Annotated in this window: 61 protein-coding genes (2 of these 61 cut by a window edge); 19 read left to right on the top strand and 42 right to left on the bottom strand. The window is 40.2% G+C overall.

What is annotated here, in order from left to right; all coding sequences use genetic code 11:
* On the bottom strand, positions 1 to 373 hold the 5' portion of the coding sequence (locus tag BDD43_RS14220) for a transposase (RefSeq protein WP_121195838.1). 1100 nt of this gene lie to the left of the window's left edge; the window shows 373 of its 1473 coding nt (coding positions 1-373); its start codon is at positions 371 to 373; the stop codon falls past the left edge of the window.
* A gap of 97 nt (positions 374 to 470) precedes the next feature.
* A complete protein-coding gene (locus tag BDD43_RS14215) occupies positions 471 to 806 on the bottom strand; it encodes a hypothetical protein (RefSeq protein WP_121198305.1) in 336 nt (111 codons plus the stop codon).
* Between the two features lie 155 nt (positions 807 to 961).
* Here BDD43_RS14215 and BDD43_RS14210 point away from each other — a divergent pair, with 155 nt between their 5' ends.
* Positions 962 to 3379, top strand: coding sequence for a TonB-dependent receptor domain-containing protein (locus BDD43_RS14210; protein ID WP_121198304.1), 2418 nt, complete (start codon positions 962 to 964; stop codon positions 3377 to 3379).
* 354 nt (positions 3380 to 3733) lie between these two features.
* Here BDD43_RS14210 and BDD43_RS14205 read toward each other — a convergent pair whose 3' ends face one another.
* The 4 genes from BDD43_RS14205 to BDD43_RS14190 all read right to left on the bottom strand — a co-directional run bounded on the left by BDD43_RS14205 (position 3734) and on the right by BDD43_RS14190 (position 10390).
* Entirely contained in the window at positions 3734 to 7168 is a 3435-nt protein-coding gene (locus tag BDD43_RS14205) for an efflux RND transporter permease subunit (protein WP_121198303.1), read from the bottom strand.
* A 20-nt stretch (positions 7169 to 7188) separates the two neighbouring features.
* Entirely contained in the window at positions 7189 to 8289 is a 1101-nt protein-coding gene (locus BDD43_RS14200) for an efflux RND transporter periplasmic adaptor subunit (protein ID WP_121198302.1), read from the bottom strand.
* 32 nt (positions 8290 to 8321) lie between these two features.
* Positions 8322 to 9704 carry a TolC family protein gene (locus BDD43_RS14195; RefSeq protein ID WP_246001867.1) on the bottom strand — a complete coding sequence of 461 codons (1383 nt, stop codon included), beginning with the start codon at positions 9702 to 9704 and terminating at the stop codon, positions 8322 to 8324.
* Positions 9705 to 9769: 65 nt separating this feature from the next.
* Complete coding sequence (locus BDD43_RS14190) at positions 9770 to 10390, bottom strand: TetR/AcrR family transcriptional regulator (protein ID WP_121198300.1); 621 nt, start codon at positions 10388 to 10390, stop codon at positions 9770 to 9772.
* Positions 10391 to 10566: 176 nt separating this feature from the next.
* Between BDD43_RS14190 and BDD43_RS14185 the strand changes: the two genes are divergently transcribed.
* From BDD43_RS14185 to BDD43_RS14170, 4 genes are all read left to right on the top strand, one after another.
* Positions 10567 to 11460 (top strand): IS982 family transposase, encoded by an 894-nt coding sequence (locus BDD43_RS14185; protein ID WP_121198299.1) that lies wholly within the window; start codon positions 10567 to 10569, stop codon positions 11458 to 11460.
* 174 nt (positions 11461 to 11634) lie between these two features.
* On the top strand, positions 11635 to 12978 hold the full coding sequence (purB, locus tag BDD43_RS14180; protein ID WP_121198298.1) for an adenylosuccinate lyase: 1344 nt from the start codon (positions 11635 to 11637) through the stop codon (positions 12976 to 12978).
* A 10-nt stretch (positions 12979 to 12988) separates the two neighbouring features.
* Positions 12989 to 13408, top strand: a complete 420-nt coding sequence (locus BDD43_RS14175) for an SMI1/KNR4 family protein (RefSeq protein ID WP_121198297.1) — start codon at positions 12989 to 12991, stop codon at positions 13406 to 13408.
* A gap of 98 nt (positions 13409 to 13506) precedes the next feature.
* The gene (locus BDD43_RS14170; protein WP_121198296.1) at positions 13507 to 14055 is read left to right on the top strand and encodes a NifU family protein; all 549 of its coding nucleotides are present in this window, start codon (positions 13507 to 13509) and stop codon (positions 14053 to 14055) included.
* A 476-nt stretch (positions 14056 to 14531) separates the two neighbouring features.
* On the opposite strand, the gene BDD43_RS14165 is transcribed toward BDD43_RS14170, so the two are convergent.
* Entirely contained in the window at positions 14532 to 15290 is a 759-nt protein-coding gene (locus BDD43_RS14165) for a C40 family peptidase (RefSeq protein WP_121198295.1), read from the bottom strand.
* 69 nt (positions 15291 to 15359) lie between these two features.
* The gene (locus tag BDD43_RS14160) at positions 15360 to 15713 is read right to left on the bottom strand and encodes a 4Fe-4S dicluster domain-containing protein (protein WP_121198294.1); all 354 of its coding nucleotides are present in this window, start codon (positions 15711 to 15713) and stop codon (positions 15360 to 15362) included.
* A 107-nt stretch (positions 15714 to 15820) separates the two neighbouring features.
* Here BDD43_RS14160 and BDD43_RS14155 point away from each other — a divergent pair, with 107 nt between their 5' ends.
* From BDD43_RS14155 to BDD43_RS14130, 6 genes are all read left to right on the top strand, one after another.
* Entirely contained in the window at positions 15821 to 16915 is a 1095-nt protein-coding gene (locus BDD43_RS14155; RefSeq protein WP_121198293.1) for an acyl-CoA reductase, read from the top strand.
* Positions 16916 to 17169: 254 nt separating this feature from the next.
* Positions 17170 to 17373, top strand: a complete 204-nt coding sequence (locus BDD43_RS14150) for a fructose-6-phosphate aldolase (protein ID WP_121198292.1) — start codon at positions 17170 to 17172, stop codon at positions 17371 to 17373.
* Between the two features lie 4 nt (positions 17374 to 17377).
* Positions 17378 to 18061 carry a cell division ATP-binding protein FtsE gene (locus tag BDD43_RS14145; protein ID WP_121198291.1) on the top strand — a complete coding sequence of 228 codons (684 nt, stop codon included), beginning with the start codon at positions 17378 to 17380 and terminating at the stop codon, positions 18059 to 18061.
* A gap of 191 nt (positions 18062 to 18252) precedes the next feature.
* Positions 18253 to 18828 carry a nucleotide exchange factor GrpE gene (locus BDD43_RS14140; RefSeq protein WP_121201981.1) on the top strand — a complete coding sequence of 192 codons (576 nt, stop codon included), beginning with the start codon at positions 18253 to 18255 and terminating at the stop codon, positions 18826 to 18828.
* A gap of 177 nt (positions 18829 to 19005) precedes the next feature.
* Positions 19006 to 20172: a molecular chaperone DnaJ gene (gene dnaJ / locus BDD43_RS14135; RefSeq protein WP_121198290.1), complete on the top strand. Its 1167-nt coding sequence runs from the start codon at positions 19006 to 19008 to the stop codon at positions 20170 to 20172.
* A gap of 191 nt (positions 20173 to 20363) precedes the next feature.
* Positions 20364 to 21290, top strand: coding sequence for a Ppx/GppA phosphatase family protein (locus tag BDD43_RS14130; RefSeq protein ID WP_121198289.1), 927 nt, complete (start codon positions 20364 to 20366; stop codon positions 21288 to 21290).
* 146 nt (positions 21291 to 21436) lie between these two features.
* On the opposite strand, the gene BDD43_RS14125 is transcribed toward BDD43_RS14130, so the two are convergent.
* From BDD43_RS14125 to BDD43_RS14100, 6 genes are all read right to left on the bottom strand, one after another.
* Complete coding sequence (locus BDD43_RS14125; protein WP_121198288.1) at positions 21437 to 22009, bottom strand: Maf family protein; 573 nt, start codon at positions 22007 to 22009, stop codon at positions 21437 to 21439.
* Positions 22010 to 22117: 108 nt separating this feature from the next.
* Entirely contained in the window at positions 22118 to 22630 is a 513-nt protein-coding gene (locus BDD43_RS14120) for a KdsC family phosphatase (protein ID WP_121198287.1), read from the bottom strand.
* Between the two features lie 111 nt (positions 22631 to 22741).
* Positions 22742 to 22981: a Fe-S cluster assembly protein IscX gene (iscX, locus tag BDD43_RS14115; protein WP_121198286.1), complete on the bottom strand. Its 240-nt coding sequence runs from the start codon at positions 22979 to 22981 to the stop codon at positions 22742 to 22744.
* 19 nt (positions 22982 to 23000) lie between these two features.
* Positions 23001 to 23333 (bottom strand): 2Fe-2S iron-sulfur cluster-binding protein, encoded by a 333-nt coding sequence (locus BDD43_RS14110; protein ID WP_121198285.1) that lies wholly within the window; start codon positions 23331 to 23333, stop codon positions 23001 to 23003.
* A gap of 20 nt (positions 23334 to 23353) precedes the next feature.
* Positions 23354 to 24136 carry a Rossmann-like and DUF2520 domain-containing protein gene (locus BDD43_RS14105; protein ID WP_121198284.1) on the bottom strand — a complete coding sequence of 261 codons (783 nt, stop codon included), beginning with the start codon at positions 24134 to 24136 and terminating at the stop codon, positions 23354 to 23356.
* A 141-nt stretch (positions 24137 to 24277) separates the two neighbouring features.
* Positions 24278 to 24526 carry a hypothetical protein gene (locus BDD43_RS14100; protein ID WP_147425642.1) on the bottom strand — a complete coding sequence of 83 codons (249 nt, stop codon included), beginning with the start codon at positions 24524 to 24526 and terminating at the stop codon, positions 24278 to 24280.
* Positions 24527 to 24738: 212 nt separating this feature from the next.
* Between BDD43_RS14100 and BDD43_RS14095 the strand changes: the two genes are divergently transcribed.
* The gene (locus BDD43_RS14095) at positions 24739 to 26349 is read left to right on the top strand and encodes a hypothetical protein (protein WP_121198282.1); all 1611 of its coding nucleotides are present in this window, start codon (positions 24739 to 24741) and stop codon (positions 26347 to 26349) included.
* 46 nt (positions 26350 to 26395) lie between these two features.
* Here the strand turns inward: BDD43_RS14095 and ccsA are convergent, their stop codons facing one another.
* The 7 genes from ccsA to BDD43_RS14060 all read right to left on the bottom strand — a co-directional run bounded on the left by ccsA (position 26396) and on the right by BDD43_RS14060 (position 34390).
* The gene (gene ccsA, locus BDD43_RS14090; RefSeq protein WP_121198281.1) at positions 26396 to 28852 is read right to left on the bottom strand and encodes a cytochrome c biogenesis protein CcsA; all 2457 of its coding nucleotides are present in this window, start codon (positions 28850 to 28852) and stop codon (positions 26396 to 26398) included.
* Between the two features lie 4 nt (positions 28853 to 28856).
* Positions 28857 to 29267, bottom strand: a complete 411-nt coding sequence (locus BDD43_RS14085; RefSeq protein ID WP_121198280.1) for a cytochrome c maturation protein CcmE domain-containing protein — start codon at positions 29265 to 29267, stop codon at positions 28857 to 28859.
* A gap of 356 nt (positions 29268 to 29623) precedes the next feature.
* Positions 29624 to 31060: a Glu/Leu/Phe/Val family dehydrogenase gene (locus tag BDD43_RS14080; RefSeq protein WP_121198279.1), complete on the bottom strand. Its 1437-nt coding sequence runs from the start codon at positions 31058 to 31060 to the stop codon at positions 29624 to 29626.
* Between the two features lie 241 nt (positions 31061 to 31301).
* A complete protein-coding gene (locus BDD43_RS14075; protein WP_121198278.1) occupies positions 31302 to 31586 on the bottom strand; it encodes a CcmD family protein in 285 nt (94 codons plus the stop codon).
* Entirely contained in the window at positions 31586 to 32260 is a 675-nt protein-coding gene (locus BDD43_RS14070; protein WP_394339624.1) for a cytochrome c biogenesis protein, read from the bottom strand. Before BDD43_RS14070 ends, BDD43_RS14075 begins: the two co-directional genes overlap by 1 nt.
* 121 nt (positions 32261 to 32381) lie before the next feature.
* Positions 32382 to 33584 (bottom strand): carboxypeptidase-like regulatory domain-containing protein, encoded by a 1203-nt coding sequence (locus BDD43_RS14065; protein ID WP_162847073.1) that lies wholly within the window; start codon positions 33582 to 33584, stop codon positions 32382 to 32384.
* 122 nt (positions 33585 to 33706) lie between these two features.
* Complete coding sequence (locus tag BDD43_RS14060) at positions 33707 to 34390, bottom strand: heme exporter protein CcmB (RefSeq protein WP_121198276.1); 684 nt, start codon at positions 34388 to 34390, stop codon at positions 33707 to 33709.
* A gap of 123 nt (positions 34391 to 34513) precedes the next feature.
* On the opposite strand from BDD43_RS14060, the gene BDD43_RS29710 reads away from it, so the two are divergent.
* Both BDD43_RS29710 and BDD43_RS14055 read left to right on the top strand, forming a co-directional pair.
* Positions 34514 to 34726: a hypothetical protein gene (locus tag BDD43_RS29710; protein ID WP_147425641.1), complete on the top strand. Its 213-nt coding sequence runs from the start codon at positions 34514 to 34516 to the stop codon at positions 34724 to 34726.
* A gap of 71 nt (positions 34727 to 34797) precedes the next feature.
* A complete protein-coding gene (locus BDD43_RS14055) occupies positions 34798 to 35283 on the top strand; it encodes a methylated-DNA--[protein]-cysteine S-methyltransferase (protein ID WP_121198275.1) in 486 nt (161 codons plus the stop codon).
* Here the strand turns inward: BDD43_RS14055 and BDD43_RS14050 are convergent.
* From BDD43_RS14050 to BDD43_RS13995, 12 genes are all read right to left on the bottom strand, one after another.
* A complete protein-coding gene (locus tag BDD43_RS14050) occupies positions 35280 to 35540 on the bottom strand; it encodes a response regulator (protein WP_246001574.1) in 261 nt (86 codons plus the stop codon). The genes BDD43_RS14055 and BDD43_RS14050 overlap by 4 nt on opposite strands.
* Positions 35541 to 35577: 37 nt before the next feature.
* Positions 35578 to 36710, bottom strand: a protein-coding gene (locus BDD43_RS14045) for an IS630 family transposase (protein ID WP_233276784.1) whose coding sequence is annotated in 2 segments (ribosomal slippage) — positions 35578 to 36281 and positions 36281 to 36710 — 1134 coding nt in all. Because the reading frame shifts where the segments join, the coding sequence is not laid out codon by codon here.
* A 46-nt stretch (positions 36711 to 36756) separates the two neighbouring features.
* Positions 36757 to 38415: an ATP-binding protein gene (locus BDD43_RS14040; protein ID WP_121198273.1), complete on the bottom strand. Its 1659-nt coding sequence runs from the start codon at positions 38413 to 38415 to the stop codon at positions 36757 to 36759.
* A 3-nt stretch (positions 38416 to 38418) separates the two neighbouring features.
* Positions 38419 to 39036, bottom strand: coding sequence for a chemotaxis protein CheB (locus tag BDD43_RS14035; RefSeq protein ID WP_162847072.1), 618 nt, complete (start codon positions 39034 to 39036; stop codon positions 38419 to 38421).
* On the bottom strand, positions 39029 to 39853 hold the full coding sequence (locus tag BDD43_RS14030; RefSeq protein ID WP_121198271.1) for a CheR family methyltransferase: 825 nt from the start codon (positions 39851 to 39853) through the stop codon (positions 39029 to 39031). Before BDD43_RS14030 ends, BDD43_RS14035 begins: the two co-directional genes overlap by 8 nt.
* 1 nt (position 39854) lies before the next feature.
* Positions 39855 to 43328, bottom strand: coding sequence for a response regulator (locus tag BDD43_RS14025; RefSeq protein WP_121198270.1), 3474 nt, complete (start codon positions 43326 to 43328; stop codon positions 39855 to 39857).
* 134 nt (positions 43329 to 43462) lie between these two features.
* Positions 43463 to 43891: a hypothetical protein gene (locus BDD43_RS14020; protein WP_147425640.1), complete on the bottom strand. Its 429-nt coding sequence runs from the start codon at positions 43889 to 43891 to the stop codon at positions 43463 to 43465.
* An 11-nt stretch (positions 43892 to 43902) separates the two neighbouring features.
* Positions 43903 to 44232: a gliding motility protein GldC gene (gldC, locus tag BDD43_RS14015; RefSeq protein ID WP_121198268.1), complete on the bottom strand. Its 330-nt coding sequence runs from the start codon at positions 44230 to 44232 to the stop codon at positions 43903 to 43905.
* Between the two features lie 15 nt (positions 44233 to 44247).
* The gene (locus BDD43_RS14010) at positions 44248 to 44514 is read right to left on the bottom strand and encodes a hypothetical protein (protein WP_121198267.1); all 267 of its coding nucleotides are present in this window, start codon (positions 44512 to 44514) and stop codon (positions 44248 to 44250) included.
* Between the two features lie 74 nt (positions 44515 to 44588).
* Complete coding sequence (locus BDD43_RS14005) at positions 44589 to 45941, bottom strand: DEAD/DEAH box helicase (protein WP_121198266.1); 1353 nt, start codon at positions 45939 to 45941, stop codon at positions 44589 to 44591.
* A gap of 64 nt (positions 45942 to 46005) precedes the next feature.
* Positions 46006 to 46296, bottom strand: a complete 291-nt coding sequence (locus BDD43_RS14000; RefSeq protein ID WP_121198265.1) for a type II toxin-antitoxin system RelE/ParE family toxin — start codon at positions 46294 to 46296, stop codon at positions 46006 to 46008.
* A complete protein-coding gene (locus tag BDD43_RS13995) occupies positions 46296 to 46523 on the bottom strand; it encodes a hypothetical protein (protein ID WP_121198264.1) in 228 nt (75 codons plus the stop codon). Before BDD43_RS13995 ends, BDD43_RS14000 begins: the two co-directional genes overlap by 1 nt.
* Positions 46524 to 46607: 84 nt before the next feature.
* Between BDD43_RS13995 and BDD43_RS13990 the strand changes: the two genes are divergently transcribed.
* Together BDD43_RS13990 and BDD43_RS13985 are read left to right on the top strand one after the other, a co-directional pair.
* Complete coding sequence (locus tag BDD43_RS13990) at positions 46608 to 47951, top strand: dihydroorotase (RefSeq protein ID WP_121198263.1); 1344 nt, start codon at positions 46608 to 46610, stop codon at positions 47949 to 47951.
* A gap of 64 nt (positions 47952 to 48015) precedes the next feature.
* Positions 48016 to 48345, top strand: coding sequence for a hypothetical protein (locus tag BDD43_RS13985; RefSeq protein ID WP_121198262.1), 330 nt, complete (start codon positions 48016 to 48018; stop codon positions 48343 to 48345).
* Positions 48346 to 48492: 147 nt separating this feature from the next.
* Here BDD43_RS13985 and BDD43_RS13980 read toward each other — a convergent pair whose 3' ends face one another.
* The 7 genes from BDD43_RS13980 to BDD43_RS13950 all read right to left on the bottom strand — a co-directional run bounded on the left by BDD43_RS13980 (position 48493) and on the right by BDD43_RS13950 (position 54508).
* Positions 48493 to 49110 carry a thioredoxin family protein gene (locus BDD43_RS13980; protein ID WP_121198261.1) on the bottom strand — a complete coding sequence of 206 codons (618 nt, stop codon included), beginning with the start codon at positions 49108 to 49110 and terminating at the stop codon, positions 48493 to 48495.
* A gap of 10 nt (positions 49111 to 49120) precedes the next feature.
* The gene (locus BDD43_RS13975) at positions 49121 to 49606 is read right to left on the bottom strand and encodes a TlpA family protein disulfide reductase (protein WP_121198260.1); all 486 of its coding nucleotides are present in this window, start codon (positions 49604 to 49606) and stop codon (positions 49121 to 49123) included.
* 44 nt (positions 49607 to 49650) lie between these two features.
* Positions 49651 to 49998, bottom strand: coding sequence for an adenosylhomocysteinase (locus tag BDD43_RS13970; RefSeq protein WP_147425639.1), 348 nt, complete (start codon positions 49996 to 49998; stop codon positions 49651 to 49653).
* A 62-nt stretch (positions 49999 to 50060) separates the two neighbouring features.
* The gene (locus BDD43_RS13965; RefSeq protein ID WP_121198258.1) at positions 50061 to 50576 is read right to left on the bottom strand and encodes an acyl-CoA thioesterase; all 516 of its coding nucleotides are present in this window, start codon (positions 50574 to 50576) and stop codon (positions 50061 to 50063) included.
* A gap of 85 nt (positions 50577 to 50661) precedes the next feature.
* Positions 50662 to 51921: a type IX secretion system plug protein gene (locus tag BDD43_RS13960; protein ID WP_121198257.1), complete on the bottom strand. Its 1260-nt coding sequence runs from the start codon at positions 51919 to 51921 to the stop codon at positions 50662 to 50664.
* Between the two features lie 157 nt (positions 51922 to 52078).
* Positions 52079 to 54004, bottom strand: a complete 1926-nt coding sequence (locus tag BDD43_RS13955) for an ABC-F family ATP-binding cassette domain-containing protein (protein ID WP_121198256.1) — start codon at positions 54002 to 54004, stop codon at positions 52079 to 52081.
* A 78-nt stretch (positions 54005 to 54082) separates the two neighbouring features.
* On the bottom strand, positions 54083 to 54508 hold the full coding sequence (locus BDD43_RS13950) for an EVE domain-containing protein (RefSeq protein WP_121198255.1): 426 nt from the start codon (positions 54506 to 54508) through the stop codon (positions 54083 to 54085).
* 249 nt (positions 54509 to 54757) lie between these two features.
* Between BDD43_RS13950 and BDD43_RS13945 the strand changes: the two genes are divergently transcribed.
* From BDD43_RS13945 to BDD43_RS13935, 3 genes are all read left to right on the top strand, one after another.
* Positions 54758 to 55963, top strand: coding sequence for a tyrosine-type recombinase/integrase (locus tag BDD43_RS13945; RefSeq protein WP_121198254.1), 1206 nt, complete (start codon positions 54758 to 54760; stop codon positions 55961 to 55963).
* A gap of 64 nt (positions 55964 to 56027) precedes the next feature.
* Positions 56028 to 56252, top strand: a complete 225-nt coding sequence (locus BDD43_RS13940; protein WP_121198253.1) for a hypothetical protein — start codon at positions 56028 to 56030, stop codon at positions 56250 to 56252.
* A gap of 284 nt (positions 56253 to 56536) precedes the next feature.
* The gene (locus tag BDD43_RS13935) at positions 56537 to 56890 is read left to right on the top strand and encodes a hypothetical protein (RefSeq protein WP_121198252.1); all 354 of its coding nucleotides are present in this window, start codon (positions 56537 to 56539) and stop codon (positions 56888 to 56890) included.
* Here the strand turns inward: BDD43_RS13935 and BDD43_RS13930 are convergent.
* Positions 56879 to 57547: a hypothetical protein gene (locus tag BDD43_RS13930; RefSeq protein ID WP_121198251.1), complete on the bottom strand. Its 669-nt coding sequence runs from the start codon at positions 57545 to 57547 to the stop codon at positions 56879 to 56881. The genes BDD43_RS13935 and BDD43_RS13930 overlap by 12 nt on opposite strands.
* Positions 57540 to 57671, bottom strand: the 3' end of a protein-coding gene (locus tag BDD43_RS13925; protein ID WP_121198250.1) for a phage holin family protein. The gene runs 345 nt beyond the window's last position; the window shows 132 of its 477 coding nt (coding positions 346-477); its start codon lies off the right edge, out of view; its stop codon occupies positions 57540 to 57542. Before BDD43_RS13925 ends, BDD43_RS13930 begins: the two co-directional genes overlap by 8 nt.

The following is a 57671-nucleotide window of genomic DNA, read 5'->3' as shown; positions in this document are numbered from 1 at the left end:
GCTTTATTGGGTGCTGATAAGCAAAACGCATCATTGCTACTGTCAATAATGTTTGACTAACAGGCTCTGGGAAGAGTGTAAGTAAACTGGGAAGATCCTCAGCAAGCAAAGACGTAAAGAGATTATACAATCCGTATGTTTTGATATCTACTACCGGCAGGCTGTTGCCTTTATCTTTTATTAGTTTTTTATCCGACGGGACAAAGCCCTCCTTCTCGGTGATTTTACCAAGAAGTTCCAGGGTTATTTTATCCGTCCGCTTTTTTTCAGAATTATAACGATACTCAACAGCGTACTTGTAAAATGTACCCTTGATAAGCCTGATCTCTGTTTTTGGCTCTTTAAATTTTTGAATCCAGGAAGGTAACGACATAGACAACCTAATTAGGTAGCCCAAAATAAACAAAAAAAGGAACAATCAAGCGTTGTTCCACTATATTTTTCAAAATAGACGGGGTAATTATGCGGAGTTAGGGGTTAAACACGTTAACCCATAAAAAGCTGGCTTGCAGGGCACCCAAAACTATGTAATATATTGCACCCATAGGCCCCAACACTTTCCCGATAAGGCCCACTAAAATTAGCGGCCAGTACCTTTGCGGGTCGCGCGAGGCAAAATAGTAGGCTATACCGTAAACGCCAACCAACATGCCAATACAGCGTATCAAAATCAGCATATATACATTTTCTGCATTGCCAAATAATATCACTTGCGGCCTAACCGAAATTACCAGGCCCCAAAACACATTATATATTGCTGCAATAAAAAGTATGGTCTTGGCCCATTTCAGCTTTAAAATATCCATAATTGACTAAGATGAAATTTATTTTTCTGTCGGGTTAATCCTTTTGTGGGTTTACAGTCTAAGCATGTGTTATTATAAACTATCTAAAATAATACAAATGCCATAGTCTGATTTTTACGCAAAGTATTATTTTTACAATTAAAAATTGTCACCTATTGAAAATTAAGTACTTAATTCTGTATTCTATTTTGTTTTTTGCATCTGTAAATGCCTTTGCACAAAGCAATAACGGCAGTGTGTCGGGTAAACTAACCGACCCAATTACTGGCGAAATGATAGATTTTGCAGGCGTTGCCATTTTAAACCAGGGCACCGAGGATATTGTAAAAAGCGGCACCAGCAATAATGGCGGTGCTTTTAAATTCACCAACCTGCCCTATGGTAAATTTAGCGTGAGAATAACCTACATAGGCTACGAAAAACAAACCATTGACGACATTGAAATAAATGCCGAACATACCGAAATACATTTAGGCATTATTAAGCTCAAAAAGAGTGGCAACGCGATGGCCGAAGTTACCGTTAGCGAAAAAAAACGTATTGTTGAGTTTGGTGCCGACCAAATTAATTACAACGTTAGCCAAAGCTTACAATCTGAAGGGGCAACGGCTACCGACATATTAAAAAACGTGCCGATGGTGAGCGTGGATATTGATGGCAATGCCACCATATCGGGCAAGCGCAATACCCGGATATTTATCGACGGGAAGCCGTCGGATTATATGACGTCAAACATTACCGATCTGCTTAATGTTTTGCCTTCCGATGCGATCGAAAAAATTGAGGTAATGACCAACCCACCAGCCAAGTACTCCGCCGATGGCGAAGGTATTATCAACATAGTGCTTAAAAAAGGTTACAAATTAGGCTTAAACGGCACCCTGTCGTTAAGCGCAGGTACGCTGGGCAACTACAATGTAAATACTTATGCATCGTACAAAGGCAAAACTTTCTCGCTTTCTTCCAGCTATGCTTTTGGGAAAAGTGAAAGCAATACTTACAGTTCGTCGTTAAGTCAAAATTTCTTAGCCGATACTAACTACTACCGTAATCAGTACGGCAACCGCAGCGGGCTAAACTACGGGCACAACATCCGCGAAGGCGTTAACTGGGATATAGATACTACTCAAAATTTACGGGTTACGGCCAATTTGAATATCAACAGATCCACCGGCGCGTCGGGCAGCGATTATTTGTATTTTGATGAAAATAATTTAGAAACCAAAATGCGTAATCAGGGTAACAGCAATCAAAACCAATCAACCAACTATTCCTTTGATGCCGATTATACCTGGAAACGTACCAATGGCGATCAGTTAGAAGCCAGTGCAACCTATAGTGCCAACACATCAGCCAATAACCGCTTTGCCCAAACTTTGTATCTGGATGCTAACGACAACCCATTACCGGGCTCATTGCCGCTTAACCAGCTTTATGATGTTGATGGCCGCAACAAGGCTTTCCAGTTTAAAATTGATTATGATAAGCCACTCGGCGAAGCCAAAAGAAGCACCTTTAATTTTGGCGCATCGGCAAACCTGCGTACCAATAATAACAACCAAGATGTACAGGGTTTTAACTTCACCAACCAGGTTTACCTGCGCGATACTGCCCTTACCAACAATTTTGTTTACAACGAACATATATACTCTAGCTACGCCAGTTTAACCCTAAAAACCGAGAACAAATGGCAGTTCCGGATAGGTGGCCGCAGCGAATTTACCGACGTTAACTTTAGCGTTTCGGCTTTGCCTGCACCTTATAACATAAAGCCTTACATCAGTTTTTTTCCAAATCTATCAGCAAGTAAAAACTACGAAAGTTATAGCTTTGGGGTAAGCTATAGCGGGCGTATTGGCAGGCCCAATATTTATTCGTTAAACCCGCAGGTTATTACCAATACCAGTAACCCCAATATATCCTTCGGTAACCCCGGTCTGTCGCCTTCGTACACCCAACAGCTCGATCTGAGCTTTAGCGTTTTTGGCCACGACTGGGCTTTTTACCCCCGAATAGGTTTTGCAAACACCACACACATTATTGAGCGCATTACAACGCCAATAGCCAACGGTGCCTACCAAACCACTTACGATAATTTGGGTTCAAGCAGCTATAATACCATTAACCTGTATGGTAATTACCGCATCAACAAAAAAATAAACCTTAACGGCGGCGGCACATTGGGCCACATGGTTTACCAAAGCAGCAATACAAACAGCACCCTAAACCGCAACGGCTTTACGTTTCAGGGTAAGGCAGGTGTACAGGCAGATTTACCTGCCAAAACAGCATTCGAGAGCAACTTTAATTACTACACTAATACATCGGCCCAGGGCCGCAATAAAGGCTCGCTCACGTCAAGCTTTGCCATGCGCAAATCGCTCTACAAAAATAAATTTCGGGTACGGTTAATGATAACCAACCCGCTTGGTCAAAGCAGCAGCACAACCCTAACCCAGAGCGACACCTTTAACAAGCAAGATTATTATACCGTTAACACCCGCAACTACAGCATGTCCGTTAGTTATAACTTCACTAAAGTTGGCAATAAAAAGCCGCTAAAGGGTATTTAAACAGTTTCTTATCATACTTCGATAATGCCTCTTTTTAAGGTTTAGATGCTCTAAAACAACAGGATCAGTATGGGCACCTCTTGAATTGTAAAGCACTGGTTTAAGCAATCGCCTTTTGAACTACCATGTTGGCTATCCGAATTATGCGCCGTTAGGTGCAATAGCTCGGTAGAAAACAGCATCCGATCTATTTTTTGCGCCGTAGGTGCCATACTTATTGGGCTATTGTAACTCGTAGTTAAAAATACTGGGCCTCGCCATTGCCGGGCATTTTCGATAACAAAAAACGTCCCCACCTTTGCAGATGAGGACGTTAATATAATAAACTTAATTCTTTAAATTAACTCTATATGTTTAATGAGCTGGTTTAACTTCTTCAAAGCCTTCGTCAACTTTTGCCACTGTTTTACCACCTATCATTCTGGCCAAACCATTTTTCATATGCACACGGATGATGTACATACATGGTACCAATATTAAAGTGATGATGGTTGCAAAACCTAAACCGAAAATCATGGTCCACGCTAATGGGCCCCAAAAGGCAACGTTATCGCCACCTAAATAAATATGTGGTTTAAAGTGAGTGAATAATCCTGCAAAGTCAATATTAAAGCCTATTGCTAAAGGTATTAAACCGCATATGGCGGCAAATGCTGTTAGCAATACAGGCGTCATACGGGTACGTGCAGCTTCAACAACGGCATCGTGCAGGTTGGCACCTTCTTCAATCAGCATATCGGTAAACTCAACCAGCAATATACCATTACGCACCACCACACCAGCCAGGGCTATAATACCTACGCCCGACATTACGATAGAAAACGTCATGTGGAAAATGCTCAATCCTAAAAATACGCCTATTATACTAAAGAAAATCTCACTCAAAATAATGAGCGTTTTACCAATGGAGTTAAATAGTGCCACCAGGATAATCAATATTAGCCCGAATGAGATCATTAAGGCGTTGCCCAGGAATGTAGCCGTTTCTATCTGATCGTCTTGCGCGCCACCCATGCGCACGGTTACGTTAGGCGGTAATTTATAACGTTTTAATGCTTGTGCAATACGAGTATTAATCTCGGCACCGTTATATGGTTTAATAACGTTTGAACCTAAAGTAATAACCCTATGCTGCTGTTTGTGCTTAATGTTAGCATAGGTGTTTGTATACCTGATATCGGTAAAGGCCGAGATAGGTACTTGCCTTATGGCACCACCCGAAGCCAAATCACGATAAGTGATCTTCAGATTCCGCAGCATGTCGATATCATAACGTTGGTCTTCTTTTGCACGAACGTTTATTTCGTAATTATCTTCGGCGGTGTTCCTAAAATCGGATGCTTTGGCACCGTAAACCGAAGCGCCTAAAGCCTGGTTTATCAGGTTGGTATTAACACCTTCGCGGTTAGCACGCTCCCGGTTCACATCAAAAACTATTTCGGGTTTATCAGCCTGTACATCTGGCGTCAATTCTTCAATACCCGCAATGCCTTGCTGATTGATAAATTTTTTGATCTTGGCGGCTGTTGATACCAGGGTATCAATATTATCGCCTGCTATTTCTAAACTGATATCCTTTTGCGTTGGCGGCCCACTCGCCTCCTGCGCTATAGCAATTTTAGCTCCCGGTACACCTTGCACCGACGAACGTATTTTGGCCATTATAGCTTTGGTATCTTTACCCTTACGTTTACCAAATTCAACAAAGGCAACGGTAATTTTACCCTTGTTAAAATAAGTACCCTGATCTTCGTCTGATGGGTCGGTAACACTTACCGATACGTTTGAGATGATTGACGATACAATATCCTTATCTGGCTCAACAACCTGTGCAACACGTTTTTCAAGTTTTTGAACCACTTGGTCGGTATAAGCCTGATCGGTACCAACCGGCATAGTAACATACACATAAACAAAGTTAGGGTCGCCCGATGGGAATTGCTCAACCGGCAAGTTACTAACTACCGAAAAACCAATTGTGAAAAAGAATAATACCACCGTACCACCTAATATCCACCATGGGCTGCGAACAGCCTTTTCGAGGATACGTGCATACCATGATTGGAAACGCGGCCAAACATTTTTTTGAAACTTATCAATGATGTTGATCAACAAGAAATGGTTGAACAGATAAAGTATAATTGCCAATACTACAAAGTTACCCACCCCAACATTGATAAAATAGCCCAAAGCAGCCAATACAGCCATAATGATAGTTGTACGGGTAGTTTTTTTATCAAACTTTGGATTATCGTGCTCGCCTTCAATATGTGGTTTCATAAAATCAACCGCGAAAACGGGGTTCATAATATAAGCTACCACCAAGGATGCCAATAAAGTAATGATAAGCGTGATGGGTAAAAAGAACATAAAGTGCCCTATCAAACTGTTCCAGAAAGCTAAAGGCACAAATGGTGCAAGGGTTGTCATGGTGCCCGAAAATACTGGCATAAACACCTCGCCTGCCGCTATTTTGGCCGCCTTAACAATTGGTACTTTACCATTAGCAAAAATGCGGTGCGTATTCTCTATAACCACAATGGCATCATCAACCACAATACCTAAGGCCAGCAGGAACGAGAACAACACGATCATGTTGAGCGTGAAGCCAATGGCGGGCATGAGGATAAACGCAATAAAACACGACAACGGTACTGATAACGCCACAAATATAGCGTTGGTTGTACCCATAAAAAACATCAGGATTATGGTTACCAGTATAAAACCGATAATAATGGTATTGATGAGGTCGTTCAATGTTGAACGGGTTTTATCGGATTGATCGCCGGTAACGGTAACGCTTAAACCTTTAGGGAAAACGGTAGCCTGTTTCTGTTTAATCAAAGTGTATATCTCGTCCGAAGCTTCGATCAAATTTTCTCCGGCGCGTTTACTAACGTTTAATGTAATTACATTTTTAAATTTAGCGTTATCAGGAGTTTTTAAACGTGCATAACTCTCCTGGTCCTTAAAACCATCCTTAATTTCGGCAATGTCGCGCAGGTATACGCCCTTGCCTTGTGGGTTTCTAATCACCAATCCGGCAACTTCATCGGCGTTTTTAAAATCTTCTTTAATATCAATAGTACGCTGCACACCATCTGTAACCAAAGTACCGGCCGATGAGATAATATTCTCGTTACCAATAGCTTGTATAATATCCCCATAACTTACCTGTGCGGCTGTCATTTTTGGAATATCCACGTTAATCTGGATATTTGGTTTTAAAGCGCCTACCTCTTTAACTTGCGATATTTGCTTCATCCCTTCAATATCATCTTTCAGGTTATCAGCATATTCCTTTAGCTTTTTAAGATCGTAATTACCCGATAAATTCACGTTCAATATCGGCTGGTCGGCAACGTTTATATCCGATACGTCCGATTGCTTTAAATTGACATCGCCTTGCGGCAGGTCGGGTTTAGCCTTATCAACAGCATCTTTAACGTCCTGTTTAGCATCCCTGATATTAACGTTGGCATTAAACTCAGCGGTAATAACAGAAACATTTTGCTGCGTGTTTGAAGTAACCTTTTTTAAGCCTTTAAGAGATTTTAATTGCTTCTCTAATTGCTTGGTAACCAACGTTTCGATGTTTTGAGGCGACTGGCCCAGGTATTGAGTTGTTATAAAAACCTTGGATATTGTAATATCCGGGAAATTTTCTTTCGGCAGTTTTGAGTAACTCATGTACCCTATCAGCGTAATCAAAAATATCAATACATATACAGCCTGCTTATTATCAATGGCCCAACTTGAGGGCGCAAATTCTTTTTCCTGATCTTTCATATTCAATTAAGTTTAGGCAATTAATTACCGGCTAAAACTTTTACCTTATCGCCATCTTCAATGTCAGATGCACCCATAACTATCAATTGGTCACCATCTTTTAAGCCCGATAATATTTCGGCCTGGCTATTGTACATTGTGCCTTGCTTAATTGTTTTACGTTTAGCCACGCCATTTTCGTTCACAAAAACGTAATCACCATCTTCCGATTTTTGGATAGCCTTTAAAGGCACTGTAATTACGCTTGCTTTACTATAGTCGGCAATTTTTAAAGTAGCCGTCATGTTGGGGCGCAGGTTACGGTTGGTTGGCAATTTAATTTCTATGCCAAAGCTGCGCGATCCCTGATCGATCACCTTAGAAGCGAATGTAACCTTGGCGGTTAACGAATCCTGGGCATCAGGGAACAGCACCTTTACAGTTTGACCCTGACTTACCCTTGTAGCGTATGATTCAGGAACATCAGCCTTAACCTTTAATATGTCGGCATTTACAATGCGGATACCTGTCAACCCCGGTGATGCAACCTGGCCGAGTTTCAAATCCATTTGATCAACCGTGCCATTGATAGGCGATATGATACGCGCCAAATCAGCCTGCTGACGCAATGAGGCTACTTGTTTTTGCGTAGCATCCATATTGGTTTTGGCCTGTAAAAACTGAACCTCGGTACCTATTTTTTGATCCCACAGGTTTTTTTGACGCTGATAAACAGTATTTGCCAACTCGGCCTGAGCCTGGGCTTGCAAAATATTTTGTTTCAATACGCTGTTATCCAGTTGTGCAAGTACTTCGCCTTTGCTTACATGATCGCCCGCTTTAACGTTAATAGCGATGATGGTACCTGCCGATTGAGGATAAGCGGTTACGTTATCCTGCGCATCAATGCGGCCCTGTATTTGTACATAGTTGGTAAAGCTACCCGCTTTAACTGCTACCACGCTAACATCTGTTGATTTGGTGGAATCCTGCATACCCGGTTTGGCCTCAAGTGCCGCAATTTTGGATGCGATATCCGCTTGTTGCTTTTTCAAATCGGTTAATTCGGCTTTAGGGTCATTTTTGCCTTTGCAAGCCGCTAAAAGTACCAGGGTGCTTAGTAATAATATTTTAGTTTTCATTATATCTATGATTGTAAGAGTTTGATTTTGTATTAGTTAATTTTCCCGTATGCCTGGTCAAGGTTAACCTTGCTGATGAGAGCTGTGTAAAGGGCCTGTATATATTGATTATCGGCATTCTCCAAAGCGGTTTGGGCTTGGGTAACTTCAATGCTCGAACCTACGCCTTGTTCGTACTTAATTTTAGAAACTCTCAATACTTCTTGCGCCAATTCGCGGCTGCGTTTTTGATTGTTTAAAGATTGAACACCATTAGCGTAATTGATACGGGCGGCGTCCGCCTGTAAACTCAAGCCATTTTTAAGATTTTCTATATCATTTTGAGATTTTAAGACAGCTATCTCAGATTGCTTAACCTGATATTTGCGTTGAAATCCGTTAAAAATTGGAACACTCAGTTTAACACCTACATATGTTGACGGATAATTTGTATTGTAAAGGTTACCTATAGAATTATCCTGGAATTGAATACCGGTATTACCAAAAGCAATTAACGAAGGCAGATATTGAGATTTTTTACGTTTCAAATCTAATAGATTTAATTGTTTTGATGTCTCCAACAAACTGAACTCAATTCTTTTACGGTAGAAGCTGGTATCTACAGACGTTTCAGCAACGTTATTGTCCAATTTAACGTCCTCTAATTTGTCTTTCAATATCAAATCTCTACCAATTGGCATCCCCATTTGAAATTTAAGCATCTCATAGGTTAATACAAGCGAACGAACAACATTTTCGCGATTGGTTACCAGATTGTTATACTGAACCTCAAGGCGTTGAACATCAATTTTTTCAACAAATCCTTGTTTATTTTGAGCAGTTGTTTCGTCAAGCTGTTGTTTTAATTGTTTGATATTTGCATCCAGCAATTTGATCTGCTCGTTGTTAACCAATACTTGATAATAGGCTTTTGTTACGTTTAAATTAGTAGCTATTTTAGTACGCGTAAGGCTCTTTTGCGATAATTCTTTATACGTTTTTGAAGCTTGTAAACCGACAAGATAACTTCCGTCAAATAAGATTTGACTTACGTCGAGTCCAAACGTATTATTATATTTTTGAGTAAAGCTGCCTGAAAATGGTGCAAATTGCGTTGGTGCAACAATGGCCTGTCCATTCCCGTCTTTTATATTCTGACTCTTTATTACACCATATACAGCAGGCGAAACAAAATCAGGAATCAAAATAGTTGGCACTTTCAAATAATCCTGAAAGTTAACTGATCCACTAACTTGTGGCAAACCTATACCTGTAGTTTCCTTTACTTTGAATTCTGCGCTTTTCACATCCAGTTGCGCATTTAAAACAGAATCCTGGTGCTCGTATGCATATTTTATACAATCGGCCAAACTAAAATTGTATGGCTGTGCGGATGGTGCAGCCTGCTGCGCATTTACCGCACCGGTAAACAGCATTAGGCAGGCAACTATTAAAAACAAATTTTTCATGTTGAAATTGAGTATAAATGACGTGGTTTAATTTAATTGTGTTCTAAAATGCTTTTGTATTCGTTAATAATCTGGTAGCCTTTTTCGGTACAAATACCGTAAATAAAGTGTTCTAAAAACTGTAGCTGTACCTGCCAACTGTTAAATTCGTTATGCGGAAATACGTTGTTATCAAAACCGAGTTCTATTTGCCAAACCCGCATACGGGCCATTACTTTGGTATCAATATCGCTCCGTACATAGCCTTGCTCAATACCACGGTCTAAAATATCCTGCATGCTGTCAATCACAACGTTTGCTTTAAACTGTTGGAAGTATTGCCATGCTTCCGGGTAATACTTTTGCATATCATGTATTAATATCGGGTTCACTTTCGAAAAAAACTCCTCCGAATGCTTCATCATATTAATCATCTCTTCCATCACATTTGTCGATCTTTGCGCTATATCAATCATCTGGCATTTATCTTGTTCCAAATTTTTTTGAACCAGTGCGCTCACTATCTCATCCTTATCCCGGTAAAACTGGTAAATAGTTTTTTTCGACATGCCTAAATTCCTTGCAATTTCGTCCATCGTAACGCTGCGGATGCCCGCTTTAAAAAACAGTTCTTCCGCCCCCTCTAATATTCTATCTTTTTGAACATTTGACATAATAAGTCAAAACTACGGAAACATTTTTTGAATTAAAAGTTTCCAAGAGATTTTTTTTTAAGATTTAATACATTGATAACCTGAGTTCGATTAATAAATGAGATAATATTTGTCAATCAAAGGAAATGTAAGTATATTTAAGTATCTGACATTCAAATATTTAAATACATTTCCAGATGATTGACTACGATAAAATTACTGATATTTTTTGTATTGTTGACGAGTTTTGCAAGGACTTTGATGCCACTACCCAGCCATTCCTGTTAGGTAAGCCATCTAAACGCCCTCCAACCATGTCTAAAAGCGAGATCATATCCATTTGTATGCTTTTTCATTTAAGTGGCTTCCGGTGTTTTAAACACTTCTATATCTTCTATCTGCAAAGGCACATGCAGCGTGAGTTTCCTAACACCGTATCCTACAACCGCTTTGTAGAACTTAGCCAAAGTGTGCTGATGCCCATGTCTATCTTTCTCAAAACCTGCTGCTTAGGCTTATGTACTGGCATTTCGTTCGTTGATTCTACACCGATAAGGGTATGCCATACCAAACGGATTAAAAGAAATAAGGTATTTAAAGGCATTGCCGAAGTAGGCAAATCAACCATGGGCTGGTTTTATGGCTTTAAGCTCCATATCGTCCTTAGCGACAAGGGTGAAATACTCAACTTCGCTATTACACAGGCCAACGTAGATGACCGGGAACCACTTAAAAACGAAGCTTTCCTGAAAGCTGTTTTTGGCAAACTGTTTGCCGACAAAGGCTATATATCAGAAAAACTGACCAAAATATTGTTTGTTGGTGATATACACCTCATAACCAATATCCGTAACAATATGAAAAACAGCCTGATGACCATGAACGACAAAATCATGCTCCGCAAGAGATCGGTCATAGAGACTGTTAATGATGAACTCAAAAACATCTGCCAGGTCGAACATTCAAGACACCGCTCTTTTACTAACTTTATCACTAATATCGTATCCGGATTGATCGCTTACTCATTTCTCCCTAAAAAACCTTCCATATCCTACCAACAAAATCGATCTAATCAAATTCTTGCTTTCTGATTAATCGAACTCAGGTTGATAATATTTCCCGTGATGTGATAGAGCACCATTAATAATTCCCAAAAATGATAATATGCCAACGCCATATCATTTAAGGCTTCCTTTTCAATCAATCATCCAATAATGCAATCATTCAATCATTGATTTCTCTATCTTTGCCGCAAAACCACATTCATCATGCTTTCGCCTCTTTCAGCAGTTTCCCCGGTCGATGGTCGTTATCACAATACCACACAGCAGCTATCAGCTTATTTTTCCGAAGCTGCACTCATTAAGTACCGTGTATTTGTTGAGATAGAATATTTTATTGCGCTATGCCAAAAACCGCTGCCACAACTACAAAGTTTTGACGCCACCCTGTTTGAAAAGTTACGCGATATTTACCGCCTGTTTACCGAAGCCGATGCACAAAGCATTAAAGACATCGAAAAAATTACCAATCATGATGTGAAAGCGGTTGAATATTTCATCAAGCAAAAATTTGATGCGCTTGGGTTGGAGCAACAAAAAGAGTTTATCCATTTCGGGTTAACCTCACAGGATATTAACAATACCGCCATCCCCTACTCCTTTAAACTGGCAATTAACGAGGTTTACCTTCCGGCTGTCAGCGAAGTTATCAGTCAGCTTAAGGTTTATGCCGAAGATTGGAAAGCCATACCTATGCTTGCCCACACACACGGGCAACCGGCATCGCCAACACGTTTAGGTAAAGAAGTTATGGTTTTTGTTGAACGCTTAGAGGCTCAGTTAGCGTTATTGGCTACCATACCCTATTCGGCTAAATTTGGCGGAGCTACCGGTAATTTTAACGCACATTCTGTGGGTTACCCCGATACCGACTGGAAAGCTTTTGGTAACAGTTTTGTAAACGAAGTTTTAGGACTTAAACGCTCCCAATTTACCACCCAAATTGAGCATTACGATAACTTTGCTGCGCAATGCGATAACCTGAAACGCATTAATAATATTCTGGTTGACCTTGACCGCGATATGTGGACCTACATATCAATGAATTATTTTAAACAAAAAATAAAAGCGGGCGAAATTGGTTCGTCGGCAATGCCGCATAAGGTTAACCCGATAGATTTTGAAAACAGCGAAGGTAACTTAGGCATAGCCAATGCACTATTTGAACATTTGGCAGCTAAACTACCCATATCCCGCCTGCAGCGCGATTTAACCGATTCTACCGTGTTACGCAATATTGGCGTCCCCGTAGCGCACACATTAATAGCTTTAAAATCAACCTTAAAAGGATTGAGCAAGTTATTGCTGAATGAACCTGCGCTAAAAGCACATTTAGAGGCAAACTGGGCAGTAGTTGCCGAAGCCATACAAACCATATTGAGGCGCGAAGGCTACCCTAACCCCTACGAAGCTTTAAAAGAATTGACGCGCACCAATAACGAAATTAACGCCACCACCATTGCCCAATTTGTGGAAACGTTAAATGTTAGCGAGAGTGTTAAAGCGGAGATCAGGATGATTAGTCCGTCATCATACACCGGGATATAGTCGACAATAAATGGAAGAGCTTAAATATTTATTGGATAAATTTGGCTTTGTTAAACAACCCCAGGTAGATAATGATTTTCAGGAAATTGAAAGTTTGATTGGTTTTCACCTTCCGGAAGATTATAAATACTACCTGAATAATTACAAACCATTTGACGATAGCATTGGCAAACAATACGTTGTATTGTATAGTATTGATGATTTATTTGAAATGAATAAACCAGGTACGCTTGATGAATGGTATACCTATACTGTACAGATAGGAAATAATGGAGCAAGCGAAGCTATAGGTATCAAGTTTTGGGAACTAAACAACTATAAAGTAGTTATAGCGCAATACATCCAGAACATTGACGATCAGATTGAAATCGGCACATCATTTACTGATATGCTTAAACGTTTAGATAAAGAAATAGAATGGTTTAATTAGAAATGTCCTCAGTCATTTACAGGTCATACTATTATACAAGTACTTGAAACCATAAAAAGCTGATTAATTTTGTAGGGTAATTTTAGAATCAAAAGGTCATGAATATTAACGTATATACCGAATCTACGCCCAACCCGGCCACAATGAAATTTATTGTGAATAAGTTGCTGATTAACGGAAGTGTGGATTATGCTACCAAAGAGAGTGCCGAGAAATCGCCTTTTGCTAAAGAGTTGTTTAAGTTTTCGTTTGTTAACGGTGTGTTTTTTGCGAGTAATTTTGTTACCGTAACCAAAACCGAAGGCAGCGAATGGACCGACCTTGAACCAATATTAAAAGAGTTTGTTAAAGGCGCCGTAGAAAGCGAACTGGCAGTACAACTTAAAGAGCAGGAAGAAGTTGCCTTTGAAGGTACCGATGCCGAAATTAAGATACAGCAAATATTACAGGATTACGTTCGCCCGGCTGTTGAGCAGGACGGTGGTGCGATAACCTATAAATCGTTTAACGAAGGTGTGGTAACTGTTGAGCTTCGCGGCTCGTGCAGTGGTTGCCCATCATCAACCATCACACTAAAATCGGGCATCGAAAACTTATTAAAACGCATGGTTCCCGAAGTTACCGAAGTGGTATCCGAAGCTATGTAAGACCGTTGATTTTTAAATGATTTTTCTGATTTCGCTGATTACTTAAAACCAATCAGATACAAAAACCCAATCAACGTAATCATAACAATCAACGGTGAACAATATATTGTTTTACTATAAATTGAATGAATACCGGTTTGCTTAAAGCAGGCCGGTATTTTTTTTACCGTTGATTTTTAATGATTTTCATGATTTCGCTGATTGAATAAAGTGAACACCTGATAAATCAAATCAGCTTCATCAAAAATCACAATCAACTGTGCAAGCATAAAAGCACTCCGTAAAGTTTAAATCACAAAAATCAACGTAATCAAAAAAATCAATGTAAAATCAGCGGTCAAATAAAGTGAACACCTGATAAATCGAATCAGCTTCATCAAAAAAATCACAATCCAACGGTGCAACCATAAAGGCACTCCGTAAAGTTTAAATCACAAAAATCAACGTAATCAAAAAAATCAATCTAAAATCAGCGGTCAAATAAATCGTTTAATTATTCTCAACTTATGGGTATACTTTTTCTGCTCCACAGAATATATACCCTGGTCGTCAATTTTATCAATTTTCACCCTGCCCGATGCATGGATGATGCTTTGATTATCAAGCATAATACCCACATGGATAATGTGGCCCTCGGCATTGTCAAAAAAAGCCAGGTCGCCTAAGCGGGCACCTTGTAAAAAATCAACCAGAGTACCCTGGGCTGCCTGCAGGCTTGCATCGCGTTTTAAAACTACACGTTGGGTGCGTAAAACGGCCTGCACATATCCCGAGCAATCAATACCGAAATGGCTTCGGCCTCCCCACAAATATGGTGTATTTAAAAAAGAATAAGCTGTTTCTATTAGAGCATCAAGGTTGCCCGACGTTTCAACATTATAATTGCTACCTGCAAGGCGGCAATCGGCACCGTTATAAAACGGCAAGGTGCTGCCAAAAGGCAGGTATAGCATAGTGTTGTCGTCTTCTTTACGGGCGGCTGTAATTATCGCGCGCGTAGTAATAGCAGGAACAGAAGATAGCTGCGATACATCATCGGCAGTTACAGCAGCATATTGCAATTTACTAAGCCAGCCTTCGTAACCATCAAAACTGGTCATAACACGTACCCAATCGTCGCGGTGTTCAACTATCTCAAAGGTTTCGCCAAATAACAGTTGCGATACCATTTCGCTGCGGTGAGCGGCGTCGGCACGCAGAGGTACTATCGCTAAATTACAAATACCGTATTCCATAGGTAATATAAAAAAAGGAACACATTATTCATGCGTTCCTTTAATATAATTGTTTTCAGTTTTCAAATATTAACCTTCCATGTGCAGCCATTCTTTTTTGGCCAGCAACTCTTCTTTGCTTTCGCGTATGTCTTCGTCGTCTACACAGCAATCAACCGGGCAAACGGCAGCGCATTGAGGCTCGTCATGAAAGCCCACACACTCGGTACATTTATCGGGTACTATGTAATAAACTTCATCATTTAAAGCCGCTTGTGTTTCTTCGGCGTTTAACGTATTGCCATCACCAAAATCTATAATTCCCTTTAAACCAGTACCATCCGAGAAACGCCACGCAGCGCCGGCATCGTAAATAGCGTTATTAGGGCATTCCGGCTCACAAGCTCCGCAATTGATGCATTCGTCAGTGATTTTAATTGCCATTGTTTTATAAAAAAATATATATGCTAAAAAATTAACTTTGCCCTGCGGCTTTATTGCTGCAAATATAACAAAATTTCCGTTTTAGAGTTTCACTCAATGCCATTAATATGTCACAAGCAACACCACAATATTTAACAGATACCTTTGCCCAACTGGGCCACCGTTTAAGCAATCCCGATGATACCTTACAACAGCTTATTTTAAGCGAGCAGCATTATAACGCCTGGTTTACCCCGTTAAGCGTTGCCAATGCCGTAAAAGCCGTTGGTGGCATGCTTAACAAAGCCGATTTAAGCAAATGGTTTGAGGGATGGGAAGTCGGAAGCCGGAAGCCGGAAGCCGGAAGTCAGGAGTCAGATAACGATCAAAAAGTCTCCCCTTCCGGGGGAGATTTAGAGGGGGTTAAAATAGGTTTAATCCTTGCCGGCAATATCCCTTTAGTTGGTTTTCACGATGCACTTTGTGTACTGGCATCAGGCAATTACGCCATGATAAAGGCATCATCAAACGATGCGCGGCTGCTTAAATACGTTTTGGGCCAGTTAGTTGAAATAGCCCCTGAGTTTGCAGATAAGTTTGATTTTGTTGACCGCCTTGCCGGCTTTGATGCCGTTATAGCTACCGGAAGCAATAATACATCGCGTTACTTTGATTATTATTTTGGCAAAGTTCCAAACATCATCCGCAAAAACCGCAATAGCGTGGCCCTGCTCACAGGCAACGAAACCAAAGAACAGCTATTTTTATTAGGCCACGATATTTTCGACTTTTTTGGACTCGGCTGCCGCAATGTGAGCAAACTATTGGTACCTGCCGGTTACAATTTCACACCATTTTTTGAAGCCATCGAACCGCATCAGCCCATCATAAACCATCACAAATACAACAACAATTACGATTACAATAAATCCATATACCTCGTTAACGGAGATAAACACCTCGATAACGGTTTTTTATTGGTTAAGGAAGACGCGCGGTTAGCCTCGCCCCTTGCCGTTTTATATTTTGAATATTATAATGATATAGCCTCTCCCGAAAACCGTTTAACCGAATTAACCAACGATATACAATGCATTGTAACCACAACTCCCGTTAAAGTTAACAACCAGGTAGTCAATTTTGGCAAGAGCCAGCAACCAGCCCTTTGGGATTATGCCGACGGTGTTGATACGATGAAGTTTTTGACCGCTGATTTAAAATGATTGGTGTGATTTCGTTGATTGTCAGAATCAGAATTTTAGAATTTAAGAATTAACAGAATTGTTACCGTTGATTGTCTGTTCAGAGAATGCCGCTTCAGATAACCATCTTGTTAATTCTTAAATTCTATAAATTCTGATTCTGATAAAAATTCTGTTAATTCCTAAAAATCATACTTCAGACAAACCATCCTGTTAATTCTTAAATTCTATAAATTCTGATCCTAAATAACACAGCTATTGTTACCTTTACATTTATGTATGTTATCAAAGTAAAAGGCGTTGCCAAAATACCCGATTATGTACAACTACGCGACGAAAAATTTACTTTACTGGCGTATTTCCGGGTAGATAGACCCGATAAAACACTGGATAAGATCGGGTTAGCTGATAAGGCCGACTATATAATGAATATTGTAAAAGATTTGCCTTTTGGGCAGATATTAAAATTGGAGATCTAAATAAATGATAGGTAACTCGATTATTAAGCTTAGCGGCGTTGATATTTTTCAGCAAAAGCATTTGGTATTGCAAAATGTAAACCTGCATATCGATAAAGGTGATTTTGTTTGGCTCATCGGTCAAACCGGATCGGGAAAGAGCAGCTTGCTTAAAGTTATTTATGGCGATTTATTAATTAACACCGGCGAAGGGCACGCTTGCGGGTACGACCTAACCAAACTTCCAGATAAGGAAATTCCTTTTTTGCGCCGCAAACTGGGCATCGTTTTCCAGGATTTCCAGTTATTAACTGATCGTACCGTGGCCCAAAACCTGCAATTTGTGATGAAGGCCACCGGCTGGGTTGATAAAAAATTAATTGACGAGCGCACCCGCGATGTGTTGGAAAAAGTTGGCCTCCGCTCCAAAGTAAATAAAATGCCGCACGAACTTTCGGGCGGTGAGCAGCAGCGTGTTGTAGTTGCCCGCGCCTTAATAAACGACCCCGAAATTATTTTGGCCGATGAACCAACCGGCAACCTCGACCCCGAAACATCCGAAGACTTGATTATGCTGCTCAAAGAGATTAGCCTTAACGGTACCGCCGTTTTGGTTGCCACGCACGATTATCATATCATCCGCCAGTTTCCATCGCGCATCGTTAAATGCGAAAACGGAAAAGTGCTTGAGGATGCAAGCATGGTTTAAGCTAAGGCATCCCCGCTTGGTGTTTGGCAATTGTGTTGGTGTGCAACTGCCAACGCTACCTTAAACTGCCACAAGTACCAATAAAAAACTGCCACTGATACAGCAATTTTCAATAATCGCTGTCAGCTTGTCGCGATTTATGCAATGGCAAGATACTTGTTTTGCCCGATATAATTATGAAGTTTAACGACATGTTAAAGAAAAAAAAGATGGAAGACCAGGAAACTTCTGTGGATGCGAACGAGCAATCAAATGAATCGCAAAACGCAGGCGACGCTACTATTGCCAGCGAAATGGAACAACAAATATTGGACGAAATAAGCGCCGAAGATAAATTGAAAGACGAATTGGCACAGGCCAATGACAAATATCTGCGCCTGTTTGCCGAATTTGACAACTTTAGGCGCCGCACCAGCAAAGAGCGTGTTGAGCTTTTGCAAACTGCCGGTAAAGAAGTTATTGCAGCAATGCTACCCGTGCTTGATGATTTTGACCGCGCCTTAAAAGCTATGGAAACCGCTACCGATGTTGTACCCGTTAAAGAAGGTGTTGCATTAGTTCAAAATAAACTGAAACATATTTTAACCAGCAAAGGCTTAAAGCCAATGGAAGCCAAAGGCCAGCCATTTGATGGCGACCTGCACGAAGGTATTACCAGCATCCCCGCCGGTGATGAACTGAAAGGCAAAGTTGTTGACGAATTGGAAAAAGGTTATTATCTAAACGACAAAGTTATCCGCTTTGCTAAGGTAGTAGTAGGAGCATAATATAATGATCGAAGGATTGAGGGATTGAATGACTGAATGATTTTTCGGGGAGTTTAATTTTTCAATGTTTTGATTAGCTAAAAATATAAGGGTATCGTGATTGGAGGATTGAATGATAGGGTCGCTACTTAAATCATTCAATCCTTCCGTCATTCAATCCCTCAATCATTAAAAAACATGGCAAAGAGAGATTACTACGACATACTGGGCGTAGCCAAAGGTGCAACTGCGGACGAAATAAAAAAAGGCTACCGCAAAATGGCTATTAAATATCACCCGGATAAAAACCCGGGCGATAAGGAATCGGAAGAAAGCTTTAAAGAAGCTGCCGAAGCTTATGAAGTATTAAGCAATGCCGAAAAACGTCAGCGTTACGATCAGTATGGCCATGCGGCCAATGCAAGTTCGGCCAGTGGTGGCGGTTACGGCGGCGGTGGCATGGATATGAACGACATATTCAGCCAGTTTGGCGATATATTTGGCGGCGGCAGCCCGTTCGAAGGCTTTTTTGGTGGTGGCGGTGGTGGCCAGAGCCGCGGCGGAAGGCGCGTTACCAAAGGCAGCAACCTGCGTATTAAAGTGCGCTTAACACTCGAAGAAATAGCTAACGGTGCCGAGAAAAAAATAAAGGTTAACAAACAGGTTTTATGTAATACTTGTGATGGTACTGGCGCTAAGGATAAATCATCTTTCCAAACCTGTAAAACCTGTGGTGGCCAGGGAGCAGTGCGCAGGGTTACCAATACCATTTTGGGCCAAATGCAAACTACAAGCACATGCCCTACCTGTAACGGCGAAGGCAGTGTAATTACCTCAAAATGTACAGTTTGCCATGGCGATGGTATTGTACGCGGCGAAGAAACTATTACCATTAACATACCGGCAGGCGTAAGCGATGGTATGCAATTAAGCATGGCTGGTAAAGGCAATGCTGCACCACGTGGTGGCGTACCCGGCGATTTGATTATCCTGATAGAGGAAATTGAACACGAAGCCCTAAAACGCGACGGTAATAATGTGGTATACGATTTGCATATCAGCTTTACCGATGCTGCCCTGGGTACAAGCGTTGAGGTACCCACCATTGACGGTAAGGCCAAAATTAAAATTGAACCTGGTACACAAGGCGGCCGTATACTTCGCCTAAAAAATAAAGGTGTTCCCGAAGTTAACTCTTACCAACGTGGCGACCAGTTAGTACACATTAACGTTTGGACACCGAAGGCCCTAAGCCGCGAAGAACGCGAACTGTTAGAAAAACTACAAAACTCGCCCAACTTTAAACCCAACCCCGGCAAGCACGAAAAAAGCTTTTTCGAACGGATGAAGGAGTATTTTGAGTAAGGTTTAAATAAGAAGCAAGATACAAGAGTCAAGAAGTTAGACTTTTTTAAACGCCCAGAGCTGTTATGTTTTGGGCGTTTTTTATGTAGATTTCTTTACATCGGCACAAAAACAAAAGAAAACTATATTCGTTAAAACAATGCGGTAAAACATACATTTTGTACAAGCACCCTAACTTATAAAACTAAAAAATGAACGATTGCTTTGCTGTAATGGACCTCGGTACCAACACTTTTCATTTAATGATTGCGCGTGTTACAGATGGCCATTTTACCCAAATTGCCCGCGACCATGAACCCGTTAAACTGGGCGAAGGTGGTATAAATAAGGGCTTTATACAGCAAAACGCTTTCGACCGCGGTTTAGCTACCATGCACCGCTTTAGCTTGCAAATAAAACAATATAATATACAACGGGTAAAAGCTATTGCCACATCGGCATTACGTAGCGCAAAAAACGGGCAGGCGTTTATTGATAACGTAAAAGAGCAAACGGGTATCGAAATTGAGATTATTGATGGCTTACAAGAGGCAACTTATATCTATCAGGGCGTTAAAGCATCGGGTGCTTTAACTGATGATAAAGCTCTTATTATGGATATTGGCGGCGGCAGTGTAGAGTTTATTATTTGCACCAATAACACCATGCTATGGAAACAAAGCTTTGAAATTGGTGCCGCCCGGCTGATTGAACGGTTCCATCAGGTCGACCCAATTCCGCACCAATCAATAACTGCATTACACAACTACCTCGGCGAAAGCCTCCAACCATTATTTGAGGCCGCCCAAGGCATTACCGTTAATAAACTAATTGGTTCGGCAGGCGCATTTGAAACCTTCGCCGAAGTTATTGAACTGGAAACACAGCCAGCTTTTGATGTAAAAGATATTAAAACCTATAATTTTGATATCGACCATTTGGTACGCATAACCGATGTACTCATCGCGTCATCAAACAAACAACGCCAGGCCATGAAGGGCATCATCTCACTAAGGGTTGATATGATAGTGGCGGCATCCATAATAACCCGCTACGTAATGCAAAAACTGGATATTAAGCAGGTAAGCATGAGCACTTACTCCTTAAAAGAGGGTGTAATGGCGGGATTGGCACAGTAAATTACCTCGCTTCAATCATCACCGGAAACTGCAAATTGATCAATTAAAAATTCTTCTGACTATCCGCCGCACTGCGTAATAAGGGCGTTTCCATAGTAGTGGCTTTCTAATTCCGGGCATAAATTCCATAAAACAAAATGAAAAAATTATTGCAGCTTAATAAGGGCCTGGTATAGCTTCTCGGTAGGCAGGCCAACTACGTTGGTGTACGAGCCATCAATTTTTATAATGCCGGTTAAACCTATCCACTCTTGTATGCCATACGAACCTGCTTTATCAAGAGGTTGGTATTTATCTACATAAAAGTTAATCTCGTCATCGCTCAGTACACGGAACAACACGTCCGATACATCGTAAAATAAATTATATTGCTGTTTGTACAAAATGCATACCCCGGTAATAACCTGGTGCTTGCGGCCCGATAGGGTTTGCAGCATAGCAACTGCATGCTCGGGTGTTTCGGGTTTACCTAATATCTGGTTATCAATGCTTACAATGGTATCGGCAGTAATTACAATTTCGTCTTCAATCAGTTCGTCAAAGGCGCGGCACTTTTTTTCGGCAATGTAAAGGGCAATTTCCTGTGGCGATAAACCTTCCGGGTACGATTCGTCAACATCCTTGAGCACAACCCTAAAGTTAATGTTCATGAGCGTTAAAAGCTCTTGCCTGCGCGGCGATTTTGATGCCAGTATAACAGGTGGAATGTTTTGGTTCATTTGTATTGTTAAAAGTTAATAGTTGATGGTTCATAGATCATGGTAAAAGTCATAAACATTGAGGCCACTATCATGAACCATCAACTATGAACTATGAACCCCTCTCAATCACAGCGATGTAGCATTCTCGCTCATCCATTTGCCTTGTATTTTCAGTACTTTTTCTATCACATCCCGCACGCAACCCCGGCCTCCTAAAACCGGCGATATGTATCGCGATACAGCCTTAACTTCTTCAGCCGCATCAGCTGGGCAGGTAGGTAAACCAATTACCTTCATGATGTCAATATCCGGAATATCATCGCCCATGTACAAGATATTAGCCGGGTCGATATAATTTTTCGAGATATAATCCTTGTAAATATCCAGTTTGGTGTGTGCCCCTAAAAACACATCAGTTACACCCAGGCCATTTAAACGGTGCCTCACTCCCTCCGATTTACCTCCCGTTATTACGCACACATTGTACATGCACTTAACCGCCAGTTGTATAGCATAACCATCTTTAGTGTTAAAGGTACGGCACTGCTCGCCAGCTTCGGTAACAAACACCGATCCGTCGGTCAATACACCGTCAACATCAAAAATAAAGGTAGTAATGTCTTTGAGTTTGTTCAGCATAGGTTTTTAAATTAGAGTCAAGATGCAAGAATCAAGACAAAAGACAAAATCTTGATTCTTGCATCTTGACTCTTGATTCTATCTCCTTGCATTTCGCCTCTTGCTTCTTCGTTACTGGTTATCTCTCCACTCGTAAACCCAGGCCGATTGTATTTGCTCCAGGTGGCCTTCGGTGCTTTGTTCGCGCGTGCCTACAAAATTAGGAATGGTGAGTATCCATTCTAACAGATCGGTAAAGCGGATGCGGTATATTTTCGATTCATCAAAATCATCGCCAAACTTTTCGTAAAGTCCCATAGCAATATCTTCATGATCGTTCCAGTGTATCGGTAGTTCAAATTTATCGTTCATCTGTGTAGGTTGGTTTAGTTTAATGCCCCATAAATTGCGATTGATCCGGAATGGTAACTTCCAAATCGCCGTCAATCATAATGCATTGGCAGCCCAGGCGCGAGGTTATACGTGGGTTTACAGCGCGATCAATAAAATCTTCTTCCTTGTCTGATATTTCCTGAATGCTATCCATACCCCTGTTTACGTAGATATGGCAAGTGCTGCATCCGCAAACACCACCGCAGTTATGCTGCAGATCTATCCCATTTTCGAGGCAAACATCCAGTACCGATTCACCCTCGGCTATTGGCAGCTCAAGTGTTTGGTGATCTTTCTCCTCAAAGTTTATCTTAATATTAAAAACGTTCATTAACTGCAAAAGTAGTAAAATTACTTATCTGCCTTATGTTCAATTCCCATTTTGATAATACTTTGACTTAACGCCTCGTAAAGTGGCCTCAGTGCAGGTAAATCAAGCAATAAATCAATATGTGCTGCCATTGTTTTGGTGTCATTACGCACCGCCGGGCCGGTTTGAACATCAATGGGTAAACTTGTTTGCACTTTTTGTGCTGTTTCCATAATTAGTGGGCGCAGCAAACCAAAGTCAAGTTGATGCTGTGCCAAAAGCATTTGCGCTATGGCATACAAATTATTAGGAAAGTTGCATGCAAAAACAGCAGCCAAATGTAATATGGTACGTTGCGATGTACTTACACGCTGTACATTATTACTAATAGTTTGCGCCAGTAATTCAAGTTGCGCTGTAATATCGTTATCAGCACCTTCTATACATAGCGGTACCTGCCAAAAATCCACTTCTTTAGTTTTACTAAACGTTTGCAAGGGGTAAAAAACGCCCGATAAGGGGTTGTAATTTAAAATAGTTTGCAAACTTGTGGCCCCCGATGTATGTACGGTTAGTTTATTGTAAGCGGCTAATTGCTTTGCTATGCCTTCAATAGCGTCATCTTTTACCGCAATCATAAAAATATCGGCAACCGGGTCAATTTCAGATAGCGCATCAATAGGTTGTGCACCAACATGATAAGCCAGCATTGCAGCATTTTGATAGGTAGGGCTAAAAACCTGTATAATTTTATGGCCGGCATTTTTTAAAGCTGCCGCTAAATGGGTAGCCACATTGCCCGAACCAATAATTGTGATACGCATATTAAAATGTTAGCATTAACCGTTAAGCCCAAAAGTAAGCCCTGCATAATAAGGCTCTTATTAACAAAAGCACCGCAAATATGCTATATACTTTAAGAAAAAGCGCTAATCCGCTCCTCTATCACATGTTTAAAACCGCATTTAACTGTTGGCAGCAATAATAATTTGCTCAATTTGGGTAAATGCTTCGGCCTGTTCAGCTTCGTTTTCAAAGGCAAAAACATGCTTATCTGAGCCTACGCCGACAATAATTTCGGGAAACGAGCCGTTGGATATTTTACCAAAGTTATTGGCTTTAACCACATATCTGGTTTTCACCAAATCAATTTTGGCTATCCGTATCAACGGATTTTGTATTTTGATAAATTGGTTTTTATTTTCTACCTGCATAAACATATTTTTATCATAAATGTTGTAATTTCGTTACCAAGGGCAAATTGATATTTTATTTATATATTTAAGAGCATTTATATTATACAAATACAATAATTACAACATTGCTGCTTACTATTTTGGCCCCAAATTTATCACTATTAATTTATAATTAACTTGTAGATAGCCATAACTACTCCGTTTTAATTTAGATACATTAAGCAAAAAAAATGAAAAAAGGACTTGTACTAATTATATTACTGTTTTTAGCTAACAGCGTTATATTATTAGCACAAATTAGCACAAGGGTTACAACAACGGCAGCAATAAACAATGCCGTGAAATACCCTGTTGCTAACTCATTGCGTGATACCACCAAAAACGAGAAGCAAAACAAAAAAGATGCCGAAAAGGCTGCTAAAGCCGCTGCAAAAAAAAGACAAAGCGATAGTATTGCTACCGTAAAGGCGTTAAAGCTCACTATCGAAAAAAGACAAAAAGACAGCATTGCATCAGCAAAAACAGCTAAAGCAAATGCAGAAAGAAGATTAAAGGATAGCATTGCGTTTGCAAAAAAAAATCCGGTTATAAAAAGCAAGCCCGTAGCTGCAACAACCAAACCAGAAGCAGTTGCTGTAGTTACACCAAAACCTGATGTTACCCGCACCGCGATAACCGATACGACCAAAATTCTGTCACAAAAAATTGATACCGCGCTTTCGGAAAAAACTAAAGGAAAAAAAAATAAAAAAAAGGTAGTTGATACCTTATCTGATAGATATATTGCTAAAGTAAATGCCAAAAAAGCTAAAGATGCAAAAGCGTTAGCAAAACAAAAAAAGCGTGAGGCCTGGAAAAACGACGTCAACAGGCTTTCGCCAGAGGCACTTGCAAAAATGGCTTTCGGCAAAATGGATACCGATAGCAGCATACAAGCCCCAAGCGTTACCCGTAATCCGGATGTAACTTTCAATAAAGCCCGCGAGTTTGCGCTACCAGAACCCCGGGTTCCGCTTAACCTTAAATTTTACCACCGCTACTGGCGCGATATTGAATTGGCCGATGCTAAAAACAAGCAGTTTTCGCGATACCATGCTGCCATTATCAATACTTTGCTTGAAGGTGTGAAACACAAAGAAATTACAGCATATAACCCAACCGGTGGCATACCGCAAAACCCAACCGGCGATGCCTTTACCATACCAATGCGGTATGACGATATAATGGCTAACCTTACCGATACGGCTTTAGTAAACGTTTTGGATAAAGACGGCAACATTATAGGTACCAAATCAATACCTAACCCTTTTACTCCCGAAAAAATATCGGGCTATCGTATTAAAGAAGATGTTTATTATGATAAAACACGAGGCCGTACAATAACCCGTATAGTGGGTATTGCCCCTTTAATAAAACTAACTTTAAGCAGTGGCGAAGTGGTTAATGAACAACCCTTGTTTTGGCTACGATATGCCGACATACGCAAGCTGTTGATTAGAGTGGGTATAGACCCTGCCAGAAAACTGGGTGAAACGTTAGATGATGTGTTTGTGCAACGCCGCTTTTATGGCCGCATAATTGAAGAGTCGAACCCGGTATTTACACGAATAAAAGATTATAAACCTACATTACCCGAGCAGGAAGCCGAGGCAAACCGCATGGAAAATAAAATAGTGGCCTTTAGGAAAAATGGTTGGGCCTATACGCTATCAAACAAAAGCACGGTTAACGATAGTTTACAAGCTGCTAAGGCTGCCATTAAAGCTCCAGCCACTGCTCCGGCAGTAAAAGCTAAACCAGCTCCCGCAAAAACAAAAAAGAGTAAAAAGAAAGCCAGTTGATTAATCAACCGGCCTCTTCTTTTTACTCTCAATTCTTTGAATGGTATTAAACCGCCTTCAACTCCTTATTTCTACGGAAGATGGATAGCAGGAAACCAATAACCATGATGATAGTGCCGCTCCAAAAGAAATTGATATACGGAAATTCAATAGCTTTCATAACTATATAGGCCTTTTTACTCTCGGGCTGCTGATAAACGGTTATTTCAACCTTGCCATTTTGAGGATTTATTTTGCTGAGGCGAAGTTTTAACCCGGCATCCTCAACCTTACGGGCAAAATCAAAGCCACTACCGCCCTTTATCATGTATACAGGCTCGCTTTGATAAACTTTGCCGTGAGTTAAAATTTCAAGCTTGGCACCAACCGACACATCATTTTTTCCTAACGGGATATTTTGAACCTGTGCGCCGGCATTAAGGCTCTTTAAAACAATTGCACCGTCGCGGTAATGAATGGTATCACCCACACTTATCAGGTTTACAATCGGCGGGTCGTAGTTTTTATCGTCATTAATTTCCTCGTGGGCACCTGCACCGGCACCTTTGTTTATATCGTCTTTTATTGGTGCAGCGGTTACGTGGGTATATAAATCGTGAAATAAGTAATGTTTGGTGTCAGGCGTTGCTACCAAACCCATTTTCTCGTTAGCCTGCGCATTGGGCTTTAAAATAAAGTTTTCGAGCACCTTGCCAGTGGCATCAAAAGTTTGATAGTTTACTTTAAAATAGTGGTTTGGAGCCGCCAACGAATCGCCAATATAGGTAACCTTGTATTTACCCATAGTAACAGGTTCGTTTTTATAAAGCATAATATTTTCACGAACATCGGCAACCTTATCAAAGCCGGCTACCTCAACCATACCGCTTTTATTAATCGACACTACGTTGCTTGTGCCTGCCGCAATTACAGCACCTATAAGCAACAAACCAAAGCCAATATGTGCCACTGCCGACCCTGCAAGTTTAATTTTCCCCTTAAATACATCGGCAAGTACTTTGGCATTTGCCAATACCGAGTACACGGCTCCAAGGGTAACCAACATAAATATCCAATTGTTGTGGTATATGCCAGTTACGTATATTACCAGCGCGGTAACCAACAATGCAAACACAAAATAAACAAGGGTAGTAATAAAAAACCGCGTGGTATCGGTTTTTTTATATTTTAAAAACTGAGTAAAGCCTGCAAGCAAGGTTATTACAAAAGCAAAACCCGATTGGAATACATTATAAAATTTTATCGGCTCGGTTGGCGGGGCAAGTTTGGTGCCGAACATAGCATTCCAAACCGGTATAGACGTTACAACCACCAAATGAAAACACGACAGACCCAAAAATACGGCACCAACAAACATCCAAAATTCGCGCGAGTATGTTTCTTCGTCCTTTTTACTAATGGGTAGTTCTTTCCATCGGATGGCAACCAAAACTATCGCAATAGCAAGAAAAATCAATACATCAATAACTAAATGGGCAAACATACCCAAATCGGTAAAGGCATGTACCGATGTTTCGCCCAGGATGCCGCTTCGTGTTAAAAACGAAGCATACAGTACCAATACAAAGCTGATGAGCGTTAAAAACATAGCCGTAAAGTAGGCCTGGCCTGTATTTTTATATACAATAAGCACATGCACGGCCCCTATCAGCGTAAGCCAGGGTATAACCGATGCGTTTTCAACCGGGTCCCATGCCCAAAAGCCGTTAAAGTTAAGCGATTCGTAAGCCCAAAAAGAGCCCATGATAATGCCCGTACCCAATATCATTACCGAAAACAAGGAGTAAGTTATAGCTGGCTGAACCCATTCTTTGTAGCGTTTTGTCCATAACCCGGCTATCGCGTAAGCAAAAGGTACCACCATTGATGCAAAACCTAAAAACAAAGTGGGTGGATGTATCACCATCCAATAGTTTTGCAACAAAGGGTTAAGCCCATTGCCATCCTTTATAAACTTTAAATAATCAGGCTGACTAAATATAGGGGCCTCAATAGCCTGGCGCAACAATATAAATGGCGAACTGCCTACGCGGGTGCCAAACAGCTCCACGCCAATAAGCATAGATGCCAGTAACGTTTGCGATAAACTAACTACGGTGAGCACCGGGCTTTCCCAGCTCTTGGCTTTCCAAAGCAGCACATTACCCAATACGGCCTGCCAAAAGGCCCAAAGCCAAAAACTGCCTTCCTGCCCTTCCCAATAGCTCGATATAATGTAGTAAACAGGCAGCGTGCGCGATGAGTGGGCCCAGGCGTAATGATATTCAAAAAGATGATTGTAAATTATGTAAAACAAACAAACGCCTATGCCTATAACCGATACCGTGTTGGCTAAAAAACCAATGCGCCCCATATTGCGCCACGTGTTATCGAGCGGGTTTTTATTTGTTGTAGCAAAAAAATAGCTTATGGTTGCAAATAATGCCGACCCAAATGCCAGGATGATAAAAAACTGGCCCAAATGACCTGGAAGAAGGTGTTCACCTATAAAAACTTTATCCATTATATTAAATAGCGGCTTGTTTAGCCTTGTACTCGGTTACCTCAACCTTATCTTGAGTGTATTTAGACGGGCATTTCATTAAAATTTTCGATGCGTGAAACTCGTCGCCGGTCATTGCTCCCGTTAACACAATTTGCTCAGATCGTTCAAAGTCCTGCGGCTTGGTACCTGTAAATACCACTTTGCATTCCTGGCCTTTATTGTCCGTCATGTAAAACGAAAAATAGTTGGCATCTTTTACGGGGTCGTAGGTTAATTCTTTCTTTTTATCCAGGTGGCCTACAACGTGCAATTCGCTTTTTGTGGCGGCAGCCTCTTTAAATGTACCGTAAGTACTTGAATTTGAGTAGGTACTTATAATTACAGCAATAGCGATGGCTATAATAACAATTCCAATTATTGAACCTTTTTTCATTATATTAACTTGCTTAAATAACACTCAAGCCGCCAGTTGCAAACCATTAAATGGTTACAGGTAGTGACCCATTATAATTGCACTCCTTAGAAATTTTATTGTTTTAACTTCGGACTGCAAAAATACAAAACGCCGGGCTAATAATCTTTATTACAAGCCATATATCTTATTTAGAATTATTCTTAACGATATATAGAGATTCAAATGTTCAATTTCGGATTGAATAACACAAAATCATCACATAAAAATCCCGAAATGCTACAATATCTCTAAAAAACAAAAGGCCACCGCTATAAGCAATGACCTTTGTAAAATTAATCAAATCCGAAATCAGCCATCCGATTTCCGAAATCAATTTACGGCCAAACACCAAGATTTTGGTATGATACCGCTATTTTGTTAATAGCTCCCACAAACGCCGCAGTACGTTGTGTATCTATTTTAGCGTTGCTTTTATAGGTTTCGCGTATCTCGTGGTACGACCGGATCATGGTATCTTCCAATCCCGAATTTACCAGTTCGAGCTCCGAGGCACCCTTTATAATGCTCGACCGTTGCATTGGCGATAGTGCAATACCTGTAATACCTTCAACCATGTTAACCAGGTTAAGGTTTGAGTTTTCTTCAAACCTACGGTTCATGCGGCCAAATGCTACGTGCGAAAGGTTTTTTAACCACTCAAAGTACGATACCGTTACACCGCCCGCATTAGCATACATATCCGGGATGATGATACCACCTTTGGCGTAAAATATAGCTTCCGCCTCCGGAGTAGTTGGGCCGTTTGCACCCTCGGCAATAATTTTTGCCTGTATGTTTTTTACGTTTGCTTCGGTTATCTGGTTTTCTAAAGCAGCAGGTACCAATATATCGCAGGGCTGCTCTAAACCTTCCATCGAGTTTTTAAACTCTTTTTTTGCACCGGGGTAACCTAAAATAGATCCGGTTGCTTTACGGTGTAAAAATACGGCTTCAATATCCAAACCATCTTCGTTATAAATGGCTCCTTCAAATTCACAAAGGCCAACTATTATGCCACCAAACTCTGCCAAAAACTTAGCCGAGTGGTAACCCACATTACCCAGCCCTTGCACAATAACTTTTTTGCCCAATATACCTGTTGTTAAACCAAGCTTCTGCATATCTTCGGCAACGCTCACACACTCACGCACGGCAATGGCAACACCGCGGCCCGTGGCCTCGCGGCGACCGGCAATACCGTGTAAAGCAATAGGTTTACCGGTAACACAACCCATGGCATCCAACTGGCCGGGGTTCATGGTGGCATAGGTATCGGCAATCCAGCTCATCTCGCGCTCTCCCGATCCATAATCCGGGGCGGGTACATCAACGCTGGGGCCAATAAAATTCTTTTTTATTAGCTCAACTGTATAGCGGCGGGTAATATTTTCCAGCTCCTGTACGGTGTAGTTTTTAGGGTTAATTTTTATACCGCCTTTGGCACCGCCAAAGGGTACGTTTACAATGGCGCATTTATAAGTCATGAGGGCGGCAAGTGCCATCACTTCGTCTTCGTTTACCATATCGCTGTAGCGGATACCGCCCTTAGTTGGCGATTGGTGATGCGAGTGCTCAACGCGCCAGGCATCTATTACTTCAAAACCGTTACCCTTGCGGATAGGGAAACGAAAACGGTAAACACTATTACATGATTTGATTTGATCGAGCAGGCCGGCATCGTGGTTTGTAAATTGTGCGGCATGATCAAAATTATTACAAACATCGCCAAAAAAATGTTCGGCCGAATTGGCAACTATCTTACTGTTAGACATAATTAGGAAATTGATAAATAAACGGTTCTTTTAAAAAAGTTGACAAAGGTGCAGCAATTTATACCAATTGTACAAATACAAACTTTAATGGTGTAAGCTATACACCTTAAACGCAAGCCCTAAAACTATGTTTAGTTAGTTTAAACTTATTTTTTGAACCATTACCAACAAGAGTATTATTTTCAATAATGAAAAAAAACAGATGAAAAAACGCCAATAAATTTCAAATTTGATAAAAAAACTACTCTTCCAGTTTCTTCAAACGTCTGTCCATCGCAAATAAATAGATAGCCAATCCAATAAAAACAATAGCAATGGTGGTGATTACCACATATATTTTACCCGAACTGCGCAAGGTATCGTCCATTTGTACTAAAACAGAGGGGGCCGGTTTTGCAATTATTACTTGCGATACGGTATCTTTTTTTAGCACTATGCCTGTTGTATCACTACTTACTTTGCTTTGAGCCTTTACTGTAATCAATACCGTAAAAGTTAAAACTATTAATACCAATAAATTTTTCATTAATCTATAGCGTTCTTTTTATACTCAATTAAACTCATGCGGTACCTTAACGTAGCTATCCAAACTCCTATTAAACTCCAGCCAATAAATGCAGGGTAAAGTACCACGCGCATACTATTTTCAAGATCGTACTTGCCAAAGGCCGGGTTACCGCCGTTGCCGGGATGTAACGAGTCTGTCAATCGCGGTAAAACCATAATCAGCACCACCATAATCGGGAAAGCAAAAATATTATAGATAGCCGATATTTTGGCGCGTTTTTGCTCTTCATCAATGGAGTTACGGAGTACCAGGTACGCGCAGTACAATAAAAAAGCTATTGCAGCGCTGTTTTGTTTAGGGTCGTTACTCCAAAACTCGCCCCAGGTATATTTGGCCCAAATCATTCCGGTTAATAGTCCCAACACAAAAAACAACATCCCAGTATTGATGCATTCCACAGATGCTATATCGTATTCTTCTTTACCTGTGTTAAGGTATAAAATGCTATACACCACAGATATGGTAAAAACCGAAAACATGGCCATCCACATAGGTACATGAAAATAAAGGTTCCTGATGGTTTCGTGCAGTATGGGCAACGCAACAACATGCAACAAAAAGCCTGCTATAAGGGTGTAAAACACCAGCACCACTGCCAAAACCTTCCACCATGTTTGATATATAAACTTCATTGTAATTATATGTTCGCCCGGTTAGCCGGAGTATTGGGCAAAGGTAATATTTTTAAGTTTATACACTACCCAGGCAACTCATGGTAACGCGCAATTTTACCACAACTTTGGCCAGGCGGTATTATTTAAGTGGCGGCAAATTACTTGTAGATGCTTGCGTTGTTTTTTTATCATCAGGCACATAGTTAACGGGCAATAATTCGGGCATTAAATTATCTGCCCATGCACCTTCATTTAAGGTGCTCCTGCTTTCGCCATCGCCACCTATAACTACGCCGTTCAAATCAAACTGCGCAAATTTGCCATATAGGGTAACTATGGTACACTGAAAATTTTCCATAGTTAATGGCCTATATATCAAATCATTTAGGTTATTATCATGCTTTTTGGTATATACCACATACAAACTTCCCGGAAAATGCAGGGCAAACACATCCGAACTTAGGCGCGAATAAACATCCTCGGGCAATAACGCCAGGGTACCCAGTGTTTCAATATACTTGCGCAGGTTATATAAATTTTGCCAACGAATTACCGAATCCCGGTTACGTTCGGCCATAAACTGATCTATCTTTTTCACAATAACATGCTGCGGCGGCCTTTGGCTATTAGGCACCCGCACTAAATGGTACATCATAAAACCCTGAGCAGCAACTTCATTGTTAATTAACGACCTGTAAAAATGCATACTCGACCCATGATAGGCTTCTTCGCGCTTTTGGTGCCAACGGGCTAACTGCGCTTTGCTTCCCTTCAGGTCTTCGTAAAGTGGCTGGCCGCCAATTGTTGTAATCCCGTCTATCCCGTCCCACTTAAACTCGCCAAGCAAATATTTAAGCTTGTAGCCCAACGCCCGGTTCTCAATAATTATAAAATCGTCCGAGTGGCCTTTTAAAACTTTATCTGCCGCATTATAATACAAATCAACCGCCTTGGGGTTAATTATTTTACACTGCTTGGCATTTTGCGATACACCTAAAAAATGCTGCACAAACATGGCAAAGTTCTCTTTAGAAAACTTGTGCGATGTGATAGCTACCTCGTTAAGCCCATAGCTCTTTAAATGCATTTCTATACTGAGGTTTATAGAAGCTCCGGTAACCATAATAGTTTTATGATAACTATCATAACCTACGTAGCTCACCACCAATTCGTACTGCCCTGGCCTAATGTTCTGTAAGGTAAATGTACCATTGCTTGCGGTTGCCGTACCATAAGTTGCATTACTTAAAAAAACGCTCGCCTCGTTAAGCGGAATTTGCAGATCGGCACTTATAACTTTTCCTGTTATAATTCCGTTTTGTGCCGCAGCAATAGCGGGCATTGATAAACACAAAATTAAATAAAGCCAAAAACGCATGGATAAAATTAACTGTAAAAACCTATTTAGATGTAGCTGCTTCTGTAACAATTTAATTGGTTTTTTATTGTGTAATTTTAATTAAATTAATCTCTCCATAAATACGGAAACAATAGCAGCGATGTGGCTATAACAACAACGTTAATGGCCAAAAGCACACCAATATCCTGGTAACTTAAGCTACGGTCCAGTCCGTCCATAGCGCGCTTGCTCATGCGGATAAGCACCAGTATAGCCGGTATAATTACCGGGAAACTTAATATGGCCATTAAAGTACCATTGTTACCCGCTTTTGAGGCAATGGCCGATATCATGGTAAACACGGTTGAAAAACTAACGCTGCCCAGCAACACGGTTATAAAATAATATAATGTATCGTTTGTAGGGTTTTTAAAGAAAAGGCTGTACACTATTAAAGCCAGTGTACTCAATAAAGTCATCAATAATATATTGTAAATTATTTTGGATAAGATAATAGCTTGCGGACCGGCGATAGAATAGTAGTATAACAACCGCCCTTTACTCTCCTGCAAAAAACTTTTGGCTATAGCATTTACCGATGCAAACAGGATAATTATCCAAAATAAAATATTCCAAACCAGCGGATAGCTCTTAGCCTCGCTAAAACCCGGATTGAGGTTAAAAGCCATGTAGCACACAAATACGGTAGATATTACATACAAAAGCACTCCATTAAAGGCGTATTTCGATCGCCATTCTAATAAAATTTCTTTTTTTAAAAGCTGCTTTGTTTGCCTGTACATCTCCATTATTGCAAATATACAATATACCCTGTTGAGCCAATAACGCATTTTATTTTATAATATCTTTTTAATGCGGTGTACTATGGTATAGTTGTTGCTTTTTACTTGTTAACATCAAAATATAAAACAATGAAAGCCAATGACCACATAGCAAGTTATTGCTTTAACAGAAGCTGCTCGAATTCTATTTATAGATATCAAACTACAGCTATAACTTATTTAACACTCGAAAAAACGCTCACTAACGAGATCAGGTGTTCTAAATGTGGTTCACTGTTAAAATCAAAGATAGACTTGGAGATAGAGGAACAATTGCGCGAATTGTTACCCAGCGCATCCTGATGCTTAAAATTTAACCTCAAAAACGTATACATCAAACTAAACTGTCGGGCCAATTTGATAGTTTAGCCGTTATGCAGTTTATTTTTCATCAAACCCCGTTGGGAATTGCCCGCATAACCGAAACCGACGGCTTTATTAGTGCGGTATCTGTTTTAGATAATTGCCCCGAAGACGAACAATGCACATCACCACTATTACAACAAGCAGCCAACCAACTTGATGAGTACTTTGCTGGTACGAGGCGCGCATTTGATTTTCCGTTTAAACAAAATGGCACCGACTTTCAACAGCAAGTTTGGCACCAATTAATGAATATTGGCTATGCCGAAACCATAAGTTACACCCAACAAAGCCAAAGGATGCAAAACCCTTTAGCAATAAGGGCAATAGCGGCGGCCAATGGCAAAAATAATTTATGGATAATAGTGCCCTGCCATAGGGTTATTGGTGCTAACGGTAGTTTAACAGGGTATGCAGGTGGCATATGGCGCAAAAAATGGCTGCTACAACACGAGGCTATGGTAGCCGGTATTGGCCAAACTAAACTGGCTTTTTAAGCTTTGATTTTCAAAATATCCTGTATTTTTTGATGGAGGTCTTTAGATTGGAAAGGCTTGGAAAGCACATCATTCATACCCGAATCTATAGCTTCCTGCCTTTCATGCTCAAACGCCGCCGCCGATAATGAAATGATGGGGATACTCCGTTTGGGCTCATCAAAATCCGAGCGGATGGCTCTGGCGGTTTCGTAGCCATTCATTTCGGGCATGTGGGTATCCATCAATACAATGTCGAAATTTTTTTCAACCAACATTTCAATTGCTTTTTTACCGTTATCAACTACTGTTATGTTAATCGTGTAATGACGGATAAAGTCTTTTCAGTTTTATTCGCGCATCTTTATTTTCGAACTGCCAGTTAATTTTGCTGTTCTTATTATTTCTGTTGTGTTGCCATGCCGCTACCTCTTCATTGATCTTCAGCATTGTTGAAATATGCCTGTTTAGGCATTGCCCATTCAATACATGCAATTCTATCTCGGCCATATTGAGCCAGCTTCCATGCTTGGGCGTATAAACAAACTCAAACCTATCCCATAGCCTTTTGGCTTCGGCTGGTTCAAATGTCTCGTAAAATGCAGAGGCCGAATGGGTTTTAAAATTGTCCATTACTAAAGTTATTTTTTTCGCTGTCGGGTACCATTCATCTGCTATTCTTTTTACGAATAAAGCCCAGTCCTTTTTGGTTTTAAACGCCGTAATTTCTACAAAGCGCTTGCCCCTCAAAGGCTCGTTGGCCATAAATATATTGACTACCCCATGCCTTATGTACTCGTAATCTACTCTTGCCTCCTGGCCAGGCTTCATGGCTTGAGAGGGCTGCCCTTCTTCTATCAATTGTTTTGGCGACTCATCCATACATACAACCGGAAATTCCTCATCATAAGGTTTTTTGTATACATCCAATACGCGTTCCATATTGGCTACAAATTCGCTGCTTTTTTCCGGTGGTATTACCCAGCCCTTTACTTTCCAAGGCTTAAGTTCGTTTTTTTAAGCACACTTCTTACTGTTACATGCGAAATACTTTCTACATATTCCAACTCTACCATTTTATCGGCGAGTAGCCTTAATGACCATTTAGCAAACCCCTCAGGCGGCTCGCTGCAACACAAGGCAACCAGCTTCGCTTCTACATCGCCATCTGATTTTGTTTCATAAACACGGCTGGTGGGGCGACGATCTAAAACACCTTCAAAACCCTCTTCAATAAACTTTTTCTTCACCCGGTCTATCGTTCGCATCCCTACTTTCAGGACTTTGCTGATCTGTTCATTTGTTATTTTCTCCGCATATTCCCCTTCATCACAATTCAATAGTATATAGGCTGTCCGGAATGTTTGAGAACTATGGGAGCCCTTGTTGATTATCGAGTATAACTCTCCAACCTCCTCTTTTGTAAGTTTTATCGTATAACGTACCATCTGTAATTTGTTTTACAAATATACGCTTTTATACGTCATATTATATTTAACTTAACACTACCTCTATAATTGCGTTCCAATCTTTTAATATTTTCGATAACAGGTATTGGTTAACCACATTGTCTTCAACTATTAGTACCTTTAAATCGGTTAACGAGAGTAATAATTTTGCTCCGGTCTTTTCTACAGGCTTAACCTCGGGTTTTTGCACGGCCACTGTGTACCAGTTAATAAAACTAAAGGTGCTGCCCTTGCCTATCTGGCTACTCACTGTTAGTTCGCCACCTTTAAGTTCAACCAGTTTTTTTACAATAGCGAGGCCAAGGCCCGTACCGCCGTATTTACTGGTTGTATCGTCTTCGGCCTGCTCAAACGAATCAAATATCTTATTGAGTTTACCTGTAGATATGCCTATGCCTGTATCTTCAATATTAAATTTAAGCTGAACCTTGCCTGGCAGTTGCTGGGCAACAGTTAGTGATAACTTAACATAACCCCTATCGGTAAATTTAACGGCATTGCTCAACAAATTCATCATGATCTGGTTAATCCGTAACGAATCAACCATGATATACTCGGGTACATTTGGTGCAATTTCAAGCAGCAGTTCTATATCCTTTTCGTCGGTTTTAAACTTCAACAGGTCGTAAACAGTTTTTACCACAAGGTGGATGTTATCCGGCTTGCGTATAATACTAAATTTGCCGGCTTCCATTTTTGATATATCCAGCACATCGTTAATAACACCCAATAAAGATTGCGAGGTTGAACCCAGCAAATCAATCATATTTTTTTGCTGGCTATCGAGCGTTGTGTTTTTTAGTAACGATGTAATACCTAATATGCCATTTACAGGTGTGCGTAACTCGTGGCTCATATTAGCCAAAAAATTTTCTTTCACCTTTGTGCTGTACTCGGCCAGCTCTTTTGATTTGATGAGCTGCTCGGTATAATCCTTTTGTATAGTGATATCGCTTATATTAAAAAAAAGGATTTTATTACGGTATGACGCCCGGCACTCAACCCATATCTGGCGTTTGTCAAAAGTTTCAAAGCGGCACTCAAACGATGCAAATCCTTTAATTTCGTTAATAAGCGTTGTTAAATTTTCTTTAAACGAAGCTACATCTTCCTGTATCGAAAGCCCTACTATACTTTTGCCGGTTAACTCTTCGGGCCGGTATTGCAATATTTTTTCAACCGCGGTGTTGACGCTTATTATCCGGAAACTGGCGGCATCAACAGTGCAAATTATATCTGCCGAATTTTTAACAACAAGAGCATAATTTTCTAGTTCCTGGTTTTTTTCCCGTATCTGTTGTTGCCCCCGCGATAGTTGAATAAACGAATCAACCTTGGCGGCGGTTATATAAGGGTCAAGCGGTTTGTAAAGATAATCAACAGCACCGGCACTAAAACCTTTAACCGCGTATTTAGATTCGGTTGATATTGCGGTAACAAATATAATCAGTATGTCTTTGGTGCGAGGGTTTGCCTTAAGCATGGTTGCAAATTCAAATCCATCCATTTCGGGCATTTGAACATCAACAAGGGCTATGGCTATTTGATTTTCCCAGGCCATTTTAAGGGCCTCATTGGGCGATGTTGTTGATATAAGGCGTATATCACTGCGGCCTATCAGTGCTTCAAGAGCAACAATGTTATCTTCTTTATCGTCAACAATAAGTATATTGATTGGCGTCATAACTTATGAAGATTGGGTTTCTGTTGAACTGGCACTTATTAATTTCAATATTTCACTGCTTGTTAAAATAAATTCCCCGGCGTTAATATCAACCGCGGCCTGAGGCATAATCCCTATCTCGGCATCAGTTGGCCTTTGTACGATGGTTAGTGCTCCTTTGTTTCGCAATTTTAAAAGCCCGCTTGCACCATCCTGATTAGCGCCCGATAGCAATATTGCGGCACACTTATCTCCGTAAGCATCAGCCGCACTTTCAAAAGTAACATCAATTGAGGGTTTTGAATACCATACCTGTTCGGATACATCTAACGCAAACGTTTTACGTTTTTCAAACAAAGTATGGTAATTTGCAGGGGCTATGTAAACATGGCCACCGGTAATTTTATCTTTATCCGTAATTTCGCTAACTAATATACGACAATTATCACCGAACAGATTTTCAATATCGCTAAAATTATTTTTACCCCTATGTATTACAATAACAATAGCCTTGTTGTAAGTTTGGGGCAACATTTTAATGATGTTAAAAATAGGCGTGAACGAACCTGCCGAACCACCCAAAATAACAACTTCGGCCGCGCTTAATCGCTTCAGCAAGTTTTCGTAATTATCGCTATCCAATTTTTTGATAAATATTCTCCCTCGAATTTACAACCTTTAACCGCTTCCTGTAATACTCAGAGCGAATGGTTTCTTTAGAGCCTAAGCACAAAAAACCAAGGTTACATAAACTATTATAAAAAACTTCTAAAATTTTATCCTGAAGCGACGATTCGAAATAGATAAATACATTACGGCAACATATCATCTGGAATTCGTTAAAAACACTATCTGATATTAAGTTATGTACCGAAAATAACGTATTCCGCTTCAATTCATTGTGTACGGCACCGGCATCATACATAATGGTAAAATGATCTGTTAACGTACCGGGCAGACCGGTTTGTTTATAATTTTCGGCATAACTTTTAATATTGCGCAAAGTATAAATACCCCTTTTAGCCTGGGCAAGCATCTCGGCATTAATATCAGTTCCGTATATAAAGCTTTTGTCTTTCAGTCCGGCTTCCTGCATCAGCATAGCGAGCGAATAGGCCTCTTCTCCCGATGAGCAGCCTGCGCTCCATACTTTGATGTGCTGAAATGTAGCCAGGTATGGCAACACCTGCGTATTGAGTGCCTTATAAAATGTAGGGTCGCGAAACATTTCGGTAACGTTAACCGTGATCTCATCTAAAAATTCCTGAAAAAACAAGGGGTCGTTAACTAACACATTTTTCAAATCCCAAAAAGCCAACTTTTTGAGTTGCATAATACGCAAAACCCTGCGTTTAAGCGATGCCTTGGTATAACTTGAAAAATCAAACCCGTGAACCTGCTTTATCAGCAATATAAGATCATCCAATTCCGATATAGAAATATCGTCTGTCATACTCATTTTATTGTTCCAGCCACAATTGCATCAGTGCCAATAATCTGTCAATATCAACCGGTTTAGTTATATAATCATTGGCGCCGGCTTCTATGCACTTTTCCCTATCCTCTTTCATGGCTTTTGCTGTTAACGCTATAACCGGCAGCTTAGCCCATTTTGGCTGCTGGCGTATGCGCCTCATGGCTTCGTATCCATCCATCTTAGGCATCATAATATCCATTAACACCATATCAATGCCTTTAAGCTCTTCCAGCTTGGTAAGTGATTCTTCGCCGTCGTTAGCTATCTCAACCTGCATATCATAGGTTTGCAGGGCGCTGCTAAGCGCAAAAATGTTGCGCATATCGTCGTCAACAATTAATATTTTTTTGTTTTTAAGCATACTTTTATCACCCGCGTATGATTTTATTTTTGCAGTTTCTACCGCTGCAGGATAAGTTTTACCTGCGGTACTATTTATTTTGTTAAGGAAAAGGTTTACCTCGTCAATTAAACGTTCGGACGATTTGTTGTTTTTCACCACCATAGCGTTGGCATACTGCATAAGCCTGCTAACTGATGTTTTATCCAATTCCATTGCCGTGTTAACAATTACCGGTAATGACGAAAAGCGTTCAACCTCTTTTATTTTATCCAACAGGTCGAGGCCAGATATATCGGGCAGGTTAATGTCTAATATCACACATTGGTACTCGTTGTTTAGCAGTAAATTAAAGGCCGTTTCGCCATCAAAGGCCTGGTCAACAGTAATACCCTGTTTCTCCATCAAATCTTTTAACGCCTGGCTTTGCATTTTGTGGTCTTCTATAAGCAATATCCGCTTAAAGTTACTGCCGCTTTTAAAAGCCATATCTTTAAAAAGCTTATCTAAAACTTCTATATTGATTGGTTTTTTAAGAAAGCTAATAGCCCCTTCCTGCCGCACACGATTAACGGCTGCATCCCCAGCCGACATTAAATGAACCGGTATATTTGTAGTTTCGGGGTCTTTTTTAAGTTCCTTTAAAATTTGCCAGCCATCTTTACCGGGCAGCATAATATCCAATATTACGGCATCGGGCTGGTTAGTTTTAACGGTAGCTACAGCACTGTCGCCATCGTGTACTAAAATAGATTTATAGCCGTGCTGTTTTGCGTAATCCTGTAGTATAGAAGCAAAGTTTTTATCGTCTTCAACTATAACAACCAAAGGCTCGGTGCGGCCGCTTTTTTTGGTATCTAACTGCAACGGCTTGTCAAACGCAAAAGGTGTAGCATCGTCGTTACCCTCTATCCACGATTTTACTGTGGGCACTTCATCAGCTTCGTGCTGGGTTGAAGCAAGTATCCCTTCTAACGGCAATATTAACGAAAACTCGCTGCCTTCTCCCGGCGTGCTCTTCAATTTAATAACCCCACCCAATAAATGCGCCAATTCGCGGCTTATTGAAAGGCCCAGGCCCGTACCACCATATTTACGACTGGTAGACCCATCCGCTTGCTGAAATGCCTCAAAAATTAGCTTTTGCTTATCATAAGGGATGCCTATGCCGGTATCTTTAATGGTAAGAGAAAGGTTTTTCCTGGTTTCGTCTAAATCGGCTATTACCGATACCGAGCCATTTTCGGATGTAAACTTAAAGGCATTGGATAGCAAGTTTTTAACAACCTGCTGGGTGCGTACCATATCGGTAAGGATATACTCGGGCACGCCGGCTTCTAGCCTGGTGGTAAATATTATGTTTTTGTTTTTAGCAACCTCGGCAAATAACGCTTCCGAATCTTTTAATATTGCGGCTATCTTAACCTGCTCATTAACCAGTTCTAACTTACCCGATTCTATTTTCGACAGATCTAAAATATCGTTAATCAAGGTAAGCAAATCATTACCGGCATTAAATATTACGGTAGCATACTTAATCTGGTCGTCTGTAAGCGTTTGGGCCTTATTGTCTTTAAGTATCCGTGCAAGCACCAAAATACTATTTAACGGTGTACGCAACTCATGGCTCATGTTGGCCAAAAACTCCGATTTGTATTTACCCGTAGCTTCCAACTCGCGCATTTTTTGCCCAATGGAACGGCGGGCCTCTTCAATTGCCTGGTTTTTTTCTTCCAGTAAACTGGCTTTTTCTTCCAGTTCGGTATTTGTGGTACGCAATTCTTCCTGCTGCACACGCAACTCCTCTTCGGATGCCTGCAACATCTCTGTTTTTTTGATGAGTTCTTCGTTGGTAGTGCGCAGCTCCTCTTGCTGTGCCTCCAGTTCTTCGGCTTGCTGCTGTACTTCCTCAAACAAATCGTGCATAATAGTGCGGGCCTGGGCAGTGTTAATAGATACACCCATTATGTTAGCAATGGTGCGCAAATAGTCTTCATCACCTTTGCTCAAACCATTGGTAAAAGCTAATTCAACAACACCTTTAAGTTTTTTGTCAAAAAAGAAAGGCACAATTAAGGTTTCGGCAATATCATTTGACAGTAACGACGACTCTAATCCCAACCTACTGTTTAACTTGCCTTTAATTAATTGTATTTTGCCATCCTTAGCGGTCTGGCCTATCCAACCCTCACTCAGCTTAATGTGCTTTTTTATAACATCCAAATTATGAAACGCATAGCCTGCCACAAACTCCAACCAGTTTTCGGCTTCATTAAACACATAAAAAGTACCCGTTTGTGCGCCGGTAAATTGGCAAGCCTCGGTAATAATTTTTTCGGCCAGTTGTTTTTCGCTTTGCTCGCCCTGCACCATTTCACTCAGGGTACCTGTGCCTGTAAGCAGCCAGTTTTTGGCTTCATTTTCGGCCAATACTTCTTCCAGTTGTGAGTTAGCACTTAAAATGTTAGCTTCAATTACTTTCTGTTTATCAAAAGTTTGCTGTATATAAAAAAACAGCACAAGTATTATCAAGAGAAATATTGTAGAACCTGTAAGAATAATTAAGGTTGTAGTGGTTGATTGCTTAATTGAGCTCTGTTTGCGGGCCACAAGCAAAACATTTTCTTCATTATTGATGCGCTCGCGTAAATAACGAATGCTATCCATATTGTTTTTACCGTTCAAAAACATATGGTTTTGTACCATATAGTCCAGCCCTTTCGCTTCTCTTGTCTCTATATCGGTTTTAAGGATATTGAGCTGCTTTTCAACCAGTAAACTTAACGAATCTATCCGCTTTTGCTGTGTAGGATTATCATCAGTCAATTTTTTTAACGAATCTATCTTAATGGCAATATTAGGTAAAGCTGTGTTATAAGGTTCTAAAAAAACTTTGTTGTTTGTAGCTCCGTAACCACGCACACCGGTTTCGGCATCTATCATTAACTGGAGCAGGTTATTTGAGTTTTTAATTACCTGTTGGGTATGATCAACCCATTTGGCATCCACTTCTAAATTTTTAATGCTATTGTATGAAAGAAGACCGATAATAAAAACAAGCAGTATAGAAGCAGAAAAACCGGTTATTACTTGCTGACGGAAAGACAATTTTACCATAAAATAGCGTTTATGCTGATAAAAATAGTTTTAAAAAAACAATTAACGAAAAACGAACCAAAAAAAACCACTATACAAATGTATAATGGTAAACTAAAAGTAATATACTTTTAAGAATATTTTTTAAACTACTATTAAATAGGTGCTATTTCGGATGGTTTTGTAATAGTTACCGGCGGGCGATTAGCAATACTGCCTACAACTGCTATTACACCGCCAATAAACAACACATACCAGCCCCATTTAAATTTAATTAAGTGCGATAAACCTGTAGATAAACCTTTAAACGGTATAAAACTAAAAGCACTGTTTACTTTAGAGAATGCTGCCGCATAAAGCAACACAACTAATAACAACGATGCAAACGAAGCAATTTTTGCTAACAAACGTTGCTGTAGTATGCTACCCAAAATACCTACCACAGCTATAACCAGCATAGTAATGCCATAAGGTTTGTTAAGCGAGTAAACATTCATTCGTATTCCAAAACTTAACAGGGGGCTAAATGTACCTGCTGTTAAAACTATAAAACCCAATAGAGCAATAAACGACCCGATTCGCATATATTTAATTTTTATTGTTTGATTTCCATTTTGTCGGCAAAGTGTGCGCAATAGTCGCGCAGGTCTTCCACTATATTAGTTTCACCTGTGGCGCGTAAAAAGCTATCGCCCATTGTTTGCAGGGTTTCGTAAAAAAAACGCTTCATATCGTCAACAGGCATATCTTTCGTCCATAGGCCTATGGTTAACGTATTTTGGTAATTATGATCCCACAAAGACAGGTTAAATGATTTAACCGGCAATGCCTCTTTGTTTTTCGAATCTGTTGATTCCCAAACAATACTTTCGGGAAGGTTATTTTCATCAAGTTCAACTATAATTTTAATTTCAGCTTTCTTCATTTTTTATTTAGCGTATTATTTAATAAGTAGGTAAATCACAGCAGTTAAAGTTATAAAGCTTAACTCAATGATCCATAATTTTTTTGTTTCCGCGAAAAAATTGCGCAGCATCATATCAATTACAAACACTACCAATGCAAACAGTAAAAACACGGCGCAAATGGTTCCGCCAAAATTAAGCGTTTTGCTATTGCCCAATTTAATGCCATAAATGCCAACATAAGCCGCCGCTACTAAAAAAAAGGCCGTAGCTATGTTGAGTGGCGTAATTTTGAGTTTCATTTATCAGTGCTTTAAGGTAGTAAGTAAGAGTTATGCTATTCGCCTCTCTCAAACGGGATTATTTATTCAATTTATTAATGCTTACGTTGCCTGTTTGAGCGTGCAGCCGCAGCTTTTTTACCGGGCCTGTTACTATGTGTGGTTTTAGCTTTTGCTGCATCAAATTTTTTGCGCTGGCTTAACGATTTCTTTTCGTGAAAGGCGCCTTTAAAATCGGGATCTTCCTTGCGTTTCTGCATGTCAATCTCCCTATCTTGCTCCTGTTTTTCCTCGTAAGGTGTTTCGTCAACAAAAACTTCCGGCGGCAAAAATACAACAGGAATTTGTTGCCTTATCAATTTTTCTATCTTTTTGATGTAATATTCTTCGGCAGGGTTACAAAAAGTGATAGCCTCCCCGCTTTGGAAAGCACGACCGGTGCGGCCTATCCGGTGTACATAATCTTCATAAACAACCGGCACATCAAAGTTAATAACGTGGCTCACATCGCTCACATCAATTCCGCGCGAAGCAACATCGGTAGCAACCAGTATTTTAACCTCGTCGTTTTTAAAGGCATTAATAGCGTTAATGCGGGTATTTTGCCCTTTGTTGGCATGCAGTACCCTTACTTCTTTTTCGCCAAACTTGCGGAGGATAAATTTATAAACGTCTTCGGCAGCTACACGGGTTTTACAAAAAATGATGAGTTTTTTAATATCGTCAGGAGCATCCAAAAGCCTGCGCAACAGGTTAATCTTGGTTTTCATGTTGGGTACATGATACAGCGTTTGATTTACCGTTTGCGCCGGCGTAGCCTGCGGTGTAACCTCGATAACGGTTGGAAACTCCAAAAAGTTAGCAGAAAGGGTTTGTATCTTATCGCTCATGGTTGCCGAAAACAGCAGGTTTTGTCGCTTACGCGGAACAACCTCTAGTATGCGGTTTATTTGAGGCATAAAACCCATATCCATCATTTTATCGGCTTCGTCTAAAACTAAAACTTCCAGTTTTTTGGTTACCATGTGTCCCGTAAGGTAAACATCCATAAAGCGGCCGGGGGTAGCTACAATAATATCAACGCCTTTATCCATCAACTCTTTTTGAGTTTTAGGCCCAAGGCCACCGTAAAGCGATACTATGCGCAAATCGGTATATTTGGCAAACTCGCGGGCGTTTTCTTCTATTTGTAACGCCAGTTCGCGGGTTGGGGCAATTACTATAGCGCGGGCATCCATACCCTGTGCATATTTTAAACGCATAATAATGGGCAGCATATAGGCAGCGGTTTTACCGGTACCGGTTTGCGCTATCCCCATCACGTCCTGACCGTTCATGATAGGCGGAATGGCTTTTTGCTGAACAGGCGTAGCTTCGGTATAACCGGCATCGGCAATGGCATTGAGTACTTGCCGGTTAAAATTAAAATCTTCGAAAGTTACGGACATAGCAGCAAAGGTAACCTTTTAGACTGAAAGTGAGGAAGACGAAGAGTTTGAAAGTATTTTGAGATTATCTTTTGAATTTTTTCCTGGGACTTAGGCTGGTATGAAATACAGCATAAATAACTACTTCGTGCTTAATAATTTCAAATACCAAAACATAAGGAAATTTTTTTAGGATAATTTGCCTGAAATTTTTCCGAATTTTAGCATACGCAATAGGCCATGCTTCCAACTTGTCATAACAATTATCCAGTTCCTTTAAAAATAATTCACCTAAACCGGGTTGTTGCAATTCATACCAAACATAAGCGTCCCTTGCCATATCTACGGCTTTCGGCTTAATAACAATTTGGTACATTATCCCTTAATGAGTTGCCGGGCCTGTTCCCTATTATATGATTGAGTTTTGCCAGCAAGGTGCAACTCGCGTTCGTTTTCCAATATTTTATATTGTTCATCGGTTAAAGCAAAATCGCTTTCTAACCCAATATCATCCTTCAATAAAGTGTAAATAGCTTTAATCTTATCATCTTCGGCATGGGCCAGGTAGTCCAATACTATTTTGCGAATGGTTGTGGCAGTCATATCTGTACCTTTAAAACAAATTTAAGATATTAGCACCAAAATAAAAACATTGCCAATTGTAAATATTGATCTAAATACCTAAACATGCCTACCATCCTCATCAAACAAGCCACTATAGTTAACGAAGGCCTCCAATACGTTGCCGATATTTTAGTTAAAGATGGCTTGATATACCAAATTGCGCCATCAATAAACACCCTGGCTGATACCGAAATTAACGCCGAAGGTTTGCACCTGCTACCAGGCTGTATTGACGATCAGGTGCATTTTCGCGAACCGGGTTTAACACATAAGGGCAATATTTTTACCGAATCGCGGGCTGCCGTAGCTGGGGGTATTACATCGTTTATGGAGATGCCCAATACTGTACCCAATGCTTTAACACAGCAGTTATTAGCTGATAAATATAACATTGCAGCGCAAACTTCGCTGGCCAATTACTCCTTTTTTATGGGAGCCAGTAATGATAATTTAGACGAGGTTTTGCGTACCGACGCTGCCAATGTTTGCGGCATTAAGGTTTTTATGGGTTCATCCACCGGTAATATGCTGGTTGATAACCCTCAAACCTTAGAAAGGTTGTTTACCGAAACACCCATGCTTATTGCTACGCATTGCGAAGACGAGGCAACCATTAAAAGTAACCTCAACCATTTTAAACAATTACTTGGCGACAATATACCGGTAAGATTGCACCCAAAAATACGAAGTGCCGAAGCTTGCTATCTGTCGTCAAGCATGGCGGTGGAAATGGCTAAAAAGCATAATACGCGCTTGCATATCCTGCATATCTCCACCGAAAGGGAAACGCATTTATTTGACAACAGCATCCCGCTAAAGGATAAAAAAATTACTGCCGAGGCGTGCGTACACCACCTTTGGTTTAGCGATGCTGATTACGAAACTAAAGGCAACCTGATAAAATGGAACCCGGCGGTTAAAACCCTCGCCGACCGCGATGCTATTTTAGCCGCTTTGCTGGATGGCCGTATTGATATTATTGCTACCGACCACGCGCCACATACCGCAGAAGAAAAGTCAAAAACATACTTAGAAGCACCATCCGGCGGGCCATTGGTACAACACGCCTTACCCGCCGTTTTAGAAATGCACCACCAAGGCAAGCTAACCTTAGAACAAGTGGTTGAAAAGATGGCCCACAACCCCGCTATATGTTTTAATGTACAAAAACGCGGCTTCATTCGCGAAGGCTATTGGGCCGATTTGGTTTTGGTGAACCTCAACCTGCCCTGGACGGTTAATAAGCAAAACATCCTATACAAATGTGGCTGGAGCCCATTCGAAGGGCAAGAGTTTCGCTCAAACATTACGCATACTGTGGTATCGGGTAATTTGGTTTATGAACGCGGGAAGTTGTTTGACGAGATTATGGGGCAGAGGCTAACCTTTGGTGCATATCGGCTATGAGCCTTTGGATAATTGATTAAACTTATTTAAGTTTGATTACCAATACATTAAAAACCAAATTAACATGAAAAAGTACCTTTTATTATTTGTGATGGCGCTATCAATGAGTGCCGCCTTTGCAATAAACAAAATTGGCGACGGGCCAACACTAACAGGTTACATTGGCGATGCCATGTGCGCTGCTAAAGGCAAAGCCAACACGGCAGAGCATGCCGCATGTGCAGCCAAATGCATTAAAGGCGGATCGGCAGCGGTGCTGGTTGTTGGCGATAAAGTTTATAAAATATCCAACCAAAAAGAGGTAACCAAATATGCCGGCAAAAAGGTAACCGTAGAAGGCAAAGTTACCGACGACACTATTGAAGTTACCAAAGTAACCGAAGTAAAGGCATAATTTGTTAATGTGCAGATGAGTAAATGTGCAGGTGTGCAGATTTACTTTTTAATAATGATATAAACGATAGAGGCGATGTGGTTTTTGCCACATCGCCTCTATTTATTAATTTGCACACTTGCACATTAACTCATTCGCACATTTAGATCACGCTCCTTTTTTCCACTTAATTGAGCAGCCAATGGCCTTAGTAGTATTGGTTTCAATAGTTTTACTAATTAGCAGGGCGTTAACTGCGGCTTCAACATATTTAATGCGCGCAGGGTTTGTTCCTTCGGTATCGTTATCAATAGCACCTATGTATTTTACCACATTACCTATTGTTGTTCTTTGCAGCACGTAAACATGTGGCGTTGCCTTAGCACCGTAGGCACGGGTTACATCCTGAGTTTCGTCAATAGTATACGGAAAGGTGTATTTCTTCTCGGCAGCAAGCTTTTTCATATTGTCGAATGAGTCTTGTGGTTCGCTCACCGGGTCGTTAGGGCTAATAGCAATAACCGGGTAGCCTTTAGGCGCATACATTTTATCAAGGTCCATAATGCGGCTTTCGTAAGCTTTGGCATATGGGCAATGGTTGCAGGTAAATACCACAATGTAACCCTTTGCCGATTTATAATCGGCCAGCGATACCATTTTACCATCAACATTTTTCAGTTTAAAATCGGCAGCAACATCGCCAACTTTGTAACCCGTGTTATCTGCTGTTTTAAAAGCTGTTAAACCGATAGCGGCAAACAGCAATACGGCCAAAATTTTTTTCATGATTTTTTTGTTATTTATTGGTTTGGTATAATTTATTTAATTCGTTAAAAGTAAACTCCCGCTCATAAAACTCACGGAAATGTTTTTTTGTATTGACCACTAAAGTACCCGGCAAAGCTCCACTCCATTTTTTATCAATAGCATCAATAAAGTCCTGGTCGCTGGGCTTGTCAGCCAAATATACTTCGCTTATCAACTTACGCGTTTTGGCAAAAGCATTAACCTCGTTTAGTTTCGATTTAAAATCCATACTTATCAACAACACTTTTACCGGCTTGTTTTTGTAAGCCTGCTGTAGCTCATCGAAATTTGGCAATTCCTTAACACATGGGCCGCACCAGGTTGCCCAAAAGTTAACTATATAAACCGTATCGGGGTTGCTTACCCTTTTTTCCAGTTGTTGTATATTGAGCAAATGCACAGTTTTGCTTTGGGCCACTGCACAAAGGCTAACTAATGCAAACAGTATAGTAAAAACAGATGCCTTATAATTCATTTTGTAATTTAAACGCTGGCTTTGCGCATTTATGTTGCTATTTACTAAAACTTGCCGAAAAAATTTGAAATATCAAAGTAAATATCAAGCGCCACGCCCTCGGCATTAATAATGTGTAAAATGTCGTAAGGCTTTTTATTGCGATAGCTTAACGTTTGCCCCTTTACCCTACTGTTTGGATAATTGTTTTTTATCCATAAATACTCTGCCGGGTTGCCAGTACGCTCGCTAGTTTCGGCAATTACAATCGCTCTATCAAACGACGAACCATCCGCAAGTTTACTTTTTACGGCAACTGTATCCTTTTTTTGTTTTGTAGTATCTATAGTTTGTGCATGGCCAAACGCAAATACACCTGCTATTATTAAAACAGTTAAGGCAAGCTTCTTCATAAATTGCATGCAATAGTTTAACTATATAAATATCGCAATTGTATTACTTAAAAGCAATATGGCTATGCTTTAAAAAACAACGCTTTAAGTTCGGTGGCGTCTTCGGCTTTCATACGGCCTGCTAAAACCAAACGCAATTGGCGGCGGCGCAATGCACCGTCAAAATACATCAAATCCTCCTCTGTTTGGGGTATCAGTTCGGGCACGGGCACTACACGGCTATCACCATCCAGGGCAACAAAGGTATAATAAGCTTCGTTGCTCTTCACTTTAGTACCCGATGGTATATTTTGCGCCCAAACATCCAGCCTAACCTCAACCGACGTATTAAACGCCCGCGTTACCTTCGATTCGATACTGATAACATCGCCCAGTTTAACCGGATGTTTAAACGATACCGTATCTACCGACGCAGTTACCACAATACGGTTACAATGTTTTTGAGCAGCAATTGCGGCGGCAATATCCATCCAGTGCAGCAGACGCCCTCCCATTAAATTATTTAGCGTGTTGGTATCGTTGGGTAATACCAGTTCATTCATAATGGTATGCGAATCTTGCGGAGATTTTGGAGTCATTCGGCAAAAGTAATTGTTTTAACAACTATGTTAAGACAACCACCAAAATAACCCGGCGACAGAATACGTTTTTGGTTTTGAGTAGTCACCGTTTCGTTGTATTCAATAACGTATAGCCAACCAACTCTTCATACCGCGCACCGGGCCGGCGGAAGTAAACCAATATCTGATAATCATTCTCCGTTTCGTAGTACGACCCTTCAAATGCAATTTCATCCGGCACTTTGGTATTTTTATCTATCCAAATGTATTCGTAATCATATACACCTTGTTTTAAGTACAAGTCGGTATAAAAGCGAGCTCTGCCGCTGTCAAACTGCATTTTGCTTTGCTCGTTGAGTTCAAAATTATTAAACTTACCGACAATATAAGCCGCACCATCGTTATCGTTTTTATTACCTGCCAAACTAAAATAAACATGCACGTAATCGGCATCAATCTTAGGGTTTTGGCCATCCTGGTTCAGGATATAAAAATTTCCGTTATTATCGTATTGAAACGAATAAGCTGATTGATTGCGGTTAGGATCGCCCAATAAAATTACCGTATTTGCCGTATCTCGAAAGATGCGCCCTACCCTATCCGAATTCAGTTTAAGTGATCGCAGGTCGAAATGCCTAAACTCATTGCCTCCGGCAAAATCATTAGTATTCACATCATTGTAAATCAACTGGCTACCGCGTATATTGGCGGGTTGGGTGTTCATTTGAGCTTTATCTGTACGCCCGTTTTGCAGCACCAGTGCGCGAATATCGGTATTGGGGTTTTGCACCAGCAAACCGCCGTAATTAACGTTAAAATTTATTTTTTGATTGCTTTGCCGCAGCGCGTTATTATTTGATGGCTGTACACTGGCACTAATGCTAACCTTAGAATCGAGCACATAAAAACGGCGGGTTAGTACCATTTTATTCACATCGCCATCAATATAAACCTTGAGCAAATAATTGCCAGACAGTTTGGGAATGATGCTTTGGTTGGGGAAAGTAACTTCGTAATGGGTATATTTTTGAAAAGTATTGCTGGAATAGCGATAATCGGTTATGCGGTCGTCGGTAAAGCTTTGCAAGTATTCCGTTGGCGATAGTTGCGATGGGTTCCAGTTGGCATCGCAATGCTGTATGGTGTAGTTTAAATACCTTGTGCCGCCCTTTAAATCGTCGAAGGCCAGCAACAATACGTCGCTCGATTTTAAATTGATAACCGGGAACGATTGTGCCTTGCTGGTATTGTAAAACTCAACCGATTTGATGCCGGGCAGGTAAACCCGATCATCATAGGTTACCTGGGCCAAGGTGCTCGCCTTGATGAAAAACAAGATGAAGAATAACTGGATTTTTATCATGCGAGTTCGTCAATTCTTTCACTGCGTAACTATGAAAAACTAAAAATTTGTCATTGCGAGCGATAGCGTGGCAACCGCACGTAGAACAGCGAACTACCAGGGCAAATATGCCACCTGAGCGGTTGCTTCGTCCCTCGCAATGACATTTTTTATTGGCCTAAGCTTCCAGTTCTAATATTTGCCCGGCTAAAGTTTCCCACTCATCCTGTACTTTTTTAAGTTCAGCCTTTTTTTGTTGGTAAGAGGCGTTTACTTCCTTAGATTTTGCTGCATCATTATAAACACCACTTTCGGCCAGTTTGGTTTCCAGTTGCTTTACCGCTGCTTCAAGTTCGGCAACCTTTTCTTCCATTTTGGTTAAATCCTGGTTCAGCTTTTTTAACTGTTTTGATTTATCTTCGGTTGGCTGTTGCTGTTTAACAGGTTCGGGCTTTTTCTCTTCCTTTTTAGGCTGAGGCGCAGGCGTAGCAGCCTTTGGCTCCAGTTTACGTTTTGCCTGCCAGGCGTCGTACTCGGCATAGGTACCGGGGTAAATTTTGATCTTTTGATCTTCAATAAACCATATCTTATTGGCAACATTATCTAAAAAATACCTATCGTGGCTAACCACAATAAAAGTACCCTCAAATTGTAACAAAGCCTGTATCAATATATTTACCGATGCAATATCCAAGTGGTTGGTGGGCTCATCCAGTATTAAAAAGTTGGCGTCGGCGGTAAGCGCCTTGGCCAAAGCCACGCGCGATTTTTCGCCACCCGATAGTACTTTTATCTTTTTAAACACATCATCGCCAGTAAACAGGAACGAACCCAGGATAGAGCGCAGTTCGGTATCCGTCATTTTTGGTGCAAATGCCTGCAACTCCTGCAATATCTCGTTCTCCAGGTGTAACGATTCTAACTGATGCTGCGCGAAAAAAGTTTCGGTAACGTTATGGCCGGTAGTCATTTTACCTTCAAAATTCCTATCGGCATCGGCCACAATACGCAACAAGGTTGATTTACCCTTACCGTTTGCACCAATTAAAGCAATTTTATCACCTTTTTCAATTACAGCTTCGGCATCATCTAAAATATCTATGGCAGGGTATTTTTTGGTGATATTCTCTAAAGTTATCACGTGCCTGCCAGATTGCTTGGAGAAACGGAAACTAAAGTTAACCTCGGGGTTATCATCATCAACATCTTCAACACGCTCCAGTTTATCCAACATTTTAATACGCGACTGCGCCATTTTTGCTTTGGATGCCTTAGCACGGAAACGCTCAATTAGCTTCTCTTCCTGCTTAATTTTAGCTTGCTGGTTTTTAAACTCGCCTTTTTGTATCTCGCCACGCAAAGCTTTTTCTTCCAGGTAGAAGGAGTAATTACCCGCATAAACGGTAAGCTTACCCTTGCGCGACTCAACTGTGCGGTTAATAACCTTGTCTAAAAACCACCTATCGTGCGATACAATAACTACCGCACCTTCAAACGATCTCAAATAATCTTCCAGCCATTGTATCGATGGTAAATCAAGGTGATTGGTAGGCTCATCCAGCAATAAAATATCCGGAGCCTGTAAAAGTATTTTAGCCAGCATTACCCGCATACGCCAGCCTCCCGAAAAGGTAGCTAACTTGCGGTGGGTATCAGCTTCGGTAAAACCTAAACCGGCTAAAATTTCGTGGGCCTTATATTCAATATTGTAACCATCTAAGGTTTCAAACTCTACTTGTTTGTCGCTTAGTTTATGCAATAAATCTTCCGAGTAATCGGTTTCCAGTTTTTGCAGCAAAGTTTCAATTTCGGTATGCAATTGATTTTGGCGTTCAAAGGCCTCCATTGCCACGTGCAGTATGCTTTTATCTGATGCGTACGACAGCAGATCCTGGTTAAGGTAACCCATAGCCAGGTCCTTAGCTTTTGATATGGTGCCCGATGTAGGTTTATAGTCGCCTACAATAATTTTCAATAAAGTGGTTTTTCCGGTTCCGTTGGCGCCAATCAGGCCAATTTTCTCACCGGGTTTAATATGCCAGTTGGCTTCATCGTAAAGGGCCCTTGCACCAATCTCGAACGTAAGGTTATTAATCGCAATCATTTGCCGCAAAGGTACGTATTTGCCCCCTAACCCCCTAAAGGGCGAACACAATTTTACAAATTACTGCATTTGAACTGTTTATAAGGTTTGAGGATTGCCCAACTCTAATATCCTGTCAAACTCTTCCTGTTTTAGCAGCATTACCGATAAGCGGCCCTGGCGCACCAAACTAATGTTAGCCAATTGCGGGTCGGCTTTAATGGTTTCGAGCGTTACTGCTTTTTTCAAGGTCTCCACGGGCGACAAATCAACCACTACCCAGTTTTTATCATCGGTAGTAGGGTCCTGGTAGCTTTCTTTTACAACTTTGGCTATTCCCACCACCTCCTTACCATCGTTACTATGGTAAAATAAAACCAAATCGCCTTCGCGCATATCGCGCAGGTTATTACGCGCCTGGTAATTACGAACGCCATCCCAAAAGGTGCGGCCATCCTGATTAAATTTTTCCCAGCTATATTTTACAGGTTCACTTTTTACGAGCCAAAAGGATGTGTTTTTCATATCGTAAAGGCTGTTTTTAGGGGTTCAGGTGTCAAAAAAGGTGTCAAAAAAGGTGTCAAAATCATATAAAAAAAGTGTCAAAATCAATATAAAAAAAATTAAAAATGATATGTCTGATTGACAGGGCTCCATTACTGAACTATATTTACATTATCAATTCAGTATAAGAGTACTGTTTAAAAAAAAGCCTATCGAGTTTTTTTCGATATATCGAAATTCTGATAAACGAAGGTTCAATTTAACATTACTATGAAACAGATAAAATCGCAAAAAGAGGATTCAATCCTTATTCAATCGTGGTCAACTTACGATTTCAAGTTATTTCCCGGCAGTAAAAGTACAAAGCCATACCTGCATTTTCAATTTTTAAATCCCAAAACCAATAAAGAAGAACGTCAACGCAAGTTAGCAGGGCTTAAAAAAGGTGAAAGTATTAGCGTATTGAAAAAACAAGCAAAAGAGATGGTACCAGCGTTGATACATCTTTTATCAAACGGTTGGAACCCTATTGAAAATACCTTCAATGATTTACCAATAACTCCATTATCAACTATTCAGGAGTGTATAGCCTACTGGTTGAAAGAGCGTGAAATAAAGGTTTCAAATAACGCAATGAAACCTAAAGGATTAAAGACAAACGGGTATTTGATGGATTACTTTACAAAATGGCTAACAGAAAAAAAATACTTATTTCGTAAAGCAAACACATTTACTCAAATTGACATTGATAATTTCTTGCAAAAAACAAGTCAAGAACGCAAATGGGGTAAGGTTACTTACAACTGCTACAGACAGGATTTAGGTACATTTTTTAACTTTTTGTTAACCCTAAAAATTATTTCTGAGAATCCAGTCAATTTAACCAAAAAGAAGAGCACCAAAAAAGATTCTTCGCGGTTCAAAATTTATGAAGAAGACGAATTAAAGAACGTAGTGGAGTTATTAAGGAAAGATGCACGCTATTTGGGGTTATATATCGCAACAAAATTTATTTTCCACTATAATATCCGCCCTATCGAATTAACGCGAATACAGGTATCAGACATTGATTTCTCTAAACGAATTTTAACATTAGCACCAGAAAAAACTAAAAATGGGGATGAAGCAGTTTTCAAACTAAATGACGAAACGTTTATTCTTTTAGATGATTTGGTTGCCGATCAACCACCTGATTTTTTTGTATTCGGTCATAAATGCAAGCCATCCAGACTACAAATCCATCAAGATTATTTTGGTCAAAAATGGCGTTCATTTCGCGAAGATTATAATCTTTCAAGTCACTTAAAACTTTACGCGCTAAAACATTCGAGTAATTACTATGATTTAGAGGGAGGTGTAAGTTTTGAAGAAATACGCCAACGCAACCGACATAGCAGTTTACAAGTTACCACGCTATATATTAGAGAAAGGTTGAATAAAAACCAAATAAAAGCATCAGGTAGTTTAAAATTTTAATACCAGCCCCTTTGATTAGGGGCTTTTTGATTGAAATCAATTTAGAAAATAATAAATTAGCTAAATGGAAGACATACTATCACAGTTACTGGCCGGGATTCAGAATATACAAAGCGACATTGCAACTATTAAACGGGATATTGAAAAAATAAATTCCCGTTATAATTATTTAGATGATAAACCATCTGAAAAAAAACCAACAAAAAAGCAAAGGGAATTGGCAGAACTAAATCAAATGCGCCACGAAGCACATCTGAGGGTAATTAACCGCATTCACAAATCCAAATAAAAAATGCATTCAAATTAAATGAGGGTATATTTTATTGGAGAAAAGAATTGATTTTATCCCATTTTGCCCCGGTTTTAACTGAATGAAGCACTTTTTGTGAGGGCAAAAAACAGCTAATTTTTAAAAAAAAAGACAAAAAGGGACAAAATCCCAAATGTAACAATTCGGGATAATCGCAATTGTCAATAATTTTTCCTGATTGCTGTTCTTTTCCGATTTGTAATCTATTTTGTAATTTATTCTTTTGTTCGCTGAAACCTGTTCAAATTTGAGAAAGCAAAATTATGGAGCATTTCAAAAAACAAATAACAATTGGGTCGAACACCTACAATGTGGAGGCATTTTGGAGAACCCCCGGAAATGATTTGACAAATGAGGAAATATCGTTTGTAATCGATAGGGAACCAGTTGACCTTGAATTGATAGAAGGTTTATGGGAAAGAACTAACCCTATTAAAGAGCAATTCCCGGAAAGTCTTTATCAACAAGTTGGAACGGCTGCAAGTGTTTTTTATCAGAAACAGGAAGGTAGCGAAAATAAAATTTCAGATGAATCAGAATTATCCGATAAAGAAATCAACTCATTAGGCAAACAATTGGCAGCCGAAAGTAGAAAAAAACGTGATTCAACGGACTAAAAAGTAAATTAACCCACCGATTGTAACTAAACCACCGATTTTCAATCCCAAATTCTTTTTCTTTTCCTGAATCTCATAGGATTGAAGATTTGACACTGTCACATATTTGTTTTGATTTTCTACCGAAACAACGATACTATTAGATTTGAATAAGCCATTAGAACGCTCCTTAGCCACAATTACATATTTATCATATACTTTAAGCCCTAAGCTAACAGAATCGTTTACAACGCTTATTTTGGCATCATATAGCCCCGGTACATTAATATCTTTTGATAGCCTATAGGTTAATTTTCCGGTGGTATCTTTTACTATATAAACAGTATCAGCTTTAACAATAGTATCAATTTTGGTTAGGGTTGAAAAGCTTTTGTAAGAATGTATACCATCAGTAGCTTTTACGGTTTGGTAAGCTACAGCATCTTTTTCTTTAAGTACTGCAAGTACATCGTCTTTAGTACCTGTGAATAGCAATTTGCTTGCACCTGATGCACCGTTTTTGGTACGGTAAAGTACACAAGTGTCTTGCAAAGCCTTTATCTGGTTAGCCTTTAAAGCTATAACCTGATGCTGATGATAAGCATAATATCCTAATGTTATGGCGGCAAAAAATGCAATAACCAAAAGAAAATAAAAGTTGCGTTTATAATTAAGCATTGGTTTTATCTCCCTTACTTTCTTTTAGCTTTGAATCAAAAAAACTCATAACCTTATCTTTAATCATAACCCATAAATCAATACCTGTGATGGTACTGATATTTTCAATGTTGGATTGAAATTC

Origin of the sequence: Mucilaginibacter gracilis, assembly GCF_003633615.1 — a bacterium.
GTDB lineage: Bacteria > Bacteroidota > Bacteroidia > Sphingobacteriales > Sphingobacteriaceae > Mucilaginibacter > Mucilaginibacter gracilis.
Note: the sequence above shows the minus strand (reverse complement) of the source record. Positions and strands in the feature narration are given on the sequence as shown.

Excerpts from the sequence above, each read along its gene's own strand:
- BDD43_RS14005 (WP_121198266.1), bottom strand. The coding sequence starts at position 45,941 with ATGTCCGTAACTTTCGAAGATTTTAATTTTAACCGGCAAGTACTCAAT.
- BDD43_RS14185 (WP_121198299.1), top strand. The coding sequence starts at position 10,567 with ATGATTGACTACGATAAAATTACTGATATTTTTTGTATTGTTGACGAG.
- BDD43_RS29710 (WP_147425641.1), top strand. The coding sequence starts at position 34,514 with ATGAAAGCCAATGACCACATAGCAAGTTATTGCTTTAACAGAAGCTGC.
- BDD43_RS14155 (WP_121198293.1), top strand. The coding sequence starts at position 15,821 with ATGTCACAAGCAACACCACAATATTTAACAGATACCTTTGCCCAACTG.
- BDD43_RS13975 (WP_121198260.1), bottom strand. The coding sequence starts at position 49,606 with ATGAATTATAAGGCATCTGTTTTTACTATACTGTTTGCATTAGTTAGC.
- BDD43_RS14085 (WP_121198280.1), bottom strand. The coding sequence starts at position 29,267 with ATGAAAAAAGGTTCAATAATTGGAATTGTTATTATAGCCATCGCTATT.
- gldC (WP_121198268.1), bottom strand. The coding sequence starts at position 44,232 with ATGAAGAAAGCTGAAATTAAAATTATAGTTGAACTTGATGAAAATAAC.
- BDD43_RS14000 (WP_121198265.1), bottom strand. The coding sequence starts at position 46,296 with ATGTACCAAATTGTTATTAAGCCGAAAGCCGTAGATATGGCAAGGGAC.
- ccsA (WP_121198281.1), bottom strand. The coding sequence starts at position 28,852 with ATGGATAAAGTTTTTATAGGTGAACACCTTCTTCCAGGTCATTTGGGC.
- BDD43_RS14010 (WP_121198267.1), bottom strand. The coding sequence starts at position 44,514 with ATGAAACTCAAAATTACGCCACTCAACATAGCTACGGCCTTTTTTTTA.
- BDD43_RS14040 (WP_121198273.1), bottom strand. The coding sequence starts at position 38,415 with ATGACGCCAATCAATATACTTATTGTTGACGATAAAGAAGATAACATT.
- BDD43_RS14130 (WP_121198289.1), top strand. The coding sequence starts at position 20,364 with ATGAACGATTGCTTTGCTGTAATGGACCTCGGTACCAACACTTTTCAT.
- BDD43_RS14195 (WP_246001867.1), bottom strand. The coding sequence starts at position 9,704 with ATGCTGTTTACCGGTGCGGTAAATGCGCAGCAGGCTGCACCATCCGCA.
- BDD43_RS14060 (WP_121198276.1), bottom strand. The coding sequence starts at position 34,390 with ATGGAGATGTACAGGCAAACAAAGCAGCTTTTAAAAAAAGAAATTTTA.
- BDD43_RS13940 (WP_121198253.1), top strand. The coding sequence starts at position 56,028 with ATGGAAGACATACTATCACAGTTACTGGCCGGGATTCAGAATATACAA.
- BDD43_RS14020 (WP_147425640.1), bottom strand. The coding sequence starts at position 43,891 with ATGCGAATCGGGTCGTTTATTGCTCTATTGGGTTTTATAGTTTTAACA.
- BDD43_RS13935 (WP_121198252.1), top strand. The coding sequence starts at position 56,537 with ATGGAGCATTTCAAAAAACAAATAACAATTGGGTCGAACACCTACAAT.
- BDD43_RS13960 (WP_121198257.1), bottom strand. The coding sequence starts at position 51,921 with ATGATAAAAATCCAGTTATTCTTCATCTTGTTTTTCATCAAGGCGAGC.
- BDD43_RS14175 (WP_121198297.1), top strand. The coding sequence starts at position 12,989 with ATGGAAGAGCTTAAATATTTATTGGATAAATTTGGCTTTGTTAAACAA.
- BDD43_RS14070 (WP_394339624.1), bottom strand. The coding sequence starts at position 32,260 with ATGAAGTTTATATATCAAACATGGTGGAAGGTTTTGGCAGTGGTGCTG.
- BDD43_RS13950 (WP_121198255.1), bottom strand. The coding sequence starts at position 54,508 with ATGAAAAACACATCCTTTTGGCTCGTAAAAAGTGAACCTGTAAAATAT.
- BDD43_RS14095 (WP_121198282.1), top strand. The coding sequence starts at position 24,739 with ATGAAAAAAGGACTTGTACTAATTATATTACTGTTTTTAGCTAACAGC.
- BDD43_RS14100 (WP_147425642.1), bottom strand. The coding sequence starts at position 24,526 with ATGCAGGTAGAAAATAAAAACCAATTTATCAAAATACAAAATCCGTTG.
- BDD43_RS14075 (WP_121198278.1), bottom strand. The coding sequence starts at position 31,586 with ATGAAAAATTTATTGGTATTAATAGTTTTAACTTTTACGGTATTGATT.
- BDD43_RS13980 (WP_121198261.1), bottom strand. The coding sequence starts at position 49,110 with ATGAAAAAAATTTTGGCCGTATTGCTGTTTGCCGCTATCGGTTTAACA.
- BDD43_RS13970 (WP_147425639.1), bottom strand. The coding sequence starts at position 49,998 with ATGAAGAAGCTTGCCTTAACTGTTTTAATAATAGCAGGTGTATTTGCG.
- BDD43_RS13985 (WP_121198262.1), top strand. The coding sequence starts at position 48,016 with ATGAAAAAGTACCTTTTATTATTTGTGATGGCGCTATCAATGAGTGCC.
- BDD43_RS14145 (WP_121198291.1), top strand. The coding sequence starts at position 17,378 with ATGATAGGTAACTCGATTATTAAGCTTAGCGGCGTTGATATTTTTCAG.
- BDD43_RS14140 (WP_121201981.1), top strand. The coding sequence starts at position 18,253 with ATGTTAAAGAAAAAAAAGATGGAAGACCAGGAAACTTCTGTGGATGCG.
- BDD43_RS14055 (WP_121198275.1), top strand. The coding sequence starts at position 34,798 with ATGCAGTTTATTTTTCATCAAACCCCGTTGGGAATTGCCCGCATAACC.
- dnaJ (WP_121198290.1), top strand. The coding sequence starts at position 19,006 with ATGGCAAAGAGAGATTACTACGACATACTGGGCGTAGCCAAAGGTGCA.
- BDD43_RS14025 (WP_121198270.1), bottom strand. The coding sequence starts at position 43,328 with ATGGTAAAATTGTCTTTCCGTCAGCAAGTAATAACCGGTTTTTCTGCT.
- BDD43_RS14170 (WP_121198296.1), top strand. The coding sequence starts at position 13,507 with ATGAATATTAACGTATATACCGAATCTACGCCCAACCCGGCCACAATG.
- BDD43_RS14205 (WP_121198303.1), bottom strand. The coding sequence starts at position 7,168 with ATGAAAGATCAGGAAAAAGAATTTGCGCCCTCAAGTTGGGCCATTGAT.
- BDD43_RS14190 (WP_121198300.1), bottom strand. The coding sequence starts at position 10,390 with ATGTCAAATGTTCAAAAAGATAGAATATTAGAGGGGGCGGAAGAACTG.
- BDD43_RS14165 (WP_121198295.1), bottom strand. The coding sequence starts at position 15,290 with ATGGAATACGGTATTTGTAATTTAGCGATAGTACCTCTGCGTGCCGAC.
- BDD43_RS14110 (WP_121198285.1), bottom strand. The coding sequence starts at position 23,333 with ATGAACGTTTTTAATATTAAGATAAACTTTGAGGAGAAAGATCACCAA.
- BDD43_RS13995 (WP_121198264.1), bottom strand. The coding sequence starts at position 46,523 with ATGACTGCCACAACCATTCGCAAAATAGTATTGGACTACCTGGCCCAT.
- BDD43_RS14050 (WP_246001574.1), bottom strand. The coding sequence starts at position 35,540 with ATGTTGGTTGAAAAAAATTTCGACATTGTATTGATGGATACCCACATG.
- BDD43_RS14125 (WP_121198288.1), bottom strand. The coding sequence starts at position 22,009 with ATGAACCAAAACATTCCACCTGTTATACTGGCATCAAAATCGCCGCGC.
- BDD43_RS13930 (WP_121198251.1), bottom strand. The coding sequence starts at position 57,547 with ATGCTTAATTATAAACGCAACTTTTATTTTCTTTTGGTTATTGCATTT.
- BDD43_RS14065 (WP_162847073.1), bottom strand. The coding sequence starts at position 33,584 with ATGCCCGCTATTGCTGCGGCACAAAACGGAATTATAACAGGAAAAGTT.
- BDD43_RS14200 (WP_121198302.1), bottom strand. The coding sequence starts at position 8,289 with ATGAAAACTAAAATATTATTACTAAGCACCCTGGTACTTTTAGCGGCT.
- BDD43_RS14150 (WP_121198292.1), top strand. The coding sequence starts at position 17,170 with ATGTATGTTATCAAAGTAAAAGGCGTTGCCAAAATACCCGATTATGTA.
- iscX (WP_121198286.1), bottom strand. The coding sequence starts at position 22,981 with ATGAACGATAAATTTGAACTACCGATACACTGGAACGATCATGAAGAT.
- BDD43_RS14160 (WP_121198294.1), bottom strand. The coding sequence starts at position 15,713 with ATGGCAATTAAAATCACTGACGAATGCATCAATTGCGGAGCTTGTGAG.
- BDD43_RS14120 (WP_121198287.1), bottom strand. The coding sequence starts at position 22,630 with ATGCTGAACAAACTCAAAGACATTACTACCTTTATTTTTGATGTTGAC.
- BDD43_RS13955 (WP_121198256.1), bottom strand. The coding sequence starts at position 54,004 with ATGATTGCGATTAATAACCTTACGTTCGAGATTGGTGCAAGGGCCCTT.
- BDD43_RS14215 (WP_121198305.1), bottom strand. The coding sequence starts at position 806 with ATGGATATTTTAAAGCTGAAATGGGCCAAGACCATACTTTTTATTGCA.
- BDD43_RS14080 (WP_121198279.1), bottom strand. The coding sequence starts at position 31,060 with ATGTCTAACAGTAAGATAGTTGCCAATTCGGCCGAACATTTTTTTGGC.
- BDD43_RS13945 (WP_121198254.1), top strand. The coding sequence starts at position 54,758 with ATGAAACAGATAAAATCGCAAAAAGAGGATTCAATCCTTATTCAATCG.
- BDD43_RS14105 (WP_121198284.1), bottom strand. The coding sequence starts at position 24,136 with ATGCGTATCACAATTATTGGTTCGGGCAATGTGGCTACCCATTTAGCG.
- BDD43_RS13965 (WP_121198258.1), bottom strand. The coding sequence starts at position 50,576 with ATGACTCCAAAATCTCCGCAAGATTCGCATACCATTATGAATGAACTG.
- BDD43_RS14030 (WP_121198271.1), bottom strand. The coding sequence starts at position 39,853 with ATGAGTATGACAGACGATATTTCTATATCGGAATTGGATGATCTTATA.
- BDD43_RS13990 (WP_121198263.1), top strand. The coding sequence starts at position 46,608 with ATGCCTACCATCCTCATCAAACAAGCCACTATAGTTAACGAAGGCCTC.